Raw genomic sequence first — 55,796 nt, forward strand, 5'->3', positions numbered from 1 at the left:
CACGCGTGGATGCGGCCGTGCTCCGGCAGGCGGAGGAGTCTCTTGTGGAGCTCGCCGCGGGGACGCAGCATCACCCGCCGCTGCGCGCCGACCTCGTCCGCGGACAGGCACAGCTGTTCGTCGAGGCCATCGACCCCGACGGGGTCCTCCCCCGTGAGGAGGTGGCGCGGCGGAAGCGGAAGCTGGTCATCGGGCGGGAGAACCGGGACGGGATGATCCCCGTTCACGGATTGTTGACTCTCGAGGTCGGGGCGTCGCTCAAGCGACTCGTCGACGCTCACGTGCGAAAGGTGTCGTTCCCGGACCCCGACTCGATGGTTGAGCACGTCGACGACCGGCTCCCGCAGCAGAAGCGCCACGACACCCTCGCCGACATCCTCAGCGCCGCCGCCCGCGTCAAGGACGCACCCGAACTCGCCGGATCGGCGCCCGCGATCACCGTCACCGTCACGCAGGCGGCGCTCGACGCCGGCGTGGGTGTCGGAGCGATCGACGGCATGGACACTCCGATCTCGGTCGAGGCTATCGAGCGGATGATCGACTCCCGCGGAATGCAACAGGTCACCTTCAACGACAAGGGCCGCGTGCTGTCACTCGGATCGGTGCAGCGCTGCTTCACCCCCTCCCAACGGCGGGCCATCAACGCACGCGACGGAGGCTGCGTCATCCCCGGCTGCACCGCACCAGCCGGCTGGTGCGAAGTCCACCACGTCATACCCTGGCGAAACGGCGGGGCGACCCACGTCGACAACGGGGTGCTCCTCTGCTGGGGCCACCATCAGAGCATCGATTCCGGGCCCTGGGAGTTATCGATGCCGGACGGACTCCCCCACGTCCGAGGCCCCGGCCACTGGCAATTGACCCACACCACCAAAAGTCGGTTTCGAGATACCGGAACCGAGACCTGACCGAGACCTGGCCCCGCATTCCCGGCGTAGATCGTGACGGCTGCGTGGCGTCCGACTTCCGCGGCGCCCCGCGGCGCCCCTCGGCGCCCCTCGGCGCCCCTCGGCGAGCCATCCGAACCGGTGGGCGCGGCGTGCTGTGACCAGCTGAGCGGAGCCGTACGGAAGCGCTCTCGGCCCTGCGCCCGCGCTCAGATCGCGAGACGGGCCGCGTCAGCGGGGTGGCGCGAGCGCCGCGAACGCCCGCTCCCAGCGGTCGGCGTACTCCGGCCAGCGGATGTCACCCGCATCGATGCGCGTCTCGGCGTCGTGCAGTCCCTCGGCGAGGTGCTGCAGGCGGGCGAAATGGAGGTCGTCGACCACGCTCGCGCGGATCGACGACCGGAACGCCGACGCCGAGACCGTGCGCGAGCGCACCGGATGGGTGACGCGCGCCATCACCATCCCGACGAGTACGAGCAACGGGAGCACGATCGCCCCGGCCGCGAACAGGGAGACGTCCGCGATGGCCGCCCCGATCGGGGCTCCGGCCGCGGTCCCCGCCCCGGACAACGGCGCCCAGGATCGCGTGAGGTGGGTGCAGCGACGCAGAACCCGCGGGGTGCCGGGCGGGAGCACCTGGACGACGATCGTCTGGGTGCCGTACCTCCCGACGCTCGTGCTCGTGTAGCCCCAGCGGTAGCGGCCCTCGACGAGCCACCGGGCCCGTACCCGCGGCCGTGGAACGCGTGCGCGCGACATGTCGTCACTACTCCGCGTCGAGCTCGTCGTACCGGGGCTCGTGCATCCGTGTGCCCGTGAGGTAGGCGGATCGGGCGAGCGCGATGCTCCCGACCGCCGAGGTCGCGAGCTGCAGCACGATGATGAGTGCGACCTTCACCGTGTCGGCGACCGTCGGCTGGGTGAGGAGCGCGCCGACCACGACGAACACCACCCCGAGACCACCCGCCGTTCCGACCGCCGAGATGCGGCTGTACGCATCCGGGAAACGCACCACCCCGAGAGCGGCGGTCGCGAAGATGAGGGCGCCGACGATGGCGAGGACGGTTCCGATCACGGCGAGCGCGTTCATCGCTTCCCCCTCATGAGCACGCGGGCGAGGGACAGCGCGCCGAGGAAGCCCACGAAGGCCGCGACGAGCACGATGTCGAACGTCGCGGCGCTCGCGATGCGCACGCCGAAGAGGGCGACGAGCGCGACCATGCCGAAGAGCAGCAGGTCTCCGGCGATCGCACGATCGGCCTCCGTCGGTCCCTTCAGGATCCGGTACGCCGAGGCGAGCCAGGCCACGACGACGATCCCGATCGCGATGTCGATTCCGATCATCATGCGTCTCCTCCCTGTCGTCGTACGGCGGCGAGCATCCGCGACTCGAGGTCGTGGACGAGGTCGCGGAGTTCCTCGGCGTCGGCCTGGTACATCCCGTGCACGAAGAGGTACCGGGCGTCGGGGGCTCCCGCGTCGGCGTCCTCTCCGCGACCACCCGGAACCCGCGCGGCGCCCGGGGCCTGAGTGGTGGTGCCGAGTGTGAGCGTTCCGGGCGTCAACGTGATGAGCGAGGCGAGCAGGGTGAGTTCCGCGTCGCCCCGGCACCGCGTCGAGTAGCGGATGATCCCGGGCGTGGAGTCCTGACCCGGGGTGAGGTTGTCGCGCAGCACGGTGACGTTCGCACGCACCATCTCGAGGGCGAACCACGCCCAGAACCCGATGAACCGGAACGGCCAGGTGATCCAACTCATGACCCCATCACCGCCTCCGTGTACGCCGACGTGTCGAGCAGGCCGTCGGCCGCCGTCTGGGCGAGGGCCATGAGGCCCTCCGCACCGACTCCGAGGCAGACCGTCGTGAGCGCGAGGATCACGGCAGGTGCCGCGAGCGCGACGCCCACACGGACGCGTGGACGCTCGGCGACGGCCGTGCCGCCGCCCACATGGTTCGCCGTGGACTCGTCGGTCTCGTCGGTCTCGTCGGTCTCGTCGGAGACGAGCTCATCCGGTAACTTCCCCCAGAACACGCCCGACCAGATCTTGAGCATCGACAGCAGCGTCACGAGCGACACCACGAGCATCACGATCACGACGGCGACCTGCCCGGCCTCGAGCGAGGCCATCACGATCGAGAGCTTCGCCACGAAGCCGGAGAACGGAGGGAGCCCGGCCATCGAGAATGCCGCCACGAGGAACGCCGCCGCGATGAGCGGCTCCCGCGTAGCCGTGCCCCCGAGCCGCTTGAGCTCGCCCGTCCCGTACCGGACCTCGATCGCGCCCGTCGAAAGGAAGAGCGCGGCCTTCACGACCATGTGGTGGATGAGGTAGAAGATCCCGGCGGCGAGCCCCGCCCCGGTGAAGAGCGCGACGCCCATGAGGATGTAGCCGATCTGGCTCACCATGTGGAAGGCGAGGATGGAGCGCGTCGTCGTCTCCCCCACCGCGGCGAGCACGCCCACCACCATGGTCACGCTGAACACCGTCACGGCGATCCAGAGGTAGCGCTCGTCCCCGTCGAACAGCTGCGCGTAGATCCGGTAGATCGCGTAGATGGCGACCTTGGTGTGCAGCCCCGAGAACAGGGCGGTGACCGCCGGGGACGTGGACGGGTAGCTGCGCGCGAGCCATCCGTAGACGGGCACGATCGCGGCCTTGATCGACAGCGCGAACAGGCACACCGCGGCCGCCGCCGCGACGGCGTCCGATTCCTGAGCCGCCCCCGCGAGTTCGGCGAGGTTCACGGTGCCGGCCGTCCCGTAGAGGAATGCGACCCCGGCGAGGAAGACGGTCGATGTGAGCAGGTTGACGGTCACGTAGAGTCGCGCGCCGGACACCTGGTGGTACTCCCCTCGCCCCGGCGGGGCGAGCACGAGCAGCGCGTACGACGGCAGCAGCATGACCTCGATGAAGACGAAGAGGTTGAAGAGGTCGGCTGTGAGGAGCGCGCCGTTCACCCCGCCGAGCAGCACGAGGGCGAGGGGCGCGAAGTAGCGGCCGTCGGCCGTACGCGCCACGATCGCGAAGAGCGAGCACACGACGGTGAGGAATCCCGTGGCCGTGAGCATGAGGGCCGTGAACATGTCGGCGGCGAACGGGATGGCGATCCCGACCGGCCAGAGGCCGACGCCATGAGCGATCGGCCCGTCTGTTCCGACCACGCCGATGAGCACGACGCCGCCTATGGTCGACGCGCTCGCGAGCGCGAGGATCACAGCCGCCTGCACGCGCCGACGGCGTCCGAGAGTGAAGAGCAGGCCCGCGGCGAGGATGGGGACCGCGACGAACAGGGGAAGGAGTGCGTCGGTCACCGGCCGGCCTCCTCGGTGTCGGCGGAGACGGTGGACTCGGAGTCGGCAGAGTCGGCGTCGGCATCGGCGTCGGCGGCATCGGGGGGCTCGACGTCGGCCCGCTCCGCCTCGGTCCGCGCGCCCTCCGAGCGGCCGCGTCCGAATCGTCGGCGAGCGGACCGCAGCGGATCCGTCCGTGCGCCACCGTCTCGGCGACCCGCCGCGGTGTCGTCATCGTCGTCGCCCGTCACGGCGAGCGCGAGGAGGAAGATCGTGATCGAGAAGGCGATGACGATCGCGGTGAGCACGAACGCCTGCGGCAGCGGGTCGCCCACGCCCGTGGTGTCGTCGAACGTGCCGAAGGGTGCGAGTCGCGCGGAGGACCCGCCCGCGGCCATGAGGATGAGGTTCACGGCGTGACCGAGCAGCACGAAGCCGAGGATCACACGCAGCAGCTCTCGCCGCTGGAGGAGGTACACGGCGCCGCACACGAGCAGGCCGGCGGAGATCGCGAGGGTCATCGCACAGTCCTTTCGGAGGTCTTGGTATCCGCTTCGGCGGCGGCGTGGGCGTTCGCGCGCACGGTGGCGACGTGCCGGTCGACGCCCAACAGGTTGAGCGCGGTGAGGACCACGCCGATCACGGTGAGGTACACACCCACGTCGAAGACGAGGGCCGTGGTGACCTTCGCCCCGAGGATGTCGAGGTGCAGGGGCCGGAGGAACGAACCGTCGAGGTAACCGGCGAAGCCGGTGAGGGTGGCGATCGCGATGCCGAGCCCGATGAGTACGAGGTAGGGCCAGCGGATGCGGGCCGCCTCGTCGGAGGGTGCCGCGAGATACAGGAGCGCAAAGCCCGCTCCTCCCACGAGGGCCGCGATGAATCCACCGCCCGGTTCCTGGTGTCCGCGCAGCAGCAGCACGAGCGATAGGAGCACCGTGAGCGGGCCGGCCCAGCGGGTGAGCGAGCGGACGAAAACGGAGTTCTGCTCCGCATCGGCGAGCGGGGAGCGGCTCTCGTGCTTTTTCTCCGCCTCCGACTCGTCCGTCGGCACATCCACGGTGTGACGGGCCTTGAGGAGCACGGCGACCGCGACACCGGCGACACCGAGGACGGTGAGTTCGCCGAGTGTGTCGAGTGCGCGGAAGTCCACGAGGATGGTGTTGACGATGTTGGCGCCGCCGGTCTCGGTCTCCGCGTTCCGGAGGTAGTAGTCGGCGGCCGACGACAGCTCGCGGCGGCCGGTGAGCGCGAGGACGGCGACCGTCGTCGCGATGCCGGCGGCGACCGCGATGATCGCGGACGTCGCGCGTCGCCGGGTGCTGTCCTTCGAGAAGCGTCGGGGCAGGCGGCGGAGCACGAGGACGAGCACGCAGATCGTGAGGATCTCGACGAGCAACTGTGTGAGGGCCACATCGGCGGCGCCGAGCCAGAAGAACCACAGCGTCATCGCGAAGCCGACCACTCCGAGCACGACGACGGCGGCCACCCGGGTGTGGGCGAAGACCGTCGCAGCCGTTCCCGCCAGGATGAGGACCACGAGCACCCAGTCGAGGGGCTGCGTCGGGTCGGCGACCACCGGCGGGAGCTCGCCGATCGAGACGCCGATCACGACGGCGATCAGTACCAGGCAGACCACGGGGATCAACAGGTGACGGGTGGGGGTGCGGTCGCCGCTCGCGCGACTGACCCTCTCCCCGACGGCGATGATGCCGGCGCGGGAGGAGTCGACCACACCAAGGGCGCTGAACGGGAAGACCAGGCGCCGCATCACGCGATCGACGTGCGACCGGAGCGCCACAAGGATCGCGCCCGACCCGATCACGAGGGCCGAGATCAGGAGAGCGGCGTTGAATCCATGCCAGAGCTCGAGGTGTGTGTCGGCGTCCGCTCCGATCGCGGCCGTCGCCGCCCCACCCACGAGGCCGTCGAGGAGCGCCGGGGCGAGGCCGAGCGCGAGGCCCGCCGCGGCGGCGAGGGCGGGCACGGCCCAGAATGCGGTCGTCCCGTCGCGGACCGTGCGACCGGAGGAGCCGCCGATCGACCCCAGCACGAAGCGGCCCGTGTATGCGAAGGTCAGCACGGCCGTCACGGCGACGGCGAGCGTGACGATCACACCGAACCAGGGCGGGCCGGAGAGGTCGAGGAGCGCGGCGAACATGCTCTCCTTGCTCACGAAACCGAGGAGAGGTGGCACCCCCGCCATGGAGAGCCCGGCGAGGGCGGCGACCGTGAGCGTGATCGGCATCCGCACGTTCAGGTGGGCGAGTTCGCGGATGTCGCGGGTACCCGCCTGCCGGTCGATGAGCCCGACCACCATGAAGAGCGCCGCCTTGAAGAGGGCGTGGGCCACGGTGTGCACCACCGCGGCGGAGAGGGCGGCCGGGGTGCCGACGCCGATCAGGAGCACGAGCAGTCCGAGCTGGCTGATCGTGGAGTACGCGAGCAGTTCCTTGAGGTCGGTGCGACGCAACGCGGCGACACCGCCGAGGAGCGCCGTGATTCCGCCGGCGGTGATGAGAAGCGTCGACCAGAGCGTGTCGTCGCTGAGCACCGGCGAGAAGAGCAGCAGCAGGTAGATACCCGCCTTCACCATGGCGGCGGCGTGCAGGTAGGCGCTCACGGGGGTGATGGCGGCCATCGAGTCGGGCAACCATGCGTGGAACGGGAACTGCGCCGACTTCGTGAACGCCGCCACCGCGAGCAGCACGACGAGCCACATCGTGACGGCGGGCTGGTCGGCCCAGAACGGGTCGGCGAGGATCGCGCTGATGCGCGTCGTGCCCGCGGCGACCGCCATCGTCACGGCGGCGGCGAGCAGGCTCAGCCCGCCGAGGGCGGTCACGAGCAGGGTGCGGATGGCCGGTTCGCGGGCGGAGTCGCCGGACCGGGCGATGAGGAAGAACGAGCACAGCGTCGTCGCCTCCCACGCGACGAAGAGCAGGACCACGTCGTCGGCGAGCACGAGCACGAGCATCGCTAGCGCGAACGTCGTCATGAGGACGAAGAACGACGTGTGCCGGCCGCCCGGCCCGAGATACCGCGCTGAGTAGGCCAGCACGGCCGCCCCGATCACCGTGACGAGCAGCCCGAAGAGCAGCCCGAGTCCGTCGAGGCGGAGCGCGAGCGAGACCCCGAGCGACGGGATCCACGAGAACACCTGCTCCGTCTCGCCCGTGGATGAGGCGACGACGAGCATGGCCGCCGCACCGAGGAGCGGGAGGGCGAGCAGGAAGCCGAGGTTGCGGCCGAGGACCCGGCCGAGCGGGACGGCCGCGACGATCGCGACCGCGAGGAGCGCGAGGCACCAGAGGAGCATCAATCCACCTTGTGTCGATTCGAGAAAGGCTCGAACCGACGCGGATCACTCCCGCGACGCGCGGAGTGGGCGGTTCGAGGTCAGGCCTCGATCGATCGCGGGGAGGTGCCCGCCAGGATTGCGCCCCAGGTGGAGAGGTAACCGTTCGTTCCCGGGTGCGTCATCACCCAACGCATCGGCGAGAAGCCGACGACGGGCGCGCAGGAAGCGAAGGTCACGTCTCCATAATAACATTCGCCCGGATGGAGTTCGCTGGGAACCCGTCGCTCCCACAGACCGGCCGGATCCCGGGAACGAGCGGGAGGAATCAGTCGCGCGGCGCCCGCCGGTGGGATCGGACCCGAGCGACGATCGCCGCAGCGATGCCCGCGAGAAGGAGCGCGAGGGCGATCCCCCACCCCACGACCACGTTCTGCGCACCCGTCACGGCGAGGTCGTCACTCGAGCCGCCATCGGGAGTCGGCGACTCGTCGTCGACTCCCGAACCGTCACCCGGGTCGCCGGGTGCCGCCGGCCCGCCACCCGTCGGCGGGTCCGTGGGGGCCGGGGCCGGCACGGTCGGGTCCGGCGTGGGCTCGGGGCTCGGCGCCGGCTGCGGTGCGGCCGCGCAGCCGGCGGCGCACACCGAGAAGGTGGAGAGTACGGCCTTGTGGTCGCTCGGCCAGACTCCGGCCGGCGTGACGATGGGGTCCTCGCTGTCGGGTCCGACCACCTCGCCGTCCACGATCGTGCCCTGCGGCCCGACGATCACCGAGTCCTGGAGCGCGATGCGCTCGTCGGGACCGAAGAAGACGAAGTCGATGCGGTCGCGCTCGTCGGCCTCCGGCGTCCACGTGAGCTCGAGCGGGTCGAACGCGGGGTTCTCGATCGACCACGTGATGCCGGGGTGGGTCACGGGGTCGGGGTACTTCTCGCGGTAGGAGTCGATGAACCCGGCGTCGAGGAGCACCTGCAGCGCCGGCCAGGCGATGACCGTGCCGTTGTGGTCGAACATGTCGGCCGTCGCAGTGGTCCAGTCCTCGCCCGAGGGCTCATTGAAGTCTCCACCGATCACGGCGAGTCGACCGGCCGCGCGCTCGGCGGCAGCGTCGGCGACCACGAGGGCCGTCTCCTCCGGACGGTCGGAGTCGTTCGACGCCTGCAGGATGAGGTCGACATCTGTCACGGGGGCGTCGAGCTGATCCCACGTGTCCCAGCCGTCGGGGTAGTCGCCGTGGATCTCTCCGCCGTACCCGCGGGGCAGGTAGTTGGCGTACCAGCGGTACTCGAGGTGTCCGCCGTAGACGGCCGTCTCGGTGCCGTTCACGTCGATGACGGCCTTCGTCCAGTCGGTGCCGACGGTGGCGGTCTCGACGATCGGGTAGCGGGAGATCACACCGGTGTCCGTTGCGTCCACGTAGTCGAAGCCGAGGAGGGCCGCGAGCTCGTCGGTGATGGCGCCCTTCTCCGGGGTGAAGACCACGTCGGCGTCGGACTCGGCGATGATCTCGGCGATCCGGGCGGTGCCGTCGTCGATCTGAGTGCCCCCGTGCCAGAGGTTGAAAGTGAGCACGGAGAGTTCGCTCACGCCGTCGACCGCGGGCTTCGGCGAGGTCGACGGGGAGGGCTCCGGCTCGGGCGCTTCGGTGGGTTCGATCGCGAGGTCGACCGGTCCCGCGATGACCTCGTAGCCGTCGTCGTGGAGGAGGTACACGTCGTAGTCGCCCGCGTCGATCGCCCCAGAGCTCGTCGTCCACCCGTCGCGGGCCGTCGGTCCCCACTCCACGGCGCCCGTCGCGTCGGGAACGTAGCGCCAGTCGAGCGAGGCCGGCCCACCGGGGGTCTCGCCGTCGCGGTAGATGCCGATCCAGTTCGTCGCCGAGACGTCGTCGCCGGCGTCGAAGGTGATCGTGACCGTCGCGTCGGCCTCGATCGTGGTGGCGCTCACGGCGAGGGCGGGTTCGGCGGCGACGGCGGCAGCCGGGGTGAGAACTCCCCCGGCGAGCGCTGCGACAGCTGCGACCGCTGCGAGCGCGAGGGCGGACAGGAGGCGCCGACGGCGGCGCGGTGGGACGAGAGGCATGTGGCCCTTCCTCGGGTCGGTGACCAGCCAACGCTAGGGAGCGGTCGCGACGTGGGAGTGAACGGGGGATGCCCACAGGATGAAGCGGTTCCGACCACCAGGAACGACCGCGCTCGGCCAGACTGGTGCCGTGGACCCTCGAGAACGCGACGAGCTGCGGACGCTGCAGGAACGCCTCTACGGGCCGGGCGCCGACCTCCAGCCCGATGGGGAGGCGGCCGCGCGCCTGAGGCAGCTGACCGGGCAGACGTCCGCCGACGACGCGCTCGCGGGGCCGGTGCGGCGGGGCGCGCGTCACACGGCCGCACGCGATGCGGTCCCGGCGGACGACGGCGTCGAGGACACGGATACGGACGGCGACGACCTCGATGCCCAGGCCGACACCCCGCCGTCAGCGGCGCGCCGGTGGCGCCCGTCCCGACCTGTCGCGATCCTGTGGGCGAGCTCCCTCGTCCTCGCGGTGCTGATCACGATCGCCGCCACGAGCGCGCTCCTCCCGGAGCGGCTGTCGCTGGACGCGTTTGCGGAGGGCGCGAGCACCATCGCGGTCCTCGAGGTGGATCCCGACTTCGAGGTGCCCGGACTTTTCTCCGACGGCCCGGGGAACGGGGAAGCCGCCGGCTTCGAAGAGTTCAGCGGCGTGCGCGCCATCGTGGCGACCGGCGGCTACGGCTTCAGCACCGGAACCGAGGATCAGGTGTGCCTCACGATCGTCGTCAGCGCCGACCTCGGAACGGCCACGGAGTATTCGTTCGATGGCACCCTCTACGTGGGCTGCTCGGCGAACGCGTTCCCCGCGTCGGTGCAATTCATGGTGACGGAGGAGATGCCCGCGGAGATCCGCGACGTGTTCCCGGCGGGCACGGCCCTACGTTTCGACTACGACGAACGGAACGACGACATCGTCGTCTCCACCTCGAACGACTGACATGCGTTCGGGGCGATGCGCTCGGTACCCTGAGGCATGATCCGCAGGGCGCCCCTCCTCGTTCTCACCGCTGTAGCGACGGTCATCGCCCTCGCTGGATGCGCTCCGGACGATCCCGATCCGGCGGCGATCGACGCATGGCACAGCGAGACCGCCGTCTCCGCCGAGGACGGCGGCGATGTCGTCGCGGTCCTCACGGGTGTCATCCCCCGAGGTGTCCGATTGGCGGACGGCGTGCAGGTGAGTACGGACTTCGACGCGCCGGTGCGGATCTCGGGCGCCGAGTTCTCGTGCTTCGGCGAGGGGACGATGACCCTGTCGATCTCGACGATCGGCGGGGAGGGCGACTCGACGAGCACCGCCTTCGCCAGCGATCCGTTCGCCTGCGCGGACAGCCCGCATACGCTGCCGGCTGACGACATCCTCGTCGACGGGCGCAGCATCTCGAGCCTCGAGGCCGCCGGTGGTGAGAACGATCGCGCGGGCGCCTGGGTGCTCGCCGTCCACGGCACCGAGGAGTAGCCCGGTATCGCTGCCCGGCTCAGGCGCCGCCCGGCGCACGCCAGAGGTGGCTCTCCGCGAGTTCCGTGAGGGTGCTCAGGAGTTTCATCTCCTGCCGACTGAACCGGCGAGGCCGCTCGTCCATGATGCAGAGCGCGCCGACACGGTGCCCGTCGGGCGACGTGATCGGGAACCCGGCGTAGAAGCGGATCGACGGGTCCTCCCCACTGACGGCGTAGTGCGCGAATCTCGAGTCCGCTCGCGTGTCCTCCACGATGTGGTGCGCGGATCGACGGATCGTGACGTCGCAGAAGCTCCCCGCGCGCGGGCGCTCGTCGATGACGGCCCCGGACACGGCACGGGTGGTCTGGCTGTCCTCGCCGATGAACGTGATCGCCGCGATCGGCGCACCGAAGACTCGACGCGCGGTCTCCGTGATGCCGTCGAGAACGGCGTCGGTGCCGATCATGGTGGCCTGAAGTGCCATGAGGGCCCTCCGTCGGGCTTCCTCCGTCGCCTCCACGTCGCCGATCGGAACCCGGTCGGGGTCCAGTCGCTTCGCGATATGGAACGCCATCTCGTCGGCCCACTGCTCGTACAGGTCGCTGGTCTCCGGTTCGAAGTCGTCCTCGCCGGACGGTGACAGCACCGTCACGTTGGGTTCGGTCACCATGTCCGCGGTCGCCGCGTTGAGAGCGGCGGCGTGCGCGTCGATACGTCGCGCCAGGACGGGCGGGAGGGGCGTCTTCCGTTCGAACGTCGGGATCGACAGCACGAAGATCTGCGTGTCGGCGGAGGTCCGTCGCTGCATCTCGGCGAGCAGCGCGTGCAGGTGCGCGACCCAGCGGTCGACGGGCATGAGGCCGAGGACCTCCCTGTGCCCGACGAACAGGAGGATCACATCGAATCGGAGCAGATCGATGTCCTCGAGAGCAGCGAGAGACGACGTCACGGTCATCTCGGGGTGCACGGCGAGCTCCACGTCCGTGGCGCGCCCGGTGATCCTCGAGAGGCTCCGCGCCAGATAACCGGGGAGGCCCAGCGCGTGCGTCACGACGCCGCGCCCGCTCGCGATTCCGTCACCGATCATGAAGACGCGATCGGGATCGGAGCCCGGTGTGTTCACGAACGGCTCGTCGTCGGCGATCACGCGATGTCGCCAGGAGTGTGGGCTCTGGGAGAGCCAGAGTCCGGTGAGGACGCGGGCGATGGGCGCAGGCAAGAGCCAGGACACGGAGTCCTCCTTCGTCACCTGCGGGGTCTGGGCAGGCGTGCCGCTCCTTCCGCCGACGAGCGCCGGTTTCAGGAACCGGAGCCCTCGAGTGTTCGACGGGCGACCCGGTCACGGTAACCCGGATCCTGTCCGCACACACGGTCTTGACGGGGGCGGAGGGCGCGGATTGGCTATCTACCGGACCGATCGGGCCACCAATCCGATCCGGCACGGGCATCGAACCCTTCTTTCCTGCCGTCGCGACCCGAACGCGACCAGGGCGACTCGCGTCCACCCCGAATGCCGGCTTCCGGCCGTCATGACGCGAGCAGAGGGAGCACCCGGCAACGGCGCCGTGGGTTCTCGCTCCCCGTCTCAGGATGCCGAGCTCAGCGCTCTGCGCTGCGTGGCACCCAGCCGAGAGCCGGCCCGAGCGATCCCGCGATATCGCCGAGGATCTGCGCGTAGTCGTCCGCTTCGAGCGTGAAGGGCAGGGCGAAGGCGACCTCGTCCACCTCCTGGAAACCGGCGTCGGCGTGGAGCCGCTCGGCGATCTCTGCTGACGTACCCACGAGGTCGGCGGCGAAGAGCATCTTCCGGGGACCGTGCGCCACACCGACGCGGGCCGCGCGGGAGTCGACGTAGTCGCGGTAGCGGGCCCGCTGCGTCGCCGTGGCGGAGTCGGTGGGGATGACGACGAGTCCCTGCGAGACCCGCGCCCGCTCCCCGTCTGGGTGCACGGCACGGAACGCACGGACCTGCTCCGCCTGGTTGGACGCGAAGTCGGTCGTCCCGTTCTCCCCCGCGATGACGCTGCTCGTGAGCAGGCGGAAACCGTTCTCCCCCGCCCAGCGCGCGGAGCGCAGCCCGGCCGCCCCGTACCAGAGGCGGTCCGCGAGACCTGGCGCGTGCGGTTCGACGCGCGTCGAGAACTCCTCGATGCCGTCGCGGCGGGGAGCGTCGCGCGCGGGCTCGATCGGGTCGCCACGGAGGAACGAGCGCAGACGAAGGAGCCGGTCGTAGCCGAGCTCCTCCTGCTCGGCGGTGTCCGGGTAGAGGGCGTCGCGATACCGGTCGAAGTTCATCGGGGCGCCCGTGCTGAAGCCCGGTGTGATGCGGCCACCCGCCAGGACGTCGACCGTGGCGAGGTCCTCGGCGAGACGGAACGGGTTCTCGGCACCGAGCGGGGTCACCGCGGTGCCGAGCTCGATGCGCCGGGTGCGCTGCGACGCGGCCGCCATCACGGCGACCGGCGACGAGATGCCGAACTGCACGTGCCGGTGGCGCAGCCACGCACTGTCGAACCCGAGCTCTTCGCCCAAGTCGATGAGCCGCAACGTGGACTCGTGCCCGGCGGCCGGATCCTCCGGATCGAAGAGGCCCATCGTGAGGAAACCGAGGCGCTTCAGCGCATCACGTGCCGGTGTCATCCTTCGACTCTACGGTTCCCTCGCCACCAGGAATAAGCGCTTGGCCAGCGCGTGATGCCTTCTACATGGCCGCAAAGGCCTGGGCCCGACGGACCGTCCCATCGAAGTGGCCCTTCCATAGCCGCTGCTCCAGGAGGTGGAGAAAGGAGCCGATCGCTTCATCTGGAACGTGTACCTCTCCTCCTTCCACACGTATGCCGTGTCCGATCGCGCTAACGTCCTCGAGATAGCTCGCCAACGATGCCTGTTCGATCTCTCGCAAGTAGCTCAGACGGGAAACGCGGCGAATCTGTTGCGCAAAGCGGCTCCCATGGTCGCCTGCGTCTTTCATCGACGTCATGGTCGACTCGGAAAGTTGAATTCCTAGATTGGAATTTAGCTCCTGGACGAAGGACGGCACGGCCTTCTTCAGCGCGTCCTGATCTCCAAACAGGGCAAGGAAGTTGTCGACATTCCAAATAGCCACGTCGTCGCCCCGAACAGCAAAGTCGAAGTGGTAATCGATACGGAAGATTGGGTCCTCTAGCTTTGCCATCTTGTCCGCGAATCGCATGAAGAACTTGTTGGCGGTCGCGACCTTCAGGCCGGTGGTCTTTCTTACAAATGCTATGTCTACGCCCTCGGAATCTTGAACAACGACAACGTAGAAGACGAACTTGCCCGCTTCGACTTCGGCGAGGGTGAGCCGTGCATCGGTAGCCCGCGCACGGGCGATGGCTGTCGTGAGCGCGGTGACATCCGGTCCAACGTCATCGAGAGGTAGCTCGACGCCCGAGGCATTCTTGAGTCCGTCGATGTCCAGGCCCAGTATCGATGCCAACGATCCGACAAAGTACTGGTCTCCCTCAATAATCTGAGTTTCCGAGTACGGCAGCATCTCAAATTCGCGCAGACGCGCGAATGCGACGTCTGAGATGCCGGCTAGCTCATCCTTGACGTCCGGAGACGTGTCTACCCTGTTGGCATCGATCACACCCTCGCGCGGCGGGTTACCGAGCATGAGTAGAGGCTTCTTGGGCCCCCGCGTGATCTGTGACCATTCAAACTTCGTCATTCTCATCCTGCCTATGCTCAAAGTAAATTCGCCGATGGCCCGACATTCTGTAAGCCTCCCCAATGAATGGGCGATGCTTTCCGATCACAATCGCACTGCCGAACTGAAGATCGGAAGACTCCACGCGCCATATTCGATATCCGAACAGGAACAGCAAGGGATTAACGGCAATCAAGTTGGTACTCACGAGAACGCCGAGATAGATACCTCCGAAGAGCAGGTATGACACGACATCCTGCCAGTCCGGGTTCGAAACGGTAAGGAACGGGAAGACGAACGACGCTAGGTAGGCGGCGGCCTCTCCACCAGCTTCGTCCACGCGGGTGATACGTGGAGAAAAATCGTCGGATTCGCCGCTGCGCGTCACCAGGCGAAGCACTCCCAGCAAGCCCAGAACGAATGCTCCAGCGAAGCACCATGCGACGGCGTCCTGCTTTCCTGCCATTCGAATAGACATGAGCAGAGCAAGAGGCGCTAGGGACGAGGCCACCAGTGCGGCCATGTCCAGGAATCGCACCGCACTCTCGGTTCTCCGTTGCCTACTTTGCATAGTCGGACCATATCGGCACCCGCCGACGCCACTGTTCCGCGACGATGCGTAAATGGCGGGAGACACCACAAATGGGGTATCCGCGACTCAATGCAAACGCATAGAGTCGTGAGCATATGTCACGAGAGGGGCACCAATGGAGTTCGCCGAACGGCTCGCAGCACTCGCACTGAAGGTCAAGAACCAGCGGGAGGCGATACAGACGGAGGAGGCGACGAAGAACGCATTCATCATGCCGTTCATATCCTCGATCCTCGGGTACGACGTCTTCAACCCGCTGGAAGTGGTCCCGGAATTCACCGCCGATGTCGGCGTGAAGAAGGGAGAGAAGATCGATTACGCGATCATGCGGGACGGTGAGGTCCAGATCCTCATCGAGTGCAAGAAGTCGACCGAGGCGCTCAAGATCGAGCACGCCTCGCAGCTGTTCCGCTACTTCGCCGTGACGAACGCACGAATCGCCGTGCTCACGAATGGCGAGGTCTATCACTTCTACACCGACCTCGACGCGCCGAACCGCATGGACGACAAACCCTTCCTCGTGCTCGATCTGTCGGACATCGACGAGACGCTCCTCCCCGAGCTGAGCAAACTTACGAAGGACGTCTTCGATCTCGACTCCGTCATCAACGCCGCGGAAGAACTGAAGTACGTCGGGGCACTGAAGCGCGCGATCGCTGCGCAATTCCGCGAGCCGAGCGACGAATGGATCAAGTTCTTCACGACGAAGGTCTACGACAGCTCCTTCACTCAAAAAGTGCGTGAGCAGTTCACCCCGCTCGTCACCAAGGCGTCGAAGCAGTTCCTCAACGAGCAGGTCAACGACCGACTCAAGACGGCATTGGGATCAAGCTTCCCCGCAGCGACCGTGACGGCGGCCGCAGAGGAATCGGTCACGAGCGAGCCCATCGCCGAAGCCGACCTCGATCGCGACACCGAGATCGAGACGACTCTGGAGGAGCTCGAGGGCTACCAGATCGTCAAGGCGATCGCGTGCAGCGAAGTGAAGCCGCAGCGGGTCGTCCACCGTGATGCGAAGTCGTACTTCGCTGTTCTCCTCGACGACAACAACCGAAAGCCGATTGCCCGGCTGCACTTCAACGGCAAGAAGCAGAAGTACCTCGGTGTGTTCGACGAGGAGAAGAACGAGACCCGCCACGCGATCGAGTCCCTCGACGAGATCTATGAGTACGCCGGAGCTATCCGCGCGTCGGTGACCAGCTACATGGACTGAGCGGAAACGGAACGCCTTACGTGCTGGCGGCGACCTGAGGTCATTCTGGGTCGCCGCCACGGACGCGTGCATCCGCGGTGGCCCTCCGCTTCAGAAACCCCCGAAACACGATGAACGGGACCGTTGCGAGCCATAGGAGCATGAAGCAGAAAAACCGGCCGACTCCGTCCGGCGCCAGGTCGACGTAGAGAACAATCCTCACGATCCAGAGCACGGCGGCGTAGGCACCGAGGCCCCCGAGCGTTCGGCGCTCCGATCGGGTGTAGCGGGAAGGCATGCGCCCCATGATGTCCCAGCATCCGTTCGGACGCCAGGCCGGCGCAAGCGCGGCTCATCATCGACGGCTCAGCCTGTGTTCGGCGATTCGTCGCCGAACACCGATCCCCGCGGGGTGCCGAGTGCGAGACTCAGCGACATGGACATCGAATCCGTCGATCCGCAGCTCCGACCCGCTCTCGCGAAGCTGCCGTCGCTCGACAACAGCAAGCGGCTCGTGCGACTGCTCGGACGCTACGGACCCCGCCTCCTGCGGGTCGAGCCGGTCGAGGGGGTCACCGTCCGCTCTGTGCGCGAGGGCACGAACCGGCTCCGCCTCTACGAGCCGGTCAGGCCGTCCGCGCCGGGACCGGCCCTCCTGTGGATCCACGGCGGTGGCCTCGTGATCGGTGCGGCGCAGCAGGACGACAGGCTCTGCCTCAGTACGGCGCAAACGCTCGGGATCCCTGTGGTCTCCGCCGCATACCGGCTCGCGCCCGAGCACCCGTTCCCCGCGGCCCTCGACGACGTGGCCGCAGCCTGGACATGGCTCCAGGGGAACGCCGCCGCCCTCGGCGTCGATCCCTCTGGCGTCGCGATCGGCGGCGAGAGCGCCGGAGCGGGGATCGCCACGAGTCTCGCGCACCGTCTCCTCGACGAGGGAGGCACTCAGCCGGTCGCGCAGTGGTTGTTCGCTCCGATGCTCGACGACCGCACCGCCGCGCGGACAGAACTCGATGCGATCGATCACCCGGTCTGGAACAACAGCGCGAATCGTTTCGGATGGAGTTCTTACCTCGGCACGGAAGCCGGCGCCGAGGATGCGCCGCGCTACGCCGTTCCCGCACGCCGCGACGATCTCTCCGGGCTGCCCCCGGTGTGGATCTACTCGGGTGATATCGAACTCTTCCACGACGAGATCGTGGCGTACACGGCGCGACTGCGGTCGGCCGGAGTGGACGTCACCGCCGAGGTCGTCCCGGGCGCGGCCCACGGCTTCGAGAACTGGGCGCACTCGACGGATCTCGCTCAGGGCCTGATCCGCCGAGCCCAGGAGTGGCTGGAGCGGACTCTGCTCGGCTCTCGCCCCTGATCGGCTCTCGCCTGCCGACCTCCCCGGCGATCAGGAGGCGACGTCTCCACCTCGCTCGAGGGTCTAGCTTTCCTGTGAATCGGCCCAGTACGGTGAGCCCGCGGTGTCCGCCAGACGGAGGACATCGGCAGAGACGCGACGGCGATCGTCGCTCGCGACGAAGCGCTTCCACCCCCCTCCCACCTTGGAGTAGCCCGTGTCTCGTTTCCCGTCCTGGCGGAAGGCACTCGCCGTGCCCGTCGCCCTCACCCTCGCCTTCGGGAGCGCCCTGCTCGCGACCGCCCCGGCGAGCGCCGCCCCCGAAGACCTCACGGTCACGAGTCCCGAATCGGGCGATACCGTCGAGTCCCGCACCGTCGTGTTCGCCGGAACCGGTACCGAGGGATCCCTCGTGGCCGTGACCGACGCCGAGGGCACCCCGCTCCCGGGAACGACTCCGGCCACCGTCACCGCCGGCCTGTGGACCACGACTGCCACCTACGACGACGACGCCGCGATCGAGCAGACCGCCTTCGTCGAGCAGACCACCGCCGACCTCGCCGACGGCGAGACCTCGGTGACCTTCTCGCTCCCCGCCGCCGTGGTCCCCGACCCGGAGATCGAGTTCGCGATCACGAGCCCGGAGGACGGTGACACTCTCGAGTCCCGCACCGTGGAGATCACCGGCACCGGAACCGACGACTCGGCCGTCGTTCTGACCGACGCCGACGGTGCCGTGCTCCCCGGCACCACGGCCGCCACCGTCGTCGACGGCGCCTGGACCGCCACGGCGACGTACCCGGAGGACGCGATCGTCGACCAGTCCATCACCGCGACCCAGGTGACGGAGCTCGTCGAGACCGGCGAGGACACCATCGCCGTCACCCTCCCCGACGCCGCCCTGCCCGACCCCGAACCGGAAGCCGAGTTCGCGATCACGAGCCCGGAGGACGGGGCCGACCTCGACTCCTACACGGTGGTCTTCGAAGGCACCGGAACGAACGGTTCCACCGTCGATCTCCTCGACTACGACGACGAGCCCCTCGCCGGCGCGGACACCGCGACGGTCTCAGGCGGCGTCTGGTCGATCACTGTCGAGTTCCCCGAGGACGCCGACCCGTTCCAGTTCGTCACCGCCGTGCAGACCACGGACGGCGAGGAGGAATACGCCTACGTGGCGTTCTACTTCCCGTACGAGCTGCTGCCCGCGCCGGTCATCACGAGCCCGGCGAACGGTGAGACCGTTGAGGGCGACCAGGTGACCTTCACGGGTACCGCCACGCCGGGTACCGACGTCCTCGTGGCCATCATCCCCACGTCCGAGCTCGAGGAGCTCGAGGAGCTCGGCGACGAGATGTCCGCCAATGCGCGTGCCGCCGCGGAGCCGTCCGACCCGGAAGACCCGATCGCCGTGGATGAGAACGGCGACTGGACCGTGACATACGCCCTCGCGCCGGACGACTACACGGTGGCCGCCATCCTCGTCGACCTCGAACAGGGCCTGCTCCTGTCCGACGTCTCGGAGTTCGTCGAGTTCTCCCTGATCGCCGCTGCAGCCGTCGACAACCCGGGAGACGGTAACGGAGACGACGACGGCGAAGGCCTCGCCGTGACCGGTAGCGAGTCCGGTGGATTCGTCGGCCTCGCCGGTGCGTTCCTGCTCGCCGGCGTCCTCGCGCTCGCCGCTCGCACGCGCTTCGCCCGCACCGAGTAGGACCCGCTCCACCGTTCCACGGACGGCCCGCCCCGACCCCGGTCGAGGCGGGCCGTCTGCGTCCGTCAGTCGGTCGTCGATTCGTCCGCCGGATCGGCCGCGCGGCGCCGCGCGCGGCCGAAGACCGCGTCGAGCACGAGGCCCGCGACACAGGCGACGACGATCCCCGTCACCATCGCGAGCACCGGTTGGCCCTCGAAGAGCGAACCGAACACGAGACCGACCGCCACCGAGTAGCTCGCCCAGATCACGGCGGCGAGCGCGGCGGTCGCCGCGAACCGTGCCCGCGGGTAGCGGGTGGAACCGGCGACGAAGTTCACCGCGACCCGGCCACCGGGGATGAAGCGACCCGTGACGATGTAGAGCGCACCGCGGCGCTCCAGAGCCGCCTGGGCCCAGGCGATCGCCCGCACCGTACGCGGCCTGCGCATCCACCGCCAGCGCGCGGGGCCCACGGCGCGGCCGAGATGGAACACGAGATGGTCGCCGATCCACGCCCCGACGGCGGCGACGAGCACGAGCGACCACAGGGACGGGCCGACGGTGGCCGTCGACACGGTCGCGACCGCGATGAGCACCGACTCGCTCGGGACCACGGGGAAGACCGCGTCGGCGAGACAGCACGCCGCGACGAGCAGGAGCACGTACGGCAGACCCACGCTCTGCACGACGACCGCCTCGATGGCTGCGGACAGCGACTCGAGGAACTGCATCCGCTCCCCTTCCGTCTCCGGCTCGTCACCGTCGGGCTATGCGCCCATGGTGACCCACCCCGGTGAACGGCCGGCGAACGGACCCGGAGGCGTGCGGGGAAGCACACTCACGAATACTCCGGAAGGAGGGGGTAGACACCTCCATGGTCTGATGCGTCGAGCCACTCTCCATTCGTAGCGTGAGTTCATGACCACAAGCGACCGTGTTCCCGGCCTCCTCCCTGTCTCCTCCGATCGCGCGGCGACGATCCTCGGCGGGACCGGAGTCGTCATCGTGTGCATCGCCTCGGTGGCCCTCACCCTCGTCTCCCCGCTGCTCGCCGTCATGGCTGCGGTGCTCGATCGCGGAACGAACCGCCCCTGATGCTCGACGCCCTCGACACCGTCTCCGCCGTCGTGACGGCCGCCGCCGTGTCGCCGTGGGTCTTCCTCCTCGTGTTCCTGGTGTGTGCCCTCGACGGGTTCTTCCCGCCGGTGCCCGGCGAGACCGTCGTGGTCGCGGCGGCGGCGATCGCCTGGTCGACGGGCGCCCCGTCGCTTCCCCTCCTCGTGGTGGCCACGGTCGCGGGCGCCTGGGCAGGCGACCTCATCGCTTACCGGATCGGGCGGAGGCTCGGCGACGAACCGTTCCGATGGATGCGTCGAGACGGGGTGCGGCGCGTGCGTGCGCGGGTCGACGCACAACTCGCGACCCGACCGGCGAGCGTCCTCCTCACGGGGCGTTTCCTCCCCGTCGCCCGCGTGCTCGTCAACATGGCAGCGGGAACCGCGCACGTGCCCGCCCGCCGGTATCTCCCCATCAGCCTCGCCGCCGCCTCCGCCTGGACGGCGTGGACCATCGGGCTCGCCGGACTCGCCGGTCTTTTGCTGCCGTCGAGCCCCCTTCTCACGGCGGCCCTCGCCGTGGTCCTCGCCGTGGGCGCGGGGTATGCGATCGATCGCACCGCCGCCCGTCGGCGGGCACGGGCGCGCCACGCGCCGACGCCCACCTCCCCCGCGCCCACCGCCCGGTAGTGCGTTTGCGCCGTTTCGCGGCGGTATAACGGCACGAAACGGCGCAAACGCTCTACCTCGTGACGGGCGACCTGACGAGATGGGCGGCCGACGGGGCGGGGCGGGGCGGGGCGGCTCAGCCCGCGAGGGCCGCCGGGGCGGTGCGCTCCACCTCTACGGCGACGTAGCGTTCGTCCGCCGTGGTGACGCGGTACTCGGCTCCGGTGACCTCGATCGTCGCGGTCGCCTCCGAATCCGTCGGGGTGCCGACCCACAGATCGACCGTGCCGGGCTCCACGATCCGCTCGCCACGGATCCCCGTGAAGGCGAGGCGCGGCGTCGGCACGACGAAGCGCACCACGGCCTCCTCGCCCGGTTCGAGGGCCACGCGGGCGTACCCGAGCAGCTGCGCGACGGGCCGCGTCACCTGAGCGAACAGGTCGTGCCCGTACAACTGCACGACGTCCACGCCGGCGCGATCCCCCGCGTTGCAGACGCGGACCGTGGCCGTGAACGACTCGCCCGCGTCGACGGAGTCCGCCACCGCGAGATCGCTGTGCTCGAACCGCGTGTACGAGAGGCCGAAGCCGAACGGACGCACGGGAGTCGCATCGGCGCTCGTGATCTCCGACGATCCCCCGAGGATCGGGTGCAGGTAGGAGAACGGCTGGGCGCCGGCGGAACGCGGGAGCGAGACGGGCAGTCGGCCCGTCACCTGCACGCGCCCGGTCAGCACGCCGGCGAGCGCGCGCCCGCCCTCCTCCCCGGGGAAGAACGCCTGCACGACGGCCCCGGGGGCGCCGGCGCAATCGAGCGCCCACCCGATCGCGTACGGGCGTCCGGAGAGCACGACGAGCACGACGGGGGTCCCGGTGGCGAGGATCGTCTCCACGAGTTGCCGCTGCACGCCGGGGAGTTCGAGCGACTCGACGTCGTTGCCCTCCCCCACGGTGCCGCGACCGAAGAGACCGGCGCGGTCCCCCACGACGACGACGGCGACGTCGGCTGATCGCGCGACGGCCTCCGCCTCGGCGAACCCGGAACGGTCGTCCCCCTCCACTGCGCACCCAGCCGAATGGGCCACGACCGTTCCGGGCATCTCGGCGCGCAACGACTCGAGCACACTCGGCAGGGCGATGCCCGCCTCGACGCCCGGGTGGTGCGCGAGCACGTGGTTCACGAACGAGTAGCAGCCCATGAGCGCCTCGGACGAGTCCGCGTTCGGACCGATCACCGCGATGCTCGCGGGAGCGGTCGCGCCGCCAGCGAGCGGGAGTACGCCGTCGTTCGAGAGCAGCACGATCGACTCCTCCGCGAGCCGCAGCGCCACGGCGCGGTGCGCAGGCGTATCGAGGTCGATCTCGGTCGGCGCGGCCGCGAAGTCCGCGTCGAGCAGGCCGAGCTCCTCCTTCTGCGCGATCACGCGGAGCACCGCGCGGTCGACGAACGCCTCGTCCACGCGGCCGTCGCGGATGCGTTCCGCGAGCGGCTCGAGGAAGGCATCCCCCGTGGGCAGCTCCACGTCGATACCCGCGGCGAGCGCGAGCGCGGCCGCCTCTCCGCGATCGGCGGCGACGGCGTGCATGAGGTGGAGGAAGGCGACGGAGAAGTAGTCCGACACGACCGTGCCGTCGAAGCCCCACCTGTCACGGAGCACTCCCGTGAGGTAGGTGGGGTCGGCGCCGACCGGGACGCCGTCGATCTCAGCGTACGAGTTCATGACGCTCCGCACCTCGCCGTCGAACACGGCCATCTCGAACGGCGGCAGGAGCACGTCGTTGATCTCCCGGTGCCCGGCGTGGACGGGGGCGTGGTTGCGCCCGGCCTGCGAGGCCGAATACCCGACGAAGTGCTTGAGCGTGGCGTGCACGCCCGAGGACTGGAGCCCGCGCACGTACGCGGTGCCGATCGTGCCGACCACGTACGGGTCCTCGGCGATGCACTCGTCGACACGGCCCCAGCGCGGGTCGCGTATCACGTCGAGCACGGGGGCGAGGCCCTGGTGCACCCCGATCTCCCTCATCGACCGACCGATGAGGGCCGCCATCTCCTCGACCAGTTCCGGGTCGAAAGATGCACCCCACGCGAGCGGGGTCGGGAACGTCGCGGCCTGCCAGGCCGCGAGTCCCGTGAGGCACTCCTCGTGCACGAGCGCCGGGATGCCGAGGCGGGTCTCGCGCACGAGCCGACGCTGCTCCTCCCAGAGCCACGCCGCCCGCTCCACCGGGTCCACCGGCCGCGTGCCGTAGACCCGCGTGAGCTGGCCGAGGCCGTGCGCCGTGAACTCCTCGTAGCGGGTGCTCGTGGCCATCTCGCCGGCGAGCGGCGCGACCACCTCGTCGCCCTGGTCCACCCAGAAGCCCACGAGCTGGGCGAGCTTCTCGTCCAGGGTCATGCTCGCCACGAGGTCGCGGACGCGGTCGGAGTACTCGTGCACGGGCTGGATCCTTTCGGCGGTCATCCCTTGACCGCCCCGGTGAGGCCGCCGACGATGCGGCGTTCGAAGAAGGCGAAGAACAGCAGCGCGGGGATCATCGACAACGACGTGAACGCGAGCACTCTCGCGGTGTCCACCGAGTACTGCGACGAGAACGCCTGCACGCCGAGGGGCAGCGTGAACATGTCCTGGTTGTTCAGGATGAACAAGGGCAGGAGGTAGCTGTTCCAGCTCGCGATGAAGGCGAGGATTCCCACGGTGATGACACCCGGCATCGCGAGCGGCACGACCATGCGCCAGAAGAATCCGAGGCGGCTGCAGCCGTCGATGAAGGCGGCCTCCTGGATCTCGTCCGGGATGGCCCGGAGGAACGGTACGAGGATGATGATCGTCGTGGGCAACGCGAACGCGATCTGCGGCAGGATGATCCCGCCGAGCGAGTTCATGAGGCCCAGGTTCTTGATGAGGATGTAGAGCGGCGTGATCGCGACGGTCATGGGGAACATGAGACCGGCGGCGAACGTCGCGTAGAGCGCACCGCGCCCGCGGAAGTTGTAGCGGGCCAGCACGTAACTCGCCATGAGGCCCATCACGACCACACCGAGCGTCGTCAACGCCCCGGCGATCGTGGAGTTCAGCACCTGTCGCCAGAAGACGCCGCCCGTGAGCACGTCGATGTAGTTGCCGATGTTCCACACGGTCGGGAAGCCCGCCGGGTCGGTGGTGATCTCCGAGTTGGACCGGAACCCGCCGATGATGATGAAGGCGACGGGCGCGAGCATCGCGACGATGATGACGACCGCCGCGGCGTAGCCGAGCGGGCGGCCGAGGCCTCGACGGACGGGGGCCTTGCTCGCCCCCGGGCCCCGCGGGCTGACGCCCGGCATGTTGACGGTCTCGAGTGTGGCGGTCATCGTCCGGCCTTTCCGGTGATCGCCCCGGCGGTGTCGCGCCGGAGCACGTACCGCTGGTAGATGAGGGCGACGACGAGTGAGATGAGGAACAGGACCACGGCGACGGCGTTGCCGTACCCGAAGTTGCCCGAGTTGCGGCCGTTCGTGACGAGGTAGGTCGCCATGGTGGAGGTCCCGGCGGTCGACGAGACGTACTGACCCCAGATGATGTAGACGAGGTCGAACAGCTGCAGGGCGCCGATGATCGACAGGAACGCCCAGATGCGCAGCGTCGGCGCGAGCAGCGGCAGGACGATGAGGCGCTGGATCTGCCAGTACGACGCTCCGTCGATGGCCGCGGCCTCCGACAGCTCCTCGGGGATTCCCTGGAGGCCGGCGAGGAAGAGGATCACCGCGAAGCCGATGTACTTCCACGTGATGATCGTCATCAGGGTCCAGATGGCGATGTCGGGGTTCGACAGCCAGTCCTGCGTGTAGGCGCCGAGACCGAGGTTCTCGAGCATGCCGTTGACGGCACCGTTCGTCTGGAGCATGAGGCTCCAACCGGTTCCGACGACGACCTCGGAGATCACGTACGGCACGAAGATGAGCACGCGGATGATCGACTGTCCGCGCAGCTTCTGGTTGAGCAGGAGTGCGAGGAGGATGGCGATCGGCCCCTGGAGCACGAGCGACAGTACGACGATGATCGCGTTGTGCCGGAGCGCGTCGTGGAACGTGGGGTCCTGGAGGATCGTCAGGTAGTTGCGGAACCCCACGAAGTCGGTGGGGACGCCGAAGCCCTGCCAGCTGAAGAAGCCGTAGTAGGCGGCCATCACGATCGGGAAGATCACGAAGCCGAGGAACACGATGAGAGCGGGGCCCACGAGCACCGCGATCTCGAGTCGAGCCCCCCAGGCACGACCGCGCAACCCGACGGGACTGCGCGGCGGTGCCGAGGGACCCGCACCCCGGAGGGCGCCGCTAGTGGCGACGCCCTCCGGGGTGTTCGTCTCGTTCGACGAACCGACGGGGGTCTGCAACATGTGCTTTACGCCTTCGCGGCCGCGGCGTTGATGGCTTCCACGAGCTGCTCCGGGGAGCTCTTGCCCGCGAGGAGGTCGACGACGCCCACGTTGAGCGCGTTGCCCACGTTGAGGCCGTAGATCGTGTCGAGCCACTGCGAGACGTACGGGGCCGCGTTGTAGGCCTCGAGGATCGACTGCAGGTAGGGCTCGGTGACGGCTTCCTGGGCGACGGTGTTCACCGGCGGGGCGTTGAAGGCCGCGTAGTAGTTCTCCTGCACGTCGCTCGTAGCGAGGTAGTTCAGGAAGTCGGCGCACTCCGGCGGGGCACCGGCCGAGCAGGAGTAGCCGTCGACGCCACCGAGGATCGCGCCCTCGCCGCCGTCGCCGCCCTCGACCTCGGGGAAGGGGAACCAGGAGAGGTCGGGCAGCGGCTTCTCGTCCGGCGTCAGCGAGGCGATGACTCCGGGGTTCCAGGCGCCCATGAGCTCCATGCCGGCCTGCTTGTTGGCGAGCAGTCCCGCCGAGCTTCCGGCGCCCTGCTGCGCGGCGGTCGTGAGGAAGCCCTCGTTGAAGGGCTCGGTTCCGGCGAACTCCTCGAGGTCCTCACCCGCGCGGACCCAGCAGTCGTCGTCGAAGTTCATCGTGTCGGCGGCCTCGGCGAGGGCGTCCTCGCTGCACTCGCGCAGGGCGAAGAAGTAGTACCAGTGCGCGGCGGGCCACGCGTCCTTCGCGCCGAGGGCGATCGGCTGCACGCCGGAGTCCTTCAGCGCGGAGACGGCGTCGTCGAGCTCGTCCATCGTGGTCGGAGCGGCGGCGATACCGGCCTCGTCGAAGAGGTCCTGGCTGTAGAAGATGCCGCCGGGGAGGACGGCGACGGGCATCGCGTACACCTTGCCGTCGAGCGAGTTGGCGGAGAAGGATCCCTCGGGGATCTCGCTCGTCGCCTCGTCCGAGAGGAGGTCGGTGAGGTCCATGACCTGGCCGGCCGCGACCATCGCGGCCATCTTGCCGCCGCCGCGCTGGAGGAACACATCGGGGGCGTCGCCCGAGTTGAGGGCGGTCTGGAGCTTGCCGTCGAGGTCTTCGTTCTGGATCGCCTGGGCCTCGATCGTGACGCCCGGGTTCTCGGCCTCGAAGTCGGCGATGGTCTGGTCCCAGAATTCCTGTCCGGGGCCCGTGGTGGAGTTCTGCCAGAGCGTCATCGAGACGCTGCCGTCAGAGGAGCCGCCGCCACCGTCGGCGGAGCACGCGCTGAGCGCGAGTCCCGCGAGGAGGAGGGCGGAGGATCCTGCGAGGATCTTGGTGGCCTTCATGAGTGGTTCGACCTGTTCTCTTCGTTGAGCGGTGATGTCCCGCGAGGGACTGCAGGGGGGTGAAGCAGTGACCGCCGGGGCGATCGGGACGAGGTGGCCAGCGGCAACTCTGCTGTGGCGTGCCCCCTCGGACAGGGAAAGTCTCACCCGGCGCTAAAAAGACGTCAAACGTTTTCGAAAACCATTTCGATGGGGCGTATGGTGACCTCCATGGCTCCTCGTCCCACCATCCACGACGTCGCAGCGGCCGCCGGCGTCTCTGTCGCCACCGTGTCGAAGGCCGTGAACGGCCGCTACGGCATCGCGACCGCCACGGCCCAGCGCGTGCTCGACGTGGTGCAGGAGCTCGGGTACGAGTCGAGCCTCGTCGCGAGCTCGATGCGCTCGCACCGCACGGGCGTCATCGGGGTGCTCGTCGCCGACTTCGAGCCGTTCAGCGCCGAGATCCTCAAGGGCGTCGGGGCCGCGCTGCACGACTCCCGCTACGACCTCCTCGCCTACAGCGGCACCCGCCAGCGCGACAGCGCGGGCTGGGAGCGTCGCTCCCTCAGCCGGTTGAGCGGCACCCTCATCGACGGCGCGATCATGGTGACGCCCACCGTCGTCGGCGCTTCCACGGAGATCCCCGTGGTCGCGATCGACCCGCACACGGGGCGAGCCGATCTGCCCACCGTGGAGTCGGACAGCTTCACGGGCGCGATGCAGGCGACGCGCCACCTCATCGAACTCGGCCACCGTCGCATCGGCTTCCTCGCCGGCCGCCCCGACCTGCGGTCGTCGATCGCGCGCGACGCCGGCTATCGGCGCGCGCTGGTGGAGGCGGGCATCCCCGTCGATCCGTCGCTCATCCGCGTGGGCATGTATCTCCAGGAGAGCTCGCGCGAACCGGCCGAGGCCCTGCTGTCGCTGCCCGACCGGCCGACCGCGGTCTTCGCAGCGAACGACCTCATGGCGATCGCGACGGTCGAGGTCGCGTCGCGTCGCGGGCTCACGATCCCCCAGGATCTCTCCGTCGTGGGCTTCGACGACGTGCCGGAGGCCTCGCGCCTCAACCCCGCGCTCACGACGATCCGCCAGCCCATGCAGAACCTCGGGGGCACCGCCGCGCAGATGCTCATCGCGCTCATGGCCGGCGAGACACCCGAACACCTGCACGTGCGCCTCCCCACGCGCCTCGTCCGCCGCGCCACCACGGCGCCACCCGCCTGATCGGTCAGCCACGGGCCCGGTCGATATCGCAGGGGCGCCTGCGAGCGACAGAATGGGGACGTGACCGGACAGACAGCACCCACCCGTCGGCGCCCCCGACGCATCGGCTGGCTCCTTCCGCTCGTCGCGACACCCGTCATCTTCTTCGGCGGGATCCTCCTCGCGGGCGTCCTGGACCAGGGCGGTGCCCCCGAGATCCTGTGGCGCGTGCCCTGGGTCTTCGCGATCGGCGGCGCCCTCGCCTCGCTCGTGGTGTTCTTCGTCCAGGCGATGCGTGCCCTGTCCCCGGGTGGTGGGCGGACTCTCACCCCCGAGGAAGAAGCCGGACACGCGGCGCGGGTCGGCATGAGGGGCGGGGAGACACCACCCGCGCCCACCGGCGGGCTCCTCGTGTTCGCCATCATCCTCTCCGTCGTGTCGCTCGGAGTCGTGGCGCTGTCCGCCGCGAACCTCCCCCATACCCTCGGCCTCGCGCCCGAGCCCGCGGTGGAATGGGGGCCGGCGTCGTCGGGCGTGTGGTTCATCGTCGCGGCGGTCGCGACCCCCGTCACGTGGCGGAGCTACGCCGCGGCGCGACGCGCCCGGAAGGAATACGCCGAACGGTCCGCCGACGGATGGGGACCCCCTCTCGAGCACCCGGTCCCGACCGGCCGTCGTCACCGCACCTGGGTCCTGCCGCTGCTCGCCATCCCGTCGATCATCCTCGCCGCCGTCCTGATCATCATCGCGCTCCGGTCCGTCGGCGCCCCGGTCGGCGCGATCAGGACGGTCTCCGTCTCGATGGTCGTCGGGGTCGCCGTCGCCGTGATCGTCCTCGTCGTGGCGGTCACGCGATTCCTGCGCACACCGCGCGCGCCACGCGTTGCTCCAGCGGCACCCGTCGCGGCGGCGCCCGTCGACGCAGCACCCGTCGACGCCGCGCCGAGCGTCCCGCCACAGGCGGGTTTCTACGAGAGCCTGTCATCGGCGGATGCGGCTCGCCGTGGCCTCACCGCCGAGGAGTACGGCGTGTACAAGGGCGACGTGGGGAGCGTCGTCCAGCCCGTCAATTCGGCGGGCGGGTTGCTGTTCCTCGCGATTCTGCTGACCGTACTGAACGCTTTCCTCCTCGGGCTGGTCGGCGTCATGATCGCCCAGGCCATCGCCGGGGTCCCGCCGAACCCGGACGACACCCCGTTGAGCCCCGTCCAGTGGGGCTTCGGCGTGCTCGAGCTCATGACCGTCCCGGTCGCATGGCGGTACTACTTCGTCGAACGGCGCGCGCAGAAGCTGCGCGTCGCGCGCGGCCTTCCGAAGACCCTCCGGTAGCCCGCGGACAGGAACGCGTCGGTCAGGGCGCGGCGCACCCCTCGTCGGTCACGTCCACACGGAGGGCGATCGTCGTGCTGCTCTTGTCCCACATCCGAATGTCGGCGCCGTCGTCGCCGACAGCGCTCACCCCCGTCCACCCGCCCTGGAGCTCGTCCTCCGCGAGCGGCGGGAAACCGCGCTCGGACAGGACGGGGTCGAGCACCTCCGCGACGGCATCCCAGCCGCCGGCAGCCCCCCACAGGGACGTCGGCGACTCGAGGGTCGGGAACACCACGACACACGGCTCGCCGTCTCCGCCGCCCTGCACACGCTGCTCACCGTCGCGGGTCCAGGAGATCTCGGGATATGCCTCGTCGAGGACCGATTCGACCTCGTCGAGCAGGGGTGCGTATTCGTCGATCGCTTCCCCGGACGAGAGCGTCGGCGCGGGCGCACCGCACCCGGCGAGAGCGCCGATCAGGATCGCGCACCCCGATGCGCCGATCACGCGCCGCCGCCATCCGTGACGTCCGATCCGCCTGACACCCTGGTCCACCGCGCGACTCCCCCGTTCGTCCGTTCCCGTTCCCGAAGCGTACCGACTCGACCGCGACTCGGCTTCGTTCTCCGGCCGTCGGCACGAACCCTCTTGACAACCGATAGTCACCGATATATCTTTGAGCTATCGCGACCGGGTCGGCCGCGATCCTAGATCATTCGACCGAAAGGAGCGCTCATGCGCCCCCACACCCACGACCACAACGACATCCACGATCACGAACACGACGACCGCCGCGCGTTCGGCTCCCGTCCCGGCCACCCCCGCCGGGGACCGGGCGGACACCAGGGCGGCTTCGGCGGAGGCTTCGGCTTCGGTCCCGGCTTCGGAGGCTTCGGCCCCGGCTTCGGCCCGGGCCGCGGCGCCCGGGGGCGCGGACGGGCTCGCCGCGGCGACGTCCGCCTCGCGATCCTCTCGCTCCTGTCGGACGGGCCCTCGAACGGCTACGGCCTGATCAAGAGCATCGCCGACCGCAGCGAGGGCAGCTGGCGCCCGAGCCCCGGCTCCGTCTACCCCACGCTCCAGCAGCTCGTCGATGAGGACCTCATCGTCGCCGACGAGTCCGGCTCGAAGAGCGTCTACACGCTCAGCGAGGCCGGCACCGCCTACGTCGCCGAGAACGCGGCGGAGATCGAGGCCGCCTGGGCCGCCACCATCGACAAGACCGAGGGTGAGGACGCCTTCCAGACGAGCCTCATGAAGTTCATGGGCGTCGTGAAGCCGCTCATGCACGACGCGACCGACGCCCAGCGGAAGGCCGCAGCGGAGAAGCTCGACGAGACCCGTCGCGCCCTCTACGCGATCCTCGCCGACTGACCGACGGTCCTGCACTCCGCTTTTCACCGAGCGCTGCACCTCCAGCCGAGCGCGCCACGTATTCGTGGCGCGCTCGGCTGTTCCTGTCGCGCTCGGCCACGGTCGATCCCGCCAGAGCCGGACGCTCCGTCTCCATTCGCGGAGCTCCGCCCCTGTTCGCGCGGGCATCCGATGCGGTGCAGATCATGCGCCTCGCGCGGCAGGTTCTGCCGAACGCGGCAGGATTCGCTGAAGCGCCCACCAATTCCTCCGGCGCGTCGACGGGGCCGCCCGACGCTCCGCCTCGGCCCTGCACCGCGGTGGCGCACCCCACTGCCGTCAGCTACCGCGGAGGTCCGTCGTCAGAGCTGTCAGGACGGCGTCGAAGGGCGCGCGATCGCCGCGGCGATGGCCGCGACGGCCGACTCGAGTTCGCCCGCCACGGCCTCGGCGTCATCCGCTTCGGACTCGTGGATGAACGCCGTCACGCCCCGCTGCGCACCGCAGTAGTCGACGACCCCGTGTTCGATCTGGGTGCGGAGGGACTCCGTGTACCCGTGTCGCGCGAACGACTCGCGCGCCGTTCCCGAGACGGGGAGAAGGTGCACCGTGAGGTTCTGCAGCTTCGGAACGATCCGGTCGTCGGCACCCACCTCGAACGCCCACGGGCCGACGAAGACACGGTCGATCCATCCCTTGAGGAGTGCCGGCATGCTCCACCAATAGACGGGGAACACGAGGACGAGATGCTCCGCCGCGTCGATGCGGCGCTGCTCCGACACGATCGCCGGGTCGAGCACCCGCTGCTCGGCGTAGGCGGCTCGATCGTCGAGTGTGAACCGCGGATCGAATCCCTCCTGGGCGAGGTCGGCGGTCGACACGTCTCCCTCGGCGAGCACGTCACCCAGCGCGGCCGCAGCATGATGCGTGAGTGAGTCGGGGTCGGGGTGAGCGATCACGATGAGAGTAGACATCCCCCCATTGTCCGCCGCCTCGACCAGCCTCGTCCCCGTACACAGCCCGCCTCGTCCCGCTCGTGGCGTGGTCTCCGTCGCGCTGCACCCTTTGGTGGGCAGCGCGACGAGCAAGAACTGCAGCGCGATGAGCCCAGCGCTACAGCTTGAGCTCAGAGCGCCACGTTTTCGTGTGGAGTCGGCTAGACCGGCAGCGCTCGATGAGAGCGAGGGCGCAGTCAGCGGACTCGTTCCGCGGTGAACTGCATGCGCGGGTTGGCGTAGACCTCCTGCGCCTCGACGAGCTGCAGCTCGCGTTCACCCGAGCGGTAGGTCGCATCGACGAGATCGAAGATGCTCGACGCGGTGCGCTCGAGGGCCGTCTGCGCCGACCCGGTCTCGCGGTAGTGCGCCGTGAAGAGCGCGGCCGTCACGTCTCCCGAGCCGTTGACCTTGATCGGCAGGCGCGGCGTCTTCACGATCCACGCACCGGATCCGTCCGCCGCGAGCATCTCGATCGTCTCGGGGTCCCGATCCGGGCGCTCCACGCTCGTCACGAGCACGGTCGACGGCCCCATCGCGTGAGCGAGGTCGACCGATTCGAGCGTCGACTCGAGCGTCGACGGGTCGGTCCCCGTGAGGAAGCCGAGCTCGAACTGATTGGGGGTGATGATGTCGGCAGCGGGCACGACGCGCTCGCGCAGCAGGACCGGGATCTCGGGGGCGACGAAGCAGCCCGACTTCGCGTTGCCCATCACGGGGTCGCACGCGTAGATCGCGGAGGGGTTCGCCTCCTTGACCCGGCGGACCGCGTCGACGATGACGTCGCCGATCCCGACCCCGCCCTGGTAACCGGAGAGCACGACGTCGATCTGCGGGAAGACCCCCCGGTCCTCGATGCCCGTGATCACATCGGCGACCTGCTCGGGGGCGATGAGCGGCCCCCTCCACGCGCCGTACCCGGTGTGGTTCGAGAAGTTCACGGTGTACACGGGCAGCACCTCGACTCCGATGCGCTGGAGCGGGAACACGGCGGCCGAGTTGCCCACGTGACCGTAGGCGACGGCGGACTGGATCGACAGGATCTTCATGTGCGGTGGTCCTTCACGACGAGGGGAGCGCCGACGGGCGGCGACTCACGGGCTGAGAAAAACTGTACGCCCTCCCCGCCCCCGCCCCGCCCGTCGTCCACCTCGCCCCTCCCGCGCGCCGTGCCGGCTCAACCCGCGCGCTGTCTGCCGGCCCCACCCGATGCAGTTGCGTACGCAACTGCATTCCGCGGGTGAAATTTCACCCGCCGGAAGGAGTTGCGTACGCAGATGTCGAGCGAACCGGGGTGAGGGACAGCGGAAGGAGTGGGAACGGAACGGGACGGAACGGAACGGAACGGGACGGAACGGGGTGCCGGAACGACGGAACGCGGGCCCGGCTCGAGAGCCGGACCCGCGTTCAGCAGTGTCGTATGCGTGGTGACTAGCGTCCGTCGCTCAGGACGTAGCCCTCCTCGCCGTGCACGACCGTGTCGATGCCGGCGAGCTCGTCCTCGTTCTTCACGCGGAAACCCATCGTCTTCTGGATGACCCAGCCGATGATGAAGGCGAGCACGAACGAGTAGATGAGGACCGCGAAGGCCGCGATCGCCTGCACGATGAGCTGCGAGAAGTCGCCGCCCATGAAGAGGCCGGTGCCGCGAGCGAAGAAGCCGAGGTACAGCGTTCCGATGAGACCACCGACGAGGTGGATACCCACCACATCGAGCGAGTCGTCGAAGCCGAGCTTGAACTTCAGGTCGATCGCGAGACAGCAGACGGCGCCGGCGATGAAGCCGAGCACGATCGCCCACACAGGGTCGAGCGAACCGCAGGCCGGGGTGATCGCCACGAGGCCGGCGACGGCACCCGACGCGGCACCGATCGAGGTCGGCTTGCCGTCCTTGATCTTCTCGACGAGCAGCCAGGCGAGGAGCGCGGCGGCCGGAGCGGCGATCGTGTTGACGAACGCGAGGGCCGCGACATCGTCGGCTGCGAGCTCGGAGCCCGCGTTGAAGCCGAACCATCCGAACCACAGGAGACCGGCGCCGAGGAGGACGAACGGCGGGTTGTGGGGGACGTGCACGCCCTTCTGGAATCCGACGCGGCGGCCGAGGACGAGAGCGAGGGCGAGGGCGGCGGCACCGGCGTTGATGTGCACCGCGGTTCCACCGGCGAAGTCGATCGCGCCGACCCCGAACACGTCCTGCAGACCGTGCGTGATCCAGCCGCCGTAGGCGAAGGATCCGTCATCGGCGAGGCCGAAGTTGAAGACCCAGCTCGCGACGGGGAAGTAGACGAGCGTGGCCCAGACTCCCGCGAAGACCATCCAGGCGCCGAACTTCGCGCGGTCGGCGATGGCGCCGGACACGAGGGCGACGGTGATGATCGCGAAGGTCGCCTGGAAGGCGACGAAGGCGAGAGGCGGGTACGAAGCGCCTTCAGGCGTCTCGAGCACGTTGGTGAGGCCGATGGCTCCACCGTCGATCGCCCACGGGAAGAGCGTGCCCTCGGCTCCGGGGAACGCGATCGCGTATCCGTAGAGCACCCAGAGCACACCGATGAGACCCAGCGCACCGAAGCTCATCATCATCATGCTGATGACGCTCTTCGCCTTGACGAGTCCACCGTAGAAGAACGCCAGGCCCGGTGTCATGAGCAGCACGAGGGCGGCAGCGATCAGAATGAACGCAGTATTTCCTTGATCCATTGAGAACCCCTTGTTCGCTAACGCGGCTACGTGACGCGTGCCTCACATGCTGTCGGACTCATGTTTCAGCGGGAGTCGCGACCGTGTTTCGCGCTCGTTACAGATTCCACAGGCTGCGCCGAGGCCCCGGCGCGCCGCCACCGCCGTGCCTCAACACTCCTGAGGTGTCGCAATCGGTTGCTCTCAAGCACGGAATGGCAACACATTGCGACACCTCACGGGACGGGGGGAGGTGGATGTCTGGCGCAGCTCAGCGCGGGACGTCGCCGAGGGTGCCCGCGATGTAGGTCGGGCCGTCCGCTCCCGTGACGGTGAGCTGGAACTGCTGCGCGAAGCCCTCGGGGTCGGCGTCGGCGAGATCCGGTTCGCGGAGACGGGCATCGAGCGCGGCGCCCTGCTGAGCGTCGAGTCCGGCCACGAGGAGATGCGGCCACTGCGGGCCCTCCTCCGTGGCCTGGAGGAGGAATTCGACGGTCGGGTAGTCGGCGGCGATCGCGATGATCGTCTTCACGGCCTCCACCGTGGTGCGCTTGGCGACGTGAACGATCGTCAGGTGCTCGCCGCTGCCCGACGTGTAGGTGCCACCGTCCGCGAAGAGATCGGTGGCGGCGATCCGGGCGAAGGCGTCACCGAAGTCGACGGCCGGATCGATCGTGGCGCTCGGCCAGTGGGACGACACGTACAGGCTCGCGCCGAGATCGAGCGACTCGACCTCGAGGGCGCCCGTGAGTCGCCGCTCCACCTCCTCCGGATCGACGGGGAGGACGTCGACGCTCCACGGGTCGAGGGGGATCATGTCGGTCTCCGTCGGGAACGCCTCGCCGACGCGGTTCAACATGACACGCCCCGTGCGCCCCTCCCGGGTGGCCGCGGCGTTCACAGCGGCGCCGACGTCGAGGACCTGCTCGTCGGTCGCGTCGGCCGCGATGCGGACGACCAACTCGGAGCTGTAGTCGTCGACGGACTCCACACCGGGTAGCTCTGCCACGTCCTCGAGTGATTCAAGGATCGATGTCCCGCTCGCCCCGCCGGTTGCGCCGGCACCCGCACCGTCCCCGGCGTCGGCGCAACCGGCGAGCAGGACCCCGCACACCAGGGCGATCGCTCCTGCGCGCGCCATCCGTCGTCCGGTCGTCCCCCGTGCCCTCATCCCCCGATCATGACACCTCACGGAAGAGGAGAGCACAACGGATCAGCCGTGGGCGAGGAGTTCGAGGCCGATCACGGCGACTCCGAGCGCCGCTTCGGCGAGCAGGACGATGAGGCGCTAGCCGATGGGGAGCCGCACACGTCGGACGGCCAGGAAGCCCACCGCCACGAGGCTCGCGACGAGCGCGATCGATGCGGCGAGGAGCGCGCCGTCGACCGTCCAGGCGCCGAGGCCGGCGAGCGCCAGGAAGATGAGCGGGAGGATGAGCACGCCGAGGGCGCTCCACGTCACGCCGATCATGTGGCGCAGCTGCGCGCGGTTCGGCATCGCCTCATGAACGGCGATGTGGGACACGAAGTCCGCCACGAACACGGCCAGCAGCGTGCCGACCACCGCGATCACGAGCGTCGTGGCCGCCTGCCCAGCGGTCGTCTCGCTCGCGTGGGCCCGCAGGGCGAGCACAACGGCGAGGCTCGTGAACGTGACGTAGACGCGCTCCTTGAGTTGCGCGGCCCGGACCTCGCGCTCCTCGGCGGAGGGGTCGGGCCCGTTCCGTTTCGCCGTCATCCGTTCGCCTCGAGACGCAGGCTCGGCAGGCCGCCCATTCACGCCCCGGCGTAGAACGCGGTCGCGGCGGCGGCGAGCGCCGTCACGTCGTCCACGTGCACGAGTTCGCGAGCGGAGTGCATCGACAGGAGCGGGACGCCGACATCGACCGTGCGGATGCCGAGCCGGGTCGCCGTCAGGGGGCCGATCGTCGAGCCGCACGGCACCGTGTTGTTGGAGACGAACTCCTGGAAGGGCACGCCGGCCGCTGCGCTCGCCCGCGCCCAGAGCGCAGCGCCGTGCGCGTCGGTGGAGTAGCGCTGGTTCGCATTGATCTTGAGGAGCGGACCGCGTCCTGCCAGAGGGCGGACGACGGGGTCGTGCTTCTCGGGGTAGTTGGGGTGCACGGCGTGGCCGGCGTCCGCCGAGACCACCCACGAGGAAGCGAAGGCGCGGGCGAGGTCGGCCGGCCGGGCGCCGAGGGCCGCCCCGACGCGCGACAGCACGTCGGCGAGGAACGGGCCGCTCGCCCCGGAACGCGATTCCGACCCGAGCTCCTCGTGGTCGAAGGCCGCGAGGACCAGTACGGCGTCGCCATCCGAACCGGACTCCGTGGCGGAGAGCAGCGCGGCGAGTCCCGCGTGCACGGAGCTGAGGTTGTCGAGGCGACCCGACGCGAAGAGCGCGTCGTCCTGCCCGAAGGTGCGGGGTTCCTGCGTGTCCGCGGTGAGGAGGTCGTAACCGAGCACGTCATCCGACGCGACGCCCGCGAGCTCCGCGAACAGGCCGACGAGGTCACCGGCGGTCACCTCACCGGTGCCGAAGACGGGCTGCACGTGGCGCTGCCGGTCGAGCGTGAGGCCGGCGTTCGCGTCGCGGTCGAGGTGGATGGCGAGCTGCGGGATGCGCAGGTACGGCCCGGTGCGCACGAGGTGCTCGGCACCGTCGCGGGTGACGATGCGACCCGCGAGTTCGAGCTCGCGATCGAGCCACGAGTTGAGGAGCGGCCCGCCGTAGATCTCGATGCCCGCCTGCAACCAACCGGCGGCGGCCGTCGTGGGCTTCGGCTTGAGCTTGAATCCGGGCGAGTCGGTGTGCGCACCGACGATGCGGAAGGGCGTCGTGGGAGTGGCCTCGGCCGGGATGGAGAGGACGATGACCGCTCCGTCACGCACGACGACGATGCGCGCGCCGGGCGCGACCGAACCCGACCAGTCCTCCGTCTCGTGGAACACCGTGAAGCCGGCGGCGACCGCCCGGTCGGCCACCTCACGTGCCGCGTGGTACGACGACGGAGACGCGGTGACGAAGCGGGCGAGGTCGGCGACGTGCGCGGCGGAGTCCATCCCCCCATCCAATCACCGCAGCCGCGCCGCCCGCGCTCCCCCGATGTACGACTTTCGGCGGAGGAGCGCCCGGTCGCGACCGGGCAGGATGGGGGGATGAACGCGGCTGAACATCTCACGGCGGACCTCGAGGCACGACGGGGCCACCCGCTCGTCAAGGGCGCCCGGTTCGTTGCGAATCTGGCTCTCATGGCCGTGGGAGGGGGAGCCGACGACATCGCGGTCGTCGACCTCGTCGTCCGCCGCCGCGACACCGAGCGCGAGATCATGCGCACACCGGCAGATATGGGCGACCCCGAGATCCTGCTTCATCAGGTGCGCCGCGACCTCGAGTCGATGACCATCGAGGAGTTCGTGGCCGAGTGGAGGCTCCCGGACGACTCCGCCCCCTGAGGGCCTCTCGCCTCGTCATTCCGACACATCTTCTCCACAATCGATCCGGCACAGGTATCCAGATAGAGATTCCGGGTAGAGTCGGGGCACGCTGAACCGAACGGCTCGGCTCCGACGGAAACGGGAGGGATCCATGAATCGATGGAAGAGCGCCGGGCTGAAGGCCCTGGCAGTGGCGGGGGTGGCAGTCACCGTGGCGCTGACGCCGATGGCAGGGGCCGAGGCGGGCACGACGACGAAGAAGGTCGGCGGCGGACTGTGGGAGTACGGGGTGAATTCCTCGGTGTTCTCGTACTACCACCACCAGAAGAAGTACCACTCGGCGACGGCCTGCAACAACGCGATGTTCAACCAGTGCAAGAAGACGAGCTCGGCACCCGGAGCCTGGGCTCGCGCGACGCAGTCGAAGAGCTACTTCGGCGGCAACACGGCCTACTGGTCCACCTACTGATCCGGATGCGCCGCACGAGAGAGGGCACGATGCGCATCATCGGTATCGGTTCCATCGTGGTGGCTCTCGCCTGCTCGGTCGCCGGATGCTCGACGGCATCCGGCGACCCGGTGGCGGCGACGGCCGACACGACGGCCATCGCTCCACCGACGCCGTTCGCGGGGCCCTGGGCCGAACTGCTCGCGATCACCTATTCGGACGTGACACCCGTGGAACGCGAGGCGCTCGCGGACGGCGTGATCGATGAGCTCGAGTACTCCTACTTCCAGGACCGTATGATCTCGTGTCTCGACGACCTCGGCGTGACCGCCTCGTTCTCGGACGGGTCCACCCTCGACTACTCGAATCCCGACGCCGTCGACGAGGCTCTCATCGACGGGTGCCTCGCGGACAACGGCATCAAGCTCCTCACCGCTCAGGACGCGATGGACCGTAACCCCGAGAACCTCGACGAGGCCACCATCATGGTCGAGTGCCTTCAGCGGGTCGGACTCGTCGGGCCCGAGTACACGCCCTCCGACTACGAGTCCTCCGTCGATATGGCGTCGATCGCCGACGACGCGGACTTCGAGGGCTGCGTCGCCGAACCCCTCGACTACGACGGAGCGTAACGGCCATGGACATCGCGTCGATGATCATCTCCGTCGCGCTCACCGCGGCGATCGTCATCCCCCTGGTGATCGCCGTCGTGTTCATCCGACAGCTGCGCGACATCGCGCGATCCAACAGGGGGATCGGATCGTCGGGCGCCCGCCAGGCGGAAGCAAGCGGGTCCGACGATGCCGCTGAGTCTGACGAGCCCACCACTCCCGACGAGCCCGACCGCGTGTGAGGAGCCCCGCCTACTCGAGCGTCTCGCCCAGGAAGCCGAGGAAGGCGTGCCAGCTGCGACGGTCGGCCGTCTCGCGATAGTTCGGGCCGGGCAGCGTGAAGGCGTGCGGCGCTCCGCTGTACACGGTGAGCTGCCAATCGAGATCGTCGTTCGCGCGGAGCTCGTCCTGGAAGGCGGTGATCGCCGAGTCGGGCACGATCGGGTCGCTACCGCCCGTGAGGACGAGCAGCGGTGCCACGATGCGGTCGGACTGGGCCGGCTCGTACGAGGTGAGGATGCCGTGGAACGACGCGAAGCCGCGGGCGGGGGCTCCCGTCCGCGCGAGCTCGAGAGTGGCGGAACCGCCGAAGCAGTAACCCGCGACCACGACCTGGTCGGCGTCGACCTCGGGCCGCTCGAGAGCCGCATCGAAGCCGGCACGCACGCGGCCGCGGAACAACTCGGTGTCGCCGTAATAGCGGCCGGCCTCGCCCGACGCCCCCTCCATGTCGTCGTCGGCGAAGCGCACGCCCGCCCCGTAGAGGTCGATCGCGACGGCCGTGTAGCCGAGACGAGCGAGCATGTGCGCTCGCACGCGCGGGTATTCGCGCAGGCCCGTCCAGTCGTGCACGATCACGACGGTCGGCGCAGGTCCCGGGCGCGAGCGGTCCCGGACGACGACGCTCTCGAGACGCGTTCCGGCGTGCTCGTGATACATGACCTCCTCGACGATGTCGGCGCCCTCTGGCAGGGGGACGGAGGCGAGGAGCTGTTCGTGTGCGGGGGCGAATCCAGTCATGGCGGGCACTCTACTCCGCGCGACTGACGCCGGACTCCGTGCGTCTCCTGCACGGAACCTCCGCGGGTCAGGGGCCGGTCGGAAGCCTGTTCGGACCCGCCGTCGAGGTCGCGAACTCCACGTAGACGACGCCTCCGTCGGGAGCGACGTCGTCGAGCAGTCCGATCCTCAGAGCGCTCACGGAGAACTCCCCGCTCGTCGTCCCGGACGGTGCCTCGGTCCCCGGCCCGGGCGGCGCACCGGGCTGGTCGGGCTGCACGTTCACCATGAGCGACAACACGGACGGCAGGCCGGAGACCACGGCGGAGAGGGTCCTCACGACGGGGGCGGTCAGCGCCGCTATCGCGACACCCGCCGTGTCCAGCGGGGCGATGAGGGAGTCGGTCACCAACCCGACGACGTCCCCGAGGAGCACCGGGCCGAGGGCCACGATCGAATTCACGAGCCCCGTGACGGAGATTCCGAGCACACCCAGAACCAGGTTGAGGGTGCTGACGAGTCCCAGCACGTCGGTGTCGACCGCGAGCACGGCCTCACCGGCCTCGAGCTCCCCGACCGTGGAGTCCAGGTCCAGGTTCACGCGCAGGATCTGCGTACTGCCGAGGCTGACGACCGTCGAGAGATCGACGACCACTCGAGCGCCGGCCAGCTCGGCGTCGAGGGCCGCGGTCACCGCCGACGTCCATCCGTCGAGGAGCGTCCCGGTCCGAGCGGTGAGGTCGTTGATCACGTCGCTGTCGACGACGAGTTCCGTGTTCGGGTCGAGGTCGTTCACCCCGCCCGTGTCGTCACCGAGGAGCGACGCGAGGTCGACGAAGACCTCGCCCGTGACCGGGTCGATCGTGATCTCACCATCCGAGATCGGCTCAGTGAGGAGGGCCTCGACCGCCCCCGAGAGATCGAGGCCCGTGATGGTCACGGAACCCGTCAAGCTGCCCAGGCTGAGTCCGCTGACGAGGCCGTTCACGAGCGATTCGCGGAGCGCCTGACTGATGAGCCCGTTCTGTCCGGCGAGCTGCCCGACAGCCGCGTCGAGGACGTCGACCGTGTCGACCACTTCCCCGGTCAGGCCCTCGACCCCGGCACTGTCGAAGCCCAGGTCGAGACTCGCGATGCCGTAGTCGCGCGCGAGACCGGTCTCCGATCCGTCGCCCCACGCGTCGCTGTAGGCGGCGGCGCACCAGTCGAGCTCCGCTCGGGAGCCGACGGCACCCACCTCGAGACCGGCGTCGGCCACGCCGCTGATCCCGGGGAGGATGCCGCCGAGCGAGAGCCGCGCCGGCTCGGGGAGCGCGTCCTGCGGGGTGTCGTCGGACACGAGCAGTCCCCCGCCGTTGTCGACGAGACCGGAGGCGGCGGTCGAGGTTCCCGTCGTGGTGACGCGGGCGAATTGGTTCACGGCGCCGGCCGAGGTGGCGGGTAGCCCCACCTGGAAGCCCGTCAGGTCGAGGCCGACGAGTCCGAGAGCGGAGACCGCGATCGGTTGGCCGCGGGTATCGCGACCGGGGTCGCCGTCGCCGGCCCCGAGGTCCACGGCGGTGGGCGGCGAGACCTCGACGGGATCATCGCCCGAGCGCTCGAGCACGAGAGGCTCGAGTTCCGCAACGGCGCCGAGGTCCTGACCGAACAGGGAGCCCCGCAGGAAGGCCGATTCGGCCGTGACGCTGTAGCCGGTGTCGACGCCGCAGTCGAAGCTCGACGTGCCGACGGTGCCGGACGTCCACTCGGTGTCGTTCCAGGCGGCGACCGTCGACGCGACTCCGCTCGGGAGCACGACCGCCGCCGCGACGGCGAGCGCGAGGCCGACGGCGGACCGACGCCTCACCGCTCCCCCTTCGGGTTCGAGCCCCGGTGCGCGAGCTGTGTGGCCCCCTCAGACCTCACAGTTCGCGTCACCGGGGAACGTCGTGTGCGCGCCACCAGGAGGGTGACGCCGAGCCCGATCGCGCCGATGGCGGCCAGGACGAGTCCCATCGGGTCGGCTCCCGTGACGGGCAGCCCATCCGGCGGCGCGGGATCCCCCGGCACCACCGGGGGCGCGGCACCCTCCGCGGCGGCCGTGAGGCCCAGCCCCACCTCACCGGTGAGGCCCATGAGGCTCTCATCGCCGGATCGGTCCACGGCGAGACTCATCGCCACGAGCAGGTGCGTGCCGTCGTCGTCGACTCCAGCGAGGTCGAAGACGGGACTCGATTCGCGGTGGTCGTGAGACGAGTCCACCTGCGTCACGCTGCCCCGTCCGGAATCGCATCGAGGCGCCTCCGGGAGACCCACCCATTCGTCGTCGCACCGTTCGATCGAGACGACGAGCCCCTCCGGGTGTTCCACGAGCTCGCCGGACTTCCGCATCTCGAACACGAGCGACGCTCTCGTCGCTCCCTCGAGCGTTGCGGCGACCTGCCAGTAGTGGACGATTCCGGGACGCAGTGCGACGAATTCCACCGGGTGCGGGTCGGACAGCAGGACGAGTCGCCCCGGATCCCCGTTCTCGGGCACCGGTCGGTACGCGGCCTGAGCGGACGTCGCGAGGAGCGTCGTCCCGCAGACGAGCGCTCCGACCGACGCCACCGTGAGGGCACGGATCACTCCGCGCGAGCCGTGCGATGCGCTCATTCGTCACCCGGTCGCGACGAAACGACAACGGCGTCGGCGTCGGCATCGGCATCGGCATCGGCACGACGCTGCGCCGGCCAGAAGGCCCAGAGGATCACCATCGCCACGATGGCGGCCGCGATCCCGATCCCTCCCGGGCTCTGTACGACCGCGACCACGCGACCCGCACCGGGGACGGCGACCATCACGCGGTCGACCTCCTCCACGACGTACGGTTCGCGATCGGCCCGAGCGTTCGCGTCGCCCTGGAGGACGAGCGAACGGGCGGCGGGTTCTCCGTCGATCTCGGAGACCGACACGACCCGGTGCGTCACCGGGAGGGTCTCACCCGGACGGGGAACGGTCACGACGTCTCCGATCATCACCGCGGAGGCGTCGATGCGCTCCACGACCGCTGCTGATCCCGCCGGCATCGTCGGGGCCATCGACCCGGTGACGAAGACCAGGATGGAGTACCCGAATACCCATCCGATGGCCACGCACACGAGGACGGCCGCACCGACGATGCCGGCGAAGGTCGTCAGTACCGAACCGGCACTGACGCTCCTCGCCGCACGGCCGCCGTCGGTGTCAGAGAACACGACGGCGGACCGCTCGGCGAAGATCTGGGACACGCCGGAGTCAGACGGACTCGGACGCGAACTCCCACGCGGGGGCGAGCGTCAGACCCATGAGGTCGTCCAGATCGAACCCGGTGGGAACGGTGACGTCGTCGGGCAGGGAGACCTCGAAGCAGTAGAACTGCGTCGAGCCCGCCTCGGCGGCGAGGGTCTGCTCGGCCGTCGCGGCCGCACTGTCGAGGTCGCCGTCGGCGATGATCTCGGTGCCGGCACCGGCGAGGAAGGCGTCTGCTTCGCACGCGAAGGCGGTGTCGGCGGTAGCGACCCGCACGTCGAGGGCGCCGTAGAGGAGACCGTCGGGGTCGTTCTGGACGATGCCGTCGGCGGGGATGGCCGGCTGCAGTTCCACGTCGCCCGAGATGGAGGTGTCGGTCGTCTGGAGCGACACACCCGCGTAGACCTCGTCGCCCGGGGAGAGGTCGAGAGCCGCGAGCTCGAACGTCATCTCCCCTCCGGGGTTCTCCTCCTCGTTGACGAAGTCCTCGGGGTCCGTGAAGGGGGCGGCGGTGTTCTGCACGACCTCGAAGGTCGAGGTCCCGATGCCGGGGCCCCCGGCGCCATCGCCGCCGAAGATCCATTCGGTGTCTGTCCAGGCGGCGAGCGTCGCGGTGACCGCCACTCCCACGAGGGTGCCCCCGGCGAGGATGGCGAGGGTCTTGTTGCGTCGCGAGGACGTGGTGGGACGGGTGCGTGTCATGGTCGGCTGTCTCCGGTCGAGGTGGGCGCCGGATGTGGGGCGTCCCGGCCTGATGTTCCGAAGCTAGGCATGACCGTCGCGGAACTCACTGCTGGTTCGCCGTTTCCGGTAGTCGGCGGCACCGCTACCGGTGGTCACGGGGACCGTCGGTACCGGTATCGGAGAGCCGTCCCCACCCGGACGAGGGGGATATCGACCACCTGCTCCCGGTCACGTCCCCCGAGCCGGGGACACCCTGCGGCAGGTGGCGCGCGAAACCGCACGCAGCGCCTACCGGGCGGATGCAGTCCGGTTACGGGTCTACTACTGAGAGAAACTACTGGGAGGCCAGTTTGGGCATGCCATACGCCAGATTGTTACGTCGAAACCGTCGCGGAAAACCGACCTCGCGCTTACCGTTGGCAACACGTGGATCCCCGAGGGGGGGATGGGCGAGGAGGCCACGGCACCATGAGGGAAAAGACAGCACGATCGACGTCGATCGCGGGCGTCATGGGCATCACGAGCGTCACGAGCGTCACGAGCACGAGCACGAGCACGAGCACGAGCGTGGTGGGCGAGGATCGCAATGTCGACGAGATCGTCGCGACGCTCACGGGCGGCCGGAGCGTGCTCGTCGTGGGAACACTCGGATCGGGCAAGTCCTTCCTGATCGAGGCCGCCATACAGGCCCTCGTCGCCGCCGGGAGGTTACCGCTCACCGTCCGCGCGGCCGCTCCCCTGTCCGCGACACCGTTCGGTGCCCTCCGGGCCAACCCGCGCGTCGCTCAGCTGCTCGACGCTGCGAGCCGACCCTCGACGGGAGAGCCGACGCCCGTCATCGTCGTCGACGACGGCCACCTCCTCGACGCCGATTCGGCGCGCTGGATCTCGCAAGCAGTGCATGTGGCCCGGATCACGGCTCTCGTGGTCAGCGCCCCGAGCTCGTCGGCCGAGGCGCGACGCGCGCAGCCCGACACCCTCACCGAACTCGACGAGCTCTGGATCAGCGGTCACGCCGCACGCGTCGACCTCGGCCCGCTCACCTTCGCCGAGGCCGAGGAGCTGATCGAGGCGGAGGCCGGGCACGCCGTCGTCGACCGCATCCGCCGCGCTGACCTCTACCGCGCCTCCGGCGGATCGCGGCTCTTCCTCATCGAGATGGTTCGGAGTCTCGCGGAAGACGCCTCGGCGCCGTCGAGCGGCATCCGGATCACGAACCGGATCCGCGACGTGCTGCGGTACCAGCTCAACACCCTCGGTCGCAGTCAGCGTGTCTGCCTCTCGCTCGTGAGCCGGCTCGGCGGGGTCACGCGCCCGCGGCTCTCCCGCGTCGTCGAGGCTCGCGCGATCGACCGCCTCCTCGAGAAGGGCTATCTCGTGACCGATGCCCGCAACCCGGACATGCTGCGCGCTCCGAGCATCTTCTCGACCCTGCGCGACAACGCCGACGAGACCGAGGAGACCGACGAGGTCGACGACCTGGTCGATGCGCTCGGGGAGATCCTCGCAGCCGAGACCGCTCTGAGCGCCGACGAGGCGACCGACATCGCGATGCGGTGGTCGTTCGACGGCCGACTCCCGAAGGCCGTCGTCGCCCACGGCGCCGGCACCGTCCGACGCATCGTGCTCGCCGCCTCGACCGAGGCCATCGAGCAGGGGCGTTTCCGTGACGCGCTCTTGTTCGCCCAGATGGCGGAGTCCACAGGGCCCTCTGCGGACGCCCGGCTGGCTCTGTCCCGCGCGCTGTCCGGACTGCGACGCGACGACGAGGCGCTCGAGACCCTCGAGGCGGCCGTGCCGCTGCTCCAGGAGGACGAGGAGGCACTGCGCCTGTTCCAGTGGTGGAGCGCCCTCCTCATCGGTCTGGCCCGCTACGAGGAGCTACCCGCACTGTCAGCGACCGCCGAGGGATGGCCGGCGGTCGGCCCTCTCCTCCGCGGCGAGATCCTCGCCGCGCGGGTACAGGCCGCGTACGCGTTCATGGAGTGGGACGACGTCGCCCGGTGGGGCTGGGAGATCTTCGAGGACCCCGACTACGCGCTCATGACGCGCGTGCGGGCCGGCGTCGAGACGGCCTCCGCCCTCGCCTATCGTGGCGATGTCACGGCCGCCTTCCGATGCCTCGAGCTCATCCGGCGTCTCAACTCCGACCCCGTGTCGGGTCGGGCCCTCGACGAGGTGGCCCAGGTCACCATCCTCACCGGCGAGGCGCTGTTGCGCTTCACTCTCGGCATGTGTGTCCGCGACATCCTCTCCGAGGTGGAGGAGATCCTCACGCGGACGGGACCCCGACCGAGCTCAACGATGCTGGCCTTCCTGGCCTACACGGGCGCCGTCGCCGACCTCTTCCGCGGGGATCTCCAGGCCGCGGACCTCGAGTACAGAGCGGCGGTCGGTCGATTCACGACCGCCGACTCATCGGGGTGGCGAGCCGGGATCCACAGCGAGCACGCCCTCGTGCTCGGCATGCTGGGAGATACGGTGTCCGCCGGCTCGTCGCTCCGCCAGGCGGAGGATCTCGGCGCGGCGCGATCACCGGTGACCCGTCACCTGCTGACGCGAGCGCGTTATGTCGCCACCTCGCAATCGATCACCGAGGACCTCGCGTCGATCGAGCGCGAGCTCCTCGCGCTCTCGGAGGGCTCGCCCGCCCTGCACGCGGTCAATCTGTATCTCATCCTCACGAACGGAGGAGGGACCGCGGAGGACCGCGGCACCCTCCAGCGCCTCGCCGCGGAGACCGACTACGCCCTCGGGGCGCTCCTGGAGCAGCACATCGTCGCCGTCGAGGGGGGTGACGGCCGCGAGGTGGAACGGGTCGCGGCCGCGTTCGCCGCGACGGGCGCCTATCTCCTCGCGCTGCGCGCGCAGGAGGACGCGATCGCCGCCCACGGTCGGGACGGCAACGCGCTCCGGATGTCGCAGGCGCGCCGTCAGCTCGCCGCCTACGGTGTCCTGTCGCGTCGATCCGATGCCGCCGAGGTGGAGACGACGGCGACGAGGCTCTCGGAGAGGGAGCACCAGGTAGCGTGCCTCATCGCCGAGGGCCTGAGCAACCGCCAGATCGCCGACCGGCTCTTCCTCTCGGTGCGCACGGTCGAATCGCACATCTACCAGGCCCGCCTGAAGCTCGGCGTCCCGACGCGGCGCGGACTCGCCGAACTCGTCGACGCCACGGCCTGACCCCCACCTCCCCTCTCCCCCCTGAAAACTTCCTCTGTGCACGAATTTTCGAGCACATAGAAAGTTTTCAGGGGGAAGAGAGGAGGGCGAGGGACGGGTCAGCCGTTGATGCGGATGAGCTTCTTGTTGACGAACTCCTCCATCGCGAAGCGGCCCATCTCGCGGCCCGAGCCGGAACGCTTGACGCCGCCGAAGGGCAGTTCGGCCGCGTCGCCGAGCACGATGTTGATCCAGACCATGCCGGCGTCGATCTGGTCGGCCACGCGCAGCGCCTGCTCCTCGTCGGTCGAGTACACGTAGGACCCGAGGCCGAAGGGCGTGTCGTTCGCGAGCGCGACGGCCTCTTCCTCCGAGGACACCCGGTAGAGCGCCGCCACGGGACCGAAGAACTCCTCGTGGAACGCGTCCATCGCAGGGCTCACGTCGGCGAGCACGGCGGGCGGGAAGAAGTTGCCGTTCGTCTCCCCCTTCGCGAGCACCGTGGCGCCCTGGGCGATGGCGCGATCGAGCTGCTCCTGCAGGCGCTCGGTCGCGGCCTGCGATGACAGCGGGCCGAGCACCGTGTCGGCGGACGTGGGGTCGGCGGGCTGGCTCGCCGTGAACGCCTCGACGAACGCGGCCTGGAACTCGTCGAACAGCTCGTCGATCACGATGAAGCGCTTCGCGGCGTTGCAGGACTGACCGTTGTTGTCGATGCGCGCGTTGACCGCGTCCTGCGCGGCCGCAGCGACGTCGTCGGACGACAGCAGGATGAACGGGTCGGAGCCCCCGAGCTCGAGCACGACCTTCTTGAGGTTGCGGCCCGCGATCTCGGCGACGGCGGCACCCGCGCGCTCCGAGCCGGTGACCGAGACGCCCTGCACGCGCGGGTCGGCGATGATCGTCGCCGCCTGGTCGTTCGTGGCGTACACGTTGACGTAGACGCCCGAGTGGGCGCCGAGCTCGGCGACCGCGGTCTCGAACATGTCCGCGATCGCGGCGGCCGACTCAGGGCACTGCGGAGCGTGCTTCAGGACGATCGTGTTGCCCACGACGATGTTCGGGCCGGCGAAACGCGCCACCTGGTAGTAGGGGAAGTTCCACGGCATGATGCCGAGCAGCACACCGAGACCGGCGCGGCGGACGAAGGCCGAGCCGCCGCCCTCCGACAGGTCGATCGTCTCGTCGGCGAGGAAGGTCTCGCCGTTGTCGGCGTAGTACTGGTAGATCGCCGCGGCGAAGTCGACCTCGCCGAGCGCCTGCTCCACGGGCTTGCCCATCTCGCGCACGATGATGTCCGCGAGCTCCTCGCGGCGTTCCGTGTGCAGCGCGGCGACGCGGGCGATGAGCGCCGCACGGTCCGCCACGGACACGCGCCGCGACCATTCGCTGTAGGCGCCGTGCGCCGACGCGATCGCCTCGTCGACGCCCGCGTCCGTGAGGGTCGGGTACTCGCGGAGGGTCTCCCCCGTTGCTGGATTGACGACGGCGTACATGCGTTGAGGCTCCTCGAGTCGGGGTCGGATCACGTAATCCCTACATCATCGTGGAAGCCACGGAGGATTACCACCGTTCGAGGGCGTCGATTCCGCTGATTCCGCAGGTGGGGCGTGCGGGCCGTCGGATCGTCGGGCGATCGGTGCCGCCGGGGCGGTCGGTTCAGGATTGCAGCACGACGAGCCGCTGGGTGGCACGGGTCATGGCGACGTAACGATCGACGGCACCCGTGACGCCCGTTCCGAAGTCCTCCGGGCCGAGGAGGACGACGAGGTCGAACTCGAGTCCCTTCGCGAGCTCCGGAGTGAGCCAGCGGACTCGGTCGCGGACCCGATCGGGCCGATCGGTCGACCCGGGACCGTGGATCACGCAGGCCACACCATCGGCGTTCTCCGCGAGCCAGGCGTCGACGAGCGGAGCGAGCTCGGTGCGCGCGCCGTGGTGGACGGGTACACCCGAACGGCGAACGGACGTGGGCACGTTCGCATCCGGCAGCACGGCGTGGATGACGGGTTCGGCCGCGTCCATCACCTCGAGCGGCGTCCGATAGTTGATGCTCAGCGTCGAGACCTCCGAGCGCGACAGCCCGACCCGCGCGAGCCGCTCGCCCCAGCTCTCGGTGAACGGGCGCCGGGCCTGCGCGCGGTCGCCCACGATCGTGAAGCTGCGCGACGGGCAGCGGCGTACGAGCATGCGCCACTCCGCGTCGGTGAGCTCCTGCGCCTCGTCCACCACGATGTGCGCGAACGGACCGGCGAGCTGGTCCGCGTCCGTCGTCGGCCGACCATCGTCCACGGCGAGGCTGTTGCGTGCGTCCTGGCCGCGGAGGATCGACAGAAGACCGAGCTCCGAATCGTCCGCCGCGACGAGTTCATCCATCACGCGGTCACGTTGCTCCCGCTCGGACGCGGCTGCGGCCTCCGCCTCGCGCATCCTCCGGGCCGCCGTGGGATCGCCGATCCGGGCGCGCGCCGCGTCGAGGAACGGGAGATCCGACACCGTCCAGGCTCGAGCGTCCGACCGTTGCAGCGCCAGGACCTGCGTGTCCGTCACCCCCGGGGCGCAGAAGCGGAGGTAGGCCGGGACGGACCAGAGGTCCGCTACCACCCCGAGCGGATCGAGTATCGGCCACGCCCGCGCGAACGCCCGTGCGAGATCCTCGTCGGCCGACAGCGCGCGTCGGACGTGGCGGGGCGGGACGTCGTCCCCGAGACGATCGGAGACGATCGCGACGAGCGCTTCCCACACGTCGTCACGCGCCGCGTCGTGCGGAGTCCCGTCCTCGGCGGCATCGAACGCCTCGGCCCAGTCGGCCGCATCGAGCTCGATGTCGGCCCACGGCGTCTGAACGAGGAGGGCGTCCGGCGGCTGCTCGTAGTGCCGGACGGCCGCCTCGATGATTCCGACCGCGTCGAGGGAGGCCTTGAGCTCCGCGATCTCCGGGTCCTCCTCGACGACGGCTCGCGCGCCCTCCGGCACGAGATCGCGGAGCGTGCCGGAGAGGACACCGTCCTCGCCGAGACTCGGGAGGACGTCGGCGACGAACGCGAGATACCCGGAGTTCGGACCGACGAGGAGCACACCGCCGTGGGATCGCGAGAGCCGCGGATCGGAGTACAGCAGGAACGCCGTGCGGTGAAGCGCGACGACCGTCTTGCCCGTCCCCGGTCCCCCGTCCACCACGAGGGCGCCTCGCGAGTCCGCCCGGATGATCGCGTCCTGATCGGCCTGGATCGTGCCGAGCACGTCGCGCATGCGACTCGAACGGCTCTGTCCGAGACTTGCGATGAAGGCGGACTCGTCGTCGAGAGCCGCGGCGCTCCCCGCCGCGCCCGCGTCCGTGAACGCCTCGTCCCAGTAGTCGGTGATTCGGCCGTCGGCCCACCGGTAGCGGCGACGGCTGGCGAGGCCGCTCGGCTCCGCACGGGTGGCCGCGAAGAACGGGGCGGCCGCGGGCGATCGCCAGTCGATGAGGAGGGGGTCACCCGACTCGTCCGTCAGGCCGAACCGTCCGATGAAGGACACGGTGCCCTCGTCCGTCACCATCCGCCCGAGACACGTGTCGAGGGAGAACCGACCGAGGGTGCGCAGGCGGGCGGAGAGCCGGTGGATCTCGAGATCTCGTTCGAGGGCCTGCTGGCCGGCTCCGCCCGGCGCGCGCCGTTCCTCGTCGAGGCGACGCGTGAGGTCGGCGATGGAGCGCTCGAGGCTGGCCGCGACCCGGGCGAAGTGGCGTTCGTCCGCGCCGATGAGATGAGGGTCGCTCTTCGCCGCGAGACGTTCGGGCAGGTCGAAGGGACCGGTCGGGGAGACGGGTCGGGGAGTGGGCTGTGGCGTGTTCTGTGGGGTCACGATCGACGATTCTCCGCCGTCAGGGGGGTCTTGCGGCAAGCCCCGTATCGCGTCATAGTGTGAAGAGGGAAGGGAGACGGCGGTCTCCCTTTTTTCGCGCCCGCTCACCGGAGTCGATCGCGACCCCTCGGTCCGCGCGATCAGCGCGATCAGCGCGATCAGCGCGATCAGCGCGATCAGCGCGATCAGCGCGATCAGCGGCCGACGATGCCGAGGTCGTACGCGAGGATCACGGCCTGGACGCGGTCGCGCAGGCCGAGCTTCGACAGGATGCGGCCGACGTGCGTCTTCACGGTGGACTCGCTGAGGAAGAGACGTTCCGCGATCTCACCGTTCGTCTCGCCCTCGCCGATGAAGCGGAGTACCTCGCGCTCCCGCGCTGTGAGGGGTGCGAGCGCGTCACTCACCGCGGGACCGCGCGCGGCGCCCAGGTGGGGCGATGCAAGCTCGATGAGCTTTGCGGTGACCCGCGGCGCCACCACGGCGTCGCCGTCGGCGACCGCGCGGATCGCGCTCACGAGGGCCGGGGGCCGGGCGTCTTTGAGGAGGAAGCCCGACGCCCCCGCCCGGAGCGCACCGAACGCGTAGTCGTCGAGGTCGTACGTCGTGAGCACGAGCACGCGCGTCTCGGGCAAGAGCTCGGTGATGCGGCGGGTCGCCTCGATGCCGTCGACACCGGGCATCCGCACGTCCATGAGCACGACGTCCGGTCGCAGCCGCTCCGCCTCCCGCACCGCCACGGCTCCGTCCTCGGCCTCCCCCACCACGGAGAGCGACGCGTCGGCCTCGAGCACGAGCCGCATGCCGTAGCGGACGAGCTCCTGGTCGTCGGCGATCATGATCCGGATCGGGTCGCTCATGAGTCCTCGTCCTTCCGGGGCAGACGGACCGAGACCCGCCACCCGGTGCCGTCTCGGGGGCCCGCCTCGGCCTCCCCACCGTACAGCGCGGCACGCTCGCGGATGCCGAGCAGACCGCGGCCGACGTCGCCGCCCGCGTCGCCGTCGCCGGACCGGTGGGGCGCGTCGTCCTCCACCACGATCTCCGCGGAATCCACCGACCACGACACGCGTGCGCGGACCTCCCTCGCCCCCGTCGCGTGACGGAGGGCATTCGTGAGGGACTCCTGCACGATCCGGTACACCGTGAGCCCGAGCGCCGTGTCCTCGGCGGGCGTGCCCGAGAGATCGAGCCGGACGGGCAGTCCGGCGCGCGCGAACTCCTCGCTCAGCGCCATGAGTTGACCCACCCCCGGCTGAGGCGCCGACTCCGTCGAGGCATCGTCCGGGGCCGCGCGCACCGATCCGAGGAGACGCCGCACCTCGGTGAGCGTGCGTCGACCCGTCTCGGCGGCGCGACCCATCGCGACGCGCGCCTCGTCCGGCCGGTTGGGCACGGACGCGTGCGCGCCCTCCGAGAGGGCGATCATCACCGACAGGCTGTGCGCGATCACGTCGTGCATCTCGCGCGCGATCCGCTCGCGCTCCTGCGCACCCGCGATCGTGGCCTGCTGGTCGCGCTCCCGCTCGAGCTGAGCCGCCCGATCGAGGAGGGCGGCGACGTAGCGCACGCGTCCGCCCACGTTGGTGCCGATCAGGGTCGCGACGAGCAGGAGGACCACGGCCGGCACGGCGTTGTTGGCCCACGTGACGATGGCGTTCGTCTCCACACCCTCCGGTGACACGGCGGCGGCAACCCACGGGCCGACGCCGATGCCGAATCCGACGAGCGCCCCATGGCCGACGGACGCCACCGCCCCCAGGCCGAAGCACGCCCAGGCGGCTCGGCTCGACCGGTAGACCGCCACAGCGTACACGGCGAGGAGCGGGAGCAGGCTCTCGGAGAAGGTGCCGACGAAACCCGACACCAGGAGCAGCGCACCGCTCGCGGCGAAGGCGAGGAGTGGGCGCGTCCGCCGGACGAGCAGCGACGCCGCCCCGACCAGGGCGAGGGTGCCGATGACCCACAACGGCGGTCCTCCGTCGCGGCCGATCGAGAGGAGCACAGCCCACCCCAGGTACACGAGCACGACGAGCAGATCCGAGAGTCGGGGGTGGGTGAGGAAGAACTGGCGGACGACACCGGGCGGTTTCGGGATCGCGACGGCGCCCGGCGCCCTCATCGGGGCGCCGGGCGTCGTCGTCGGTTCGTTGTTCAGGCGTCCCTCCGGCGGAGGAGGATGCTCGCGAACGCGAGCGAGACGGACGTCCATGCGAGGACGACGAGGCCGCCGAGCCACGGTTCGAGCGGGGCCCCGGGCTCCGGCTCGGCCCCCGCGGGGAGGTCCGACGGGAGCGAGGCCATCGCCGCACCGGCCTGGTCGAACGTGAACGGTCGCAGGTCCCAGAGCCACTCGACCGCCAGGCTCGCGAGGGGCAGGAAGATCTGCAGGCCGAGGATCACGCCGAGCACGACGGCGACACCGCCGGCCGAGGAGCGGAGGATCGCCCCGACCCCGAGTCCGAAGGCGGCCGTGAGCCCGAGGTAGGCGGCGCCGCCGAGGATCGCGAGGAGGAACCCTGGAGCCGTCAGGCCCGTGGCGATGCCCTGCGCGGCGTAGACGGGGTACGTCGCAGCCCACGATGCGACGAGCGTCACGAGCCCGACGGCGGCGACGAGACCGAACGTCACGAGGGTCTTCGCGGCGAGCACGGGAAGACGTGACGGCACGGCGGTGAGCGTCGATCGGATCATCCCTGTCGAGTATTCACCCGAGATGGCCAGAACTCCGAGTACGGCGGCGATGATCTGCCCGAACGTCAGGCCGATCGTCACCGTGGTGAGGGTGAAGCCGACGGAGGGCGACGTCTGCATGTCGAGCGAGGACGTGCTCACCGCGTAGAGGAGGCTGATGCCGATGCCGGAAGCGACGATCAGCACGACGGACCAGACCGTGGAGCGGAGGCTCGTGAGCTTGATCCACTCGGATCGCAGCAGGTGAGAGAACGTGAGCCGCGCGTCGGTGGGGACGGCACGCGTGGTGGGGGTCATGGTGGGGGTCGCGAGGGCGGTCATCGTGCGGGCTCCTCTTCCGGTGAGGTGGAACGGTATTCGACCGCATCGGCGGTCAGCGTCATGTAGGCGTCCTCGAGTGACCCCGTGAGGGCGGTGAGCTCGTAGAGCGGCAGACCTGCGGCCGCTGCGGCGTCCCCGATCTGCTCGGGGGTGGCGCCCGTGATCTGGGCGGCGCCGGCCGGCTGGCGGCTCACCGTCACGCCGTCTCCGCCGATCAGGGCGGTGAGGGCGTCGAGGTCGCGTGTCCGGACGCGCACCGTCGTGCCGTTGGTGCGCGAGATGATGTCCTCGACCGGGGCGTCCTCGATGATGCGGCCCCGGCCGATGACGATGAGCTGATCGGCCGTCTGGGCCATCTCGCTCATGAGGTGCGAGGACAGGAGCACCGTGCGTCCCTCGGCGGCGAGGCCGCGGACGAGCGTGCGGACCCATCGGACGCCCTCGGGATCGAGTCCGTTGACCGGCTCGTCGAGGATGAGGGTCGCGGGGTCGCCGAGGAGCGCGGCGGCGATGCCGAGCCGCTGCCCCATGCCGAGCGAGAACCCGCCGACGCGCTTGCCGGCGACGGACTCGAGGCCCGTGAGGCCGATGACCTCGCGCACCCGTTCCTTCCGGATCCCGTGCGTCGCGCCCATCGCGAGGAGGTGCTTGTACGCGCTCCGGCCCGTGTGCACGGCCTTCGCGTCGAGCAGAACCCCGACCTCGCGCAGCGGAGCACTGTGCTCACGATAGGGGCGGCCATTGATGGTGACGGCTCCGGAGGTGGGCCGGTCGAGGCCCACGATCATCCTCATGGTCGTCGACTTCCCGGCGCCGTTCGGGCCGAGAAATCCGGTGACCTTCCCCGGCTCGACCGTGAAGTCGATACCGTCGACGGCCGTTCGGGATCCGTACCTCTTGGTGAGACCGCGTGCGTTGATCATGCGTCGTCCTTTCGCTCGAGATCGACGCTACGGATCGCGGCGCGCGAGCGCGTCGGCCTGCGGTCGGGCTGTGGAGGCTCGCTCGTCGTCCCTCGGTACCACTCCGGTCGCGGAGCGTGCGGTCAGCGCGGTGCGAGGCGGCCCGGCACGTCGGTCATGCGCTCAGTATCGCGGTTCCCGTCGGGCACGAACCGCGGCGACGGACGCCGAGCGCCGGGTCATCGGGGAACCAGGCGACCCTGGGTGAACGCGGCGGTGGCAGCGACGATCGTGTCGATCGACACGTCGATGCCGGCCGAACCGATCTGGAGCCCGCGCCTCGTGATGAGACGGACGTGTTTCCGCGAGAGGTCCGAACGAACACCCGGCGTCTCGGCGGTGACCCCGTCGGCAAGGCGATAGGTGAGGATGCGGTATCGCGATCGGGTGCGCGACGAGACGGCGGTGATGAGAGGCCAGGGCACGACGATGCTTCCCTCCGGAATCGCCCACTCCATCCCATCGTGATCGAGGGTGAGGGCCCGCCCGATCGACGCGCGTCGTTCGACCGCACGGACGAGGTACACGAGCATCCACACGAAGTACGCCGACCAGAGGAGGACGACGAGACCCAGCACGAAGCCCAGAACGACGTCGTCGGAGGACGACGCGACGCCGACCCCGACGGCGACGGCGACGGCCGCGACGAGGCATGCCATCACGCTGGTGAGAATCAGGGGGCCACGAAACACGCGGCGCACGGCCGCAGCGTCCGTCCCGACGATGAGCGGCGGGAAGGAGGTCGGGGCATCGGTCATGCCCCCTAGTCTGCTGGACCGGCGATCCGCACGACAGCGCGAGAGGTACCCATGCGGTGCTCGCGATCCGGACGTCGGTCAGCGCGGGGTGAGACGTCCCCCGGTGAAGGCGGCGGTCGCCGCGAGGATCGTGTCGACCGGCACGTCGATGCCGACGGAGCCGAGTTGCGCTCCGCGCTTCGCGACGCGGTGGAAGTCCGCTTCCGGGA

General features: G+C 69.7%; 55 protein-coding genes (1 of these 55 running past the window's edge). 16 read left to right on the plus strand and 39 right to left on the minus strand.

Going from position 1 to position 55,796, the window contains the following annotated elements:
- The coding region (locus ELQ94_RS16720; RefSeq protein ID WP_133447509.1) for an HNH endonuclease signature motif containing protein at positions 1-908 on the plus strand (908 nt) is incomplete at its 5' end.
- A gap of 210 nt (positions 909-1,118) precedes the next feature.
- Here the strand turns inward: ELQ94_RS16720 and ELQ94_RS16725 are convergent.
- From ELQ94_RS16725 to ELQ94_RS16760, 9 genes are all read right to left on the minus strand, one after another.
- Complete coding sequence (locus ELQ94_RS16725; protein ID WP_127051519.1) at positions 1,119-1,646, minus strand: DUF6611 family protein; 528 nt, start codon at positions 1,644-1,646, stop codon at positions 1,119-1,121.
- 7 nt (positions 1,647-1,653) lie between these two features.
- Complete coding sequence (gene mnhG / locus ELQ94_RS16730; protein ID WP_127051520.1) at positions 1,654-1,977, minus strand: monovalent cation/H(+) antiporter subunit G; 324 nt, start codon at positions 1,975-1,977, stop codon at positions 1,654-1,656.
- Positions 1,974-2,234 carry an MrpF/PhaF family protein gene (locus ELQ94_RS16735; protein WP_341807748.1) on the minus strand — a complete coding sequence of 87 codons (261 nt, stop codon included), beginning with the start codon at positions 2,232-2,234 and terminating at the stop codon, positions 1,974-1,976. Before ELQ94_RS16735 ends, mnhG begins: the two co-directional genes overlap by 4 nt.
- Entirely contained in the window at positions 2,231-2,644 is a 414-nt protein-coding gene (locus ELQ94_RS16740) for a Na+/H+ antiporter subunit E (protein WP_127051521.1), read from the minus strand. The genes ELQ94_RS16735 and ELQ94_RS16740 overlap by 4 nt, the downstream gene beginning before the upstream one ends.
- Complete coding sequence (locus ELQ94_RS16745) at positions 2,641-4,200, minus strand: monovalent cation/H+ antiporter subunit D family protein (protein WP_127051522.1); 1,560 nt, start codon at positions 4,198-4,200, stop codon at positions 2,641-2,643. Before ELQ94_RS16745 ends, ELQ94_RS16740 begins: the two co-directional genes overlap by 4 nt.
- Positions 4,197-4,700: a sodium:proton antiporter gene (locus tag ELQ94_RS16750; RefSeq protein WP_127051523.1), complete on the minus strand. Its 504-nt coding sequence runs from the start codon at positions 4,698-4,700 to the stop codon at positions 4,197-4,199. Before ELQ94_RS16750 ends, ELQ94_RS16745 begins: the two co-directional genes overlap by 4 nt.
- Positions 4,697-7,498: a DUF4040 family protein gene (locus ELQ94_RS16755; protein ID WP_127051524.1), complete on the minus strand. Its 2,802-nt coding sequence runs from the start codon at positions 7,496-7,498 to the stop codon at positions 4,697-4,699. The genes ELQ94_RS16750 and ELQ94_RS16755 overlap by 4 nt, the downstream gene beginning before the upstream one ends.
- 80 nt (positions 7,499-7,578) lie before the next feature.
- Complete coding sequence (locus ELQ94_RS17385) at positions 7,579-7,716, minus strand: hypothetical protein (protein ID WP_166404884.1); 138 nt, start codon at positions 7,714-7,716, stop codon at positions 7,579-7,581.
- Between the two features lie 89 nt (positions 7,717-7,805).
- Positions 7,806-9,560, minus strand: coding sequence for an endonuclease/exonuclease/phosphatase family protein (locus tag ELQ94_RS16760; protein WP_127051525.1), 1,755 nt, complete (start codon positions 9,558-9,560; stop codon positions 7,806-7,808).
- A gap of 130 nt (positions 9,561-9,690) precedes the next feature.
- Between ELQ94_RS16760 and ELQ94_RS16765 the strand changes: the two genes are divergently transcribed.
- Together ELQ94_RS16765 and ELQ94_RS16770 are read left to right on the plus strand one after the other, a co-directional pair.
- Positions 9,691-10,488, plus strand: a complete 798-nt coding sequence (locus ELQ94_RS16765) for a hypothetical protein (protein ID WP_127051526.1) — start codon at positions 9,691-9,693, stop codon at positions 10,486-10,488.
- Positions 10,489-10,524: 36 nt separating this feature from the next.
- Positions 10,525-11,010 (plus strand): hypothetical protein, encoded by a 486-nt coding sequence (locus ELQ94_RS16770; RefSeq protein WP_127051527.1) that lies wholly within the window; start codon positions 10,525-10,527, stop codon positions 11,008-11,010.
- A 19-nt stretch (positions 11,011-11,029) separates the two neighbouring features.
- Here ELQ94_RS16770 and ELQ94_RS16775 read toward each other — a convergent pair whose 3' ends face one another.
- From ELQ94_RS16775 to ELQ94_RS16790, 4 genes are all read right to left on the minus strand, one after another.
- Positions 11,030-12,223, minus strand: coding sequence for a GAF domain-containing protein (locus ELQ94_RS16775; protein ID WP_127051528.1), 1,194 nt, complete (start codon positions 12,221-12,223; stop codon positions 11,030-11,032).
- Between the two features lie 368 nt (positions 12,224-12,591).
- Positions 12,592-13,632: an LLM class flavin-dependent oxidoreductase gene (locus tag ELQ94_RS16780; protein WP_127051529.1), complete on the minus strand. Its 1,041-nt coding sequence runs from the start codon at positions 13,630-13,632 to the stop codon at positions 12,592-12,594.
- A 61-nt stretch (positions 13,633-13,693) separates the two neighbouring features.
- Positions 13,694-14,686: a Kiwa anti-phage protein KwaB-like domain-containing protein gene (locus tag ELQ94_RS16785; protein ID WP_166404886.1), complete on the minus strand. Its 993-nt coding sequence runs from the start codon at positions 14,684-14,686 to the stop codon at positions 13,694-13,696.
- The gene (locus ELQ94_RS16790) at positions 14,673-15,131 is read right to left on the minus strand and encodes a hypothetical protein (protein WP_127051531.1); all 459 of its coding nucleotides are present in this window, start codon (positions 15,129-15,131) and stop codon (positions 14,673-14,675) included. The genes ELQ94_RS16785 and ELQ94_RS16790 overlap by 14 nt, the downstream gene beginning before the upstream one ends.
- 241 nt (positions 15,132-15,372) lie before the next feature.
- Between ELQ94_RS16790 and ELQ94_RS16795 the strand changes: the two genes are divergently transcribed.
- Positions 15,373-16,470 carry a type I restriction endonuclease gene (locus tag ELQ94_RS16795; RefSeq protein ID WP_127051532.1) on the plus strand — a complete coding sequence of 366 codons (1,098 nt, stop codon included), beginning with the start codon at positions 15,373-15,375 and terminating at the stop codon, positions 16,468-16,470.
- A 40-nt stretch (positions 16,471-16,510) separates the two neighbouring features.
- Here ELQ94_RS16795 and ELQ94_RS16800 read toward each other — a convergent pair whose 3' ends face one another.
- Entirely contained in the window at positions 16,511-16,747 is a 237-nt protein-coding gene (locus ELQ94_RS16800; protein ID WP_127051533.1) for a hypothetical protein, read from the minus strand.
- A 138-nt stretch (positions 16,748-16,885) separates the two neighbouring features.
- Between ELQ94_RS16800 and ELQ94_RS16805 the strand changes: the two genes are divergently transcribed.
- Together ELQ94_RS16805 and ELQ94_RS16810 are read left to right on the plus strand one after the other, a co-directional pair.
- A complete protein-coding gene (locus tag ELQ94_RS16805) occupies positions 16,886-17,818 on the plus strand; it encodes an alpha/beta hydrolase (protein WP_127051534.1) in 933 nt (310 codons plus the stop codon).
- Positions 17,819-18,014: 196 nt separating this feature from the next.
- Entirely contained in the window at positions 18,015-19,511 is a 1,497-nt protein-coding gene (locus tag ELQ94_RS16810; protein WP_127051535.1) for a hypothetical protein, read from the plus strand.
- A gap of 65 nt (positions 19,512-19,576) precedes the next feature.
- Here the strand turns inward: ELQ94_RS16810 and ELQ94_RS16815 are convergent, their stop codons facing one another.
- On the minus strand, positions 19,577-20,224 hold the full coding sequence (locus ELQ94_RS16815) for a DedA family protein (protein ID WP_127051536.1): 648 nt from the start codon (positions 20,222-20,224) through the stop codon (positions 19,577-19,579).
- A gap of 187 nt (positions 20,225-20,411) precedes the next feature.
- Here ELQ94_RS16815 and ELQ94_RS17390 point away from each other — a divergent pair, with 187 nt between their 5' ends.
- On the plus strand, positions 20,412-20,588 hold the full coding sequence (locus ELQ94_RS17390) for a hypothetical protein (RefSeq protein WP_166404888.1): 177 nt from the start codon (positions 20,412-20,414) through the stop codon (positions 20,586-20,588).
- Positions 20,588-21,238 carry a DedA family protein gene (locus ELQ94_RS16820; RefSeq protein WP_127051537.1) on the plus strand — a complete coding sequence of 217 codons (651 nt, stop codon included), beginning with the start codon at positions 20,588-20,590 and terminating at the stop codon, positions 21,236-21,238. The genes ELQ94_RS17390 and ELQ94_RS16820 overlap by 1 nt, the downstream gene beginning before the upstream one ends.
- A gap of 115 nt (positions 21,239-21,353) precedes the next feature.
- Here the strand turns inward: ELQ94_RS16820 and ELQ94_RS16825 are convergent, their stop codons facing one another.
- The 4 genes from ELQ94_RS16825 to ELQ94_RS16840 are packed head-to-tail and all read right to left on the minus strand — an operon-like array spanning position 21,354 to position 26,888.
- Entirely contained in the window at positions 21,354-23,678 is a 2,325-nt protein-coding gene (locus ELQ94_RS16825; protein ID WP_127051538.1) for a beta-xylosidase/alpha-l-arabinosidase, read from the minus strand.
- Positions 23,675-24,568: a carbohydrate ABC transporter permease gene (locus ELQ94_RS16830; protein WP_127051539.1), complete on the minus strand. Its 894-nt coding sequence runs from the start codon at positions 24,566-24,568 to the stop codon at positions 23,675-23,677. The genes ELQ94_RS16825 and ELQ94_RS16830 overlap by 4 nt, the downstream gene beginning before the upstream one ends.
- On the minus strand, positions 24,565-25,593 hold the full coding sequence (locus tag ELQ94_RS16835; RefSeq protein ID WP_127051540.1) for a carbohydrate ABC transporter permease: 1,029 nt from the start codon (positions 25,591-25,593) through the stop codon (positions 24,565-24,567). The genes ELQ94_RS16830 and ELQ94_RS16835 overlap by 4 nt, the downstream gene beginning before the upstream one ends.
- 5 nt (positions 25,594-25,598) lie before the next feature.
- A complete protein-coding gene (locus tag ELQ94_RS16840; RefSeq protein WP_127051541.1) occupies positions 25,599-26,888 on the minus strand; it encodes an extracellular solute-binding protein in 1,290 nt (429 codons plus the stop codon).
- A 210-nt stretch (positions 26,889-27,098) separates the two neighbouring features.
- Here ELQ94_RS16840 and ELQ94_RS16845 point away from each other — a divergent pair, with 210 nt between their 5' ends.
- Both ELQ94_RS16845 and ELQ94_RS16850 read left to right on the plus strand, forming a co-directional pair.
- Complete coding sequence (locus ELQ94_RS16845; protein ID WP_127051542.1) at positions 27,099-28,097, plus strand: LacI family DNA-binding transcriptional regulator; 999 nt, start codon at positions 27,099-27,101, stop codon at positions 28,095-28,097.
- 60 nt (positions 28,098-28,157) lie between these two features.
- The gene (locus ELQ94_RS16850) at positions 28,158-29,405 is read left to right on the plus strand and encodes a hypothetical protein (protein ID WP_127051543.1); all 1,248 of its coding nucleotides are present in this window, start codon (positions 28,158-28,160) and stop codon (positions 29,403-29,405) included.
- Positions 29,406-29,427: 22 nt separating this feature from the next.
- Here ELQ94_RS16850 and ELQ94_RS16855 read toward each other — a convergent pair whose 3' ends face one another.
- Positions 29,428-29,895, minus strand: a complete 468-nt coding sequence (locus ELQ94_RS16855; protein WP_127051544.1) for a hypothetical protein — start codon at positions 29,893-29,895, stop codon at positions 29,428-29,430.
- 228 nt (positions 29,896-30,123) lie between these two features.
- Between ELQ94_RS16855 and ELQ94_RS16860 the strand changes: the two genes are divergently transcribed.
- Entirely contained in the window at positions 30,124-30,762 is a 639-nt protein-coding gene (locus tag ELQ94_RS16860; protein WP_127051545.1) for a PadR family transcriptional regulator, read from the plus strand.
- A gap of 350 nt (positions 30,763-31,112) precedes the next feature.
- Here the strand turns inward: ELQ94_RS16860 and ELQ94_RS16865 are convergent, their stop codons facing one another.
- The 6 genes from ELQ94_RS16865 to ELQ94_RS16890 all read right to left on the minus strand — a co-directional run bounded on the left by ELQ94_RS16865 (position 31,113) and on the right by ELQ94_RS16890 (position 37,475).
- Positions 31,113-31,715, minus strand: a complete 603-nt coding sequence (locus ELQ94_RS16865; RefSeq protein WP_127051546.1) for an NAD(P)H-dependent oxidoreductase — start codon at positions 31,713-31,715, stop codon at positions 31,113-31,115.
- Between the two features lie 218 nt (positions 31,716-31,933).
- Complete coding sequence (gene pdxY / locus ELQ94_RS16870) at positions 31,934-32,785, minus strand: pyridoxal kinase PdxY (RefSeq protein ID WP_127051547.1); 852 nt, start codon at positions 32,783-32,785, stop codon at positions 31,934-31,936.
- A gap of 382 nt (positions 32,786-33,167) precedes the next feature.
- Positions 33,168-34,433 carry an ammonium transporter gene (locus ELQ94_RS16875; protein WP_127051548.1) on the minus strand — a complete coding sequence of 422 codons (1,266 nt, stop codon included), beginning with the start codon at positions 34,431-34,433 and terminating at the stop codon, positions 33,168-33,170.
- 250 nt (positions 34,434-34,683) lie between these two features.
- A complete protein-coding gene (locus ELQ94_RS16880) occupies positions 34,684-35,553 on the minus strand; it encodes a hypothetical protein (protein WP_166404890.1) in 870 nt (289 codons plus the stop codon).
- Between the two features lie 147 nt (positions 35,554-35,700).
- The gene (locus ELQ94_RS16885; RefSeq protein WP_243697090.1) at positions 35,701-36,150 is read right to left on the minus strand and encodes a hypothetical protein; all 450 of its coding nucleotides are present in this window, start codon (positions 36,148-36,150) and stop codon (positions 35,701-35,703) included.
- A 38-nt stretch (positions 36,151-36,188) separates the two neighbouring features.
- On the minus strand, positions 36,189-37,475 hold the full coding sequence (locus tag ELQ94_RS16890; protein ID WP_127051550.1) for a M18 family aminopeptidase: 1,287 nt from the start codon (positions 37,473-37,475) through the stop codon (positions 36,189-36,191).
- Between the two features lie 96 nt (positions 37,476-37,571).
- Between ELQ94_RS16890 and ELQ94_RS16895 the strand changes: the two genes are divergently transcribed.
- The 4 genes from ELQ94_RS16895 to ELQ94_RS16910 all read left to right on the plus strand — a co-directional run bounded on the left by ELQ94_RS16895 (position 37,572) and on the right by ELQ94_RS16910 (position 39,151).
- Positions 37,572-37,868 (plus strand): hypothetical protein, encoded by a 297-nt coding sequence (locus tag ELQ94_RS16895; RefSeq protein ID WP_127051551.1) that lies wholly within the window; start codon positions 37,572-37,574, stop codon positions 37,866-37,868.
- Between the two features lie 133 nt (positions 37,869-38,001).
- Positions 38,002-38,319: a lactococcin 972 family bacteriocin gene (locus ELQ94_RS16900; protein WP_127051552.1), complete on the plus strand. Its 318-nt coding sequence runs from the start codon at positions 38,002-38,004 to the stop codon at positions 38,317-38,319.
- Positions 38,320-38,324: 5 nt separating this feature from the next.
- On the plus strand, positions 38,325-38,930 hold the full coding sequence (locus ELQ94_RS16905) for a hypothetical protein (RefSeq protein WP_127051553.1): 606 nt from the start codon (positions 38,325-38,327) through the stop codon (positions 38,928-38,930).
- A gap of 5 nt (positions 38,931-38,935) precedes the next feature.
- Positions 38,936-39,151: a hypothetical protein gene (locus ELQ94_RS16910; protein WP_127051554.1), complete on the plus strand. Its 216-nt coding sequence runs from the start codon at positions 38,936-38,938 to the stop codon at positions 39,149-39,151.
- 10 nt (positions 39,152-39,161) lie between these two features.
- Here the strand turns inward: ELQ94_RS16910 and ELQ94_RS16915 are convergent, their stop codons facing one another.
- The 5 genes from ELQ94_RS16915 to ELQ94_RS16935 form a co-directional block, all read right to left on the minus strand.
- On the minus strand, positions 39,162-39,929 hold the full coding sequence (locus ELQ94_RS16915) for a dienelactone hydrolase family protein (protein ID WP_127051555.1): 768 nt from the start codon (positions 39,927-39,929) through the stop codon (positions 39,162-39,164).
- Positions 39,930-39,996: 67 nt separating this feature from the next.
- Entirely contained in the window at positions 39,997-41,754 is a 1,758-nt protein-coding gene (locus ELQ94_RS16920) for a choice-of-anchor G family protein (protein ID WP_127051556.1), read from the minus strand.
- Positions 41,751-42,542 carry a hypothetical protein gene (locus ELQ94_RS16925; RefSeq protein ID WP_127051557.1) on the minus strand — a complete coding sequence of 264 codons (792 nt, stop codon included), beginning with the start codon at positions 42,540-42,542 and terminating at the stop codon, positions 41,751-41,753. Before ELQ94_RS16925 ends, ELQ94_RS16920 begins: the two co-directional genes overlap by 4 nt.
- Positions 42,539-43,156 (minus strand): signal peptidase I, encoded by a 618-nt coding sequence (locus tag ELQ94_RS16930; protein ID WP_127051558.1) that lies wholly within the window; start codon positions 43,154-43,156, stop codon positions 42,539-42,541. The genes ELQ94_RS16925 and ELQ94_RS16930 overlap by 4 nt, the downstream gene beginning before the upstream one ends.
- A 7-nt stretch (positions 43,157-43,163) precedes the next feature.
- A complete protein-coding gene (locus tag ELQ94_RS16935) occupies positions 43,164-43,859 on the minus strand; it encodes a SipW-dependent-type signal peptide-containing protein (protein ID WP_127051559.1) in 696 nt (231 codons plus the stop codon).
- A gap of 450 nt (positions 43,860-44,309) precedes the next feature.
- Here ELQ94_RS16935 and ELQ94_RS16940 point away from each other — a divergent pair, with 450 nt between their 5' ends.
- On the plus strand, positions 44,310-47,024 hold the full coding sequence (locus ELQ94_RS16940) for a helix-turn-helix transcriptional regulator (protein ID WP_166404892.1): 2,715 nt from the start codon (positions 44,310-44,312) through the stop codon (positions 47,022-47,024).
- Positions 47,025-47,122: 98 nt separating this feature from the next.
- Here the strand turns inward: ELQ94_RS16940 and ELQ94_RS16945 are convergent, their stop codons facing one another.
- The 8 genes from ELQ94_RS16945 to ELQ94_RS16980 form a co-directional block, all read right to left on the minus strand.
- A complete protein-coding gene (locus tag ELQ94_RS16945) occupies positions 47,123-48,499 on the minus strand; it encodes an NAD-dependent succinate-semialdehyde dehydrogenase (RefSeq protein ID WP_127051561.1) in 1,377 nt (458 codons plus the stop codon).
- A 163-nt stretch (positions 48,500-48,662) separates the two neighbouring features.
- On the minus strand, positions 48,663-50,852 hold the full coding sequence (gene helR / locus ELQ94_RS16950) for an RNA polymerase recycling motor ATPase HelR (RefSeq protein ID WP_127051562.1): 2,190 nt from the start codon (positions 50,850-50,852) through the stop codon (positions 48,663-48,665).
- A gap of 194 nt (positions 50,853-51,046) precedes the next feature.
- Positions 51,047-51,712 carry a response regulator gene (locus tag ELQ94_RS16955; protein WP_127051563.1) on the minus strand — a complete coding sequence of 222 codons (666 nt, stop codon included), beginning with the start codon at positions 51,710-51,712 and terminating at the stop codon, positions 51,047-51,049.
- The gene (locus ELQ94_RS16960) at positions 51,709-52,974 is read right to left on the minus strand and encodes a sensor histidine kinase (protein WP_166404894.1); all 1,266 of its coding nucleotides are present in this window, start codon (positions 52,972-52,974) and stop codon (positions 51,709-51,711) included. Before ELQ94_RS16960 ends, ELQ94_RS16955 begins: the two co-directional genes overlap by 4 nt.
- 32 nt (positions 52,975-53,006) lie before the next feature.
- A complete protein-coding gene (locus ELQ94_RS16965; RefSeq protein WP_127051565.1) occupies positions 53,007-53,867 on the minus strand; it encodes an ABC transporter permease in 861 nt (286 codons plus the stop codon).
- On the minus strand, positions 53,864-54,790 hold the full coding sequence (locus tag ELQ94_RS16970; RefSeq protein ID WP_127051566.1) for an ABC transporter ATP-binding protein: 927 nt from the start codon (positions 54,788-54,790) through the stop codon (positions 53,864-53,866). The genes ELQ94_RS16965 and ELQ94_RS16970 overlap by 4 nt, the downstream gene beginning before the upstream one ends.
- A 218-nt stretch (positions 54,791-55,008) precedes the next feature.
- A complete protein-coding gene (locus tag ELQ94_RS16975; protein ID WP_127051567.1) occupies positions 55,009-55,587 on the minus strand; it encodes a hypothetical protein in 579 nt (192 codons plus the stop codon).
- A 78-nt stretch (positions 55,588-55,665) separates the two neighbouring features.
- A protein-coding gene (locus ELQ94_RS16980) for a hypothetical protein (protein WP_127051568.1) crosses the window boundary here: on the minus strand, positions 55,666-55,796 show its final stretch. 445 nt of this gene lie beyond the right edge of the window; only the last 131 of its 576 coding nucleotides appear in the window; its start codon lies off the right edge, out of view — the gene reads right to left on this strand; the stop codon is at positions 55,666-55,668.

The organism is Labedella endophytica (genome assembly GCF_003990045.1).
GTDB lineage: Bacteria > Actinomycetota > Actinomycetes > Actinomycetales > Microbacteriaceae > Labedella > Labedella endophytica.

What these genes read in the sequence shown, in the direction of transcription:
- ELQ94_RS16725 (WP_127051519.1), bottom strand. Translation starts at nt 1,646, where the DNA reads ATGTCGCGCGCACGCGTTCCACGGCCGCGGGTACGGGCCCGGTGGCTC.
- mnhG (WP_127051520.1), bottom strand. Translation starts at nt 1,977, where the DNA reads ATGAACGCGCTCGCCGTGATCGGAACCGTCCTCGCCATCGTCGGCGCC.
- ELQ94_RS16735 (WP_341807748.1), bottom strand. Translation starts at nt 2,234, where the DNA reads ATGATGATCGGAATCGACATCGCGATCGGGATCGTCGTCGTGGCCTGG.
- ELQ94_RS16740 (WP_127051521.1), bottom strand. Translation starts at nt 2,644, where the DNA reads ATGAGTTGGATCACCTGGCCGTTCCGGTTCATCGGGTTCTGGGCGTGG.
- ELQ94_RS16750 (WP_127051523.1), bottom strand. Translation starts at nt 4,700, where the DNA reads ATGACCCTCGCGATCTCCGCCGGCCTGCTCGTGTGCGGCGCCGTGTAC.
- ELQ94_RS16755 (WP_127051524.1), bottom strand. Translation starts at nt 7,498, where the DNA reads ATGCTCCTCTGGTGCCTCGCGCTCCTCGCGGTCGCGATCGTCGCGGCC.
- ELQ94_RS16760 (WP_127051525.1), bottom strand. Translation starts at nt 9,560, where the DNA reads ATGCCTCTCGTCCCACCGCGCCGCCGTCGGCGCCTCCTGTCCGCCCTC.
- ELQ94_RS16770 (WP_127051527.1), top strand. Translation starts at nt 10,525, where the DNA reads ATGATCCGCAGGGCGCCCCTCCTCGTTCTCACCGCTGTAGCGACGGTC.
- ELQ94_RS16780 (WP_127051529.1), bottom strand. Translation starts at nt 13,632, where the DNA reads ATGACACCGGCACGTGATGCGCTGAAGCGCCTCGGTTTCCTCACGATG.
- ELQ94_RS16785 (WP_166404886.1), bottom strand. Translation starts at nt 14,686, where the DNA reads ATGACGAAGTTTGAATGGTCACAGATCACGCGGGGGCCCAAGAAGCCT.
- ELQ94_RS16790 (WP_127051531.1), bottom strand. Translation starts at nt 15,131, where the DNA reads ATGGCAGGAAAGCAGGACGCCGTCGCATGGTGCTTCGCTGGAGCATTC.
- ELQ94_RS16795 (WP_127051532.1), top strand. Translation starts at nt 15,373, where the DNA reads ATGGAGTTCGCCGAACGGCTCGCAGCACTCGCACTGAAGGTCAAGAAC.
- ELQ94_RS16800 (WP_127051533.1), bottom strand. Translation starts at nt 16,747, where the DNA reads ATGCCTTCCCGCTACACCCGATCGGAGCGCCGAACGCTCGGGGGCCTC.
- ELQ94_RS16805 (WP_127051534.1), top strand. Translation starts at nt 16,886, where the DNA reads ATGGACATCGAATCCGTCGATCCGCAGCTCCGACCCGCTCTCGCGAAG.
- ELQ94_RS16815 (WP_127051536.1), bottom strand. Translation starts at nt 20,224, where the DNA reads ATGCAGTTCCTCGAGTCGCTGTCCGCAGCCATCGAGGCGGTCGTCGTG.
- ELQ94_RS17390 (WP_166404888.1), top strand. Translation starts at nt 20,412, where the DNA reads ATGACCACAAGCGACCGTGTTCCCGGCCTCCTCCCTGTCTCCTCCGAT.
- ELQ94_RS16820 (WP_127051537.1), top strand. Translation starts at nt 20,588, where the DNA reads ATGCTCGACGCCCTCGACACCGTCTCCGCCGTCGTGACGGCCGCCGCC.
- ELQ94_RS16825 (WP_127051538.1), bottom strand. Translation starts at nt 23,678, where the DNA reads ATGACCGCCGAAAGGATCCAGCCCGTGCACGAGTACTCCGACCGCGTC.
- ELQ94_RS16830 (WP_127051539.1), bottom strand. Translation starts at nt 24,568, where the DNA reads ATGACCGCCACACTCGAGACCGTCAACATGCCGGGCGTCAGCCCGCGG.
- ELQ94_RS16835 (WP_127051540.1), bottom strand. Translation starts at nt 25,593, where the DNA reads ATGTTGCAGACCCCCGTCGGTTCGTCGAACGAGACGAACACCCCGGAG.
- ELQ94_RS16840 (WP_127051541.1), bottom strand. Translation starts at nt 26,888, where the DNA reads ATGAAGGCCACCAAGATCCTCGCAGGATCCTCCGCCCTCCTCCTCGCG.
- ELQ94_RS16845 (WP_127051542.1), top strand. Translation starts at nt 27,099, where the DNA reads ATGGCTCCTCGTCCCACCATCCACGACGTCGCAGCGGCCGCCGGCGTC.
- ELQ94_RS16860 (WP_127051545.1), top strand. Translation starts at nt 30,124, where the DNA reads ATGCGCCCCCACACCCACGACCACAACGACATCCACGATCACGAACAC.
- ELQ94_RS16865 (WP_127051546.1), bottom strand. Translation starts at nt 31,715, where the DNA reads ATGTCTACTCTCATCGTGATCGCTCACCCCGACCCCGACTCACTCACG.
- pdxY (WP_127051547.1), bottom strand. Translation starts at nt 32,785, where the DNA reads ATGAAGATCCTGTCGATCCAGTCCGCCGTCGCCTACGGTCACGTGGGC.
- ELQ94_RS16875 (WP_127051548.1), bottom strand. Translation starts at nt 34,433, where the DNA reads ATGGATCAAGGAAATACTGCGTTCATTCTGATCGCTGCCGCCCTCGTG.
- ELQ94_RS16880 (WP_166404890.1), bottom strand. Translation starts at nt 35,553, where the DNA reads ATGGCGCGCGCAGGAGCGATCGCCCTGGTGTGCGGGGTCCTGCTCGCC.
- ELQ94_RS16885 (WP_243697090.1), bottom strand. Translation starts at nt 36,150, where the DNA reads ATGACGGCGAAACGGAACGGGCCCGACCCCTCCGCCGAGGAGCGCGAG.
- ELQ94_RS16890 (WP_127051550.1), bottom strand. Translation starts at nt 37,475, where the DNA reads ATGGACTCCGCCGCGCACGTCGCCGACCTCGCCCGCTTCGTCACCGCG.
- ELQ94_RS16895 (WP_127051551.1), top strand. Translation starts at nt 37,572, where the DNA reads ATGAACGCGGCTGAACATCTCACGGCGGACCTCGAGGCACGACGGGGC.
- ELQ94_RS16900 (WP_127051552.1), top strand. Translation starts at nt 38,002, where the DNA reads ATGAATCGATGGAAGAGCGCCGGGCTGAAGGCCCTGGCAGTGGCGGGG.
- ELQ94_RS16905 (WP_127051553.1), top strand. Translation starts at nt 38,325, where the DNA reads ATGCGCCGCACGAGAGAGGGCACGATGCGCATCATCGGTATCGGTTCC.
- ELQ94_RS16910 (WP_127051554.1), top strand. Translation starts at nt 38,936, where the DNA reads ATGGACATCGCGTCGATGATCATCTCCGTCGCGCTCACCGCGGCGATC.
- ELQ94_RS16915 (WP_127051555.1), bottom strand. Translation starts at nt 39,929, where the DNA reads ATGACTGGATTCGCCCCCGCACACGAACAGCTCCTCGCCTCCGTCCCC.
- ELQ94_RS16925 (WP_127051557.1), bottom strand. Translation starts at nt 42,542, where the DNA reads ATGAGCGCATCGCACGGCTCGCGCGGAGTGATCCGTGCCCTCACGGTG.
- ELQ94_RS16935 (WP_127051559.1), bottom strand. Translation starts at nt 43,859, where the DNA reads ATGACACGCACCCGTCCCACCACGTCCTCGCGACGCAACAAGACCCTC.
- ELQ94_RS16940 (WP_166404892.1), top strand. Translation starts at nt 44,310, where the DNA reads ATGAGGGAAAAGACAGCACGATCGACGTCGATCGCGGGCGTCATGGGC.
- ELQ94_RS16945 (WP_127051561.1), bottom strand. Translation starts at nt 48,499, where the DNA reads ATGTACGCCGTCGTCAATCCAGCAACGGGGGAGACCCTCCGCGAGTAC.
- ELQ94_RS16955 (WP_127051563.1), bottom strand. Translation starts at nt 51,712, where the DNA reads ATGAGCGACCCGATCCGGATCATGATCGCCGACGACCAGGAGCTCGTC.
- ELQ94_RS16960 (WP_166404894.1), bottom strand. Translation starts at nt 52,974, where the DNA reads ATGAGGGCGCCGGGCGCCGTCGCGATCCCGAAACCGCCCGGTGTCGTC.
- ELQ94_RS16965 (WP_127051565.1), bottom strand. Translation starts at nt 53,867, where the DNA reads ATGACCGCCCTCGCGACCCCCACCATGACCCCCACCACGCGTGCCGTC.
- ELQ94_RS16970 (WP_127051566.1), bottom strand. Translation starts at nt 54,790, where the DNA reads ATGATCAACGCACGCGGTCTCACCAAGAGGTACGGATCCCGAACGGCC.
- ELQ94_RS16975 (WP_127051567.1), bottom strand. Translation starts at nt 55,587, where the DNA reads ATGACCGATGCCCCGACCTCCTTCCCGCCGCTCATCGTCGGGACGGAC.